This window comes from Streptomyces sp. NPDC004647 (genome assembly GCF_040609575.1).
GTDB lineage: Bacteria > Actinomycetota > Actinomycetes > Streptomycetales > Streptomycetaceae > Streptomyces.
In genome coordinates, this window is record NZ_JBEXKU010000045.1 from 1 (window position 1) to 57,671 (window position 57,671).

Annotated in this window: 49 protein-coding genes and 1 pseudogene (1 of these 50 running past the window's edge); 10 read left to right on the forward strand and 40 right to left on the reverse strand. The window is 71.4% G+C overall.

Annotation, left to right across the window (positions count from 1 at the left end; translation table 11 throughout):
• Window positions 1-114 precede the first annotated feature (114 nt).
• From ABZW18_RS20500 to ABZW18_RS20520, 5 genes and pseudogenes are all read right to left on the reverse strand, one after another.
• Window positions 115-1,821: an NAD(P)/FAD-dependent oxidoreductase gene (locus ABZW18_RS20500; protein WP_356189302.1), complete on the reverse strand. Its 1,707-nt coding sequence runs from the start codon at window positions 1,819-1,821 to the stop codon at window positions 115-117.
• A gap of 61 nt (window positions 1,822-1,882) precedes the next feature.
• Window positions 1,883-2,683, reverse strand: a complete 801-nt coding sequence (locus ABZW18_RS20505) for a carbon-nitrogen hydrolase family protein (RefSeq protein ID WP_356189304.1) — start codon at window positions 2,681-2,683, stop codon at window positions 1,883-1,885.
• A 334-nt stretch (window positions 2,684-3,017) separates the two neighbouring features.
• Window positions 3,018-3,248: pseudogene (locus ABZW18_RS20510) on the reverse strand (histidine kinase); the annotation flags it as partial.
• A gap of 3 nt (window positions 3,249-3,251) precedes the next feature.
• Window positions 3,252-3,707 carry an Lrp/AsnC family transcriptional regulator gene (locus ABZW18_RS20515; protein WP_356189306.1) on the reverse strand — a complete coding sequence of 152 codons (456 nt, stop codon included), beginning with the start codon at window positions 3,705-3,707 and terminating at the stop codon, window positions 3,252-3,254.
• Window positions 3,708-3,717: 10 nt separating this feature from the next.
• A complete protein-coding gene (locus tag ABZW18_RS20520; RefSeq protein ID WP_356189307.1) occupies window positions 3,718-5,196 on the reverse strand; it encodes an amino acid permease in 1,479 nt (492 codons plus the stop codon).
• Between the two features lie 456 nt (window positions 5,197-5,652).
• Here ABZW18_RS20520 and ABZW18_RS20525 point away from each other — a divergent pair, with 456 nt between their 5' ends.
• The 5 genes from ABZW18_RS20525 (at window position 5,653) to nhaA (ending at window position 11,099) form a co-directional block, all read left to right on the forward strand.
• Window positions 5,653-6,654, forward strand: a complete 1,002-nt coding sequence (locus ABZW18_RS20525; protein ID WP_356189309.1) for a GDSL-type esterase/lipase family protein — start codon at window positions 5,653-5,655, stop codon at window positions 6,652-6,654.
• 188 nt (window positions 6,655-6,842) lie between these two features.
• Window positions 6,843-7,313, forward strand: a complete 471-nt coding sequence (gene tnpA / locus ABZW18_RS20530; RefSeq protein ID WP_356189395.1) for an IS200/IS605 family transposase — start codon at window positions 6,843-6,845, stop codon at window positions 7,311-7,313.
• 105 nt (window positions 7,314-7,418) lie between these two features.
• Window positions 7,419-7,550: a hypothetical protein gene (locus tag ABZW18_RS20535; protein ID WP_356189311.1), complete on the forward strand. Its 132-nt coding sequence runs from the start codon at window positions 7,419-7,421 to the stop codon at window positions 7,548-7,550.
• A gap of 469 nt (window positions 7,551-8,019) precedes the next feature.
• Window positions 8,020-9,555: an alanine/glycine:cation symporter family protein gene (locus ABZW18_RS20540; protein WP_356189313.1), complete on the forward strand. Its 1,536-nt coding sequence runs from the start codon at window positions 8,020-8,022 to the stop codon at window positions 9,553-9,555.
• A 245-nt stretch (window positions 9,556-9,800) separates the two neighbouring features.
• Window positions 9,801-11,099, forward strand: a complete 1,299-nt coding sequence (gene nhaA, locus ABZW18_RS20545; RefSeq protein ID WP_356189315.1) for a Na+/H+ antiporter NhaA — start codon at window positions 9,801-9,803, stop codon at window positions 11,097-11,099.
• A gap of 158 nt (window positions 11,100-11,257) precedes the next feature.
• Here the strand turns inward: nhaA and ABZW18_RS20550 are convergent, their stop codons facing one another.
• From ABZW18_RS20550 to rpe, 3 genes are all read right to left on the reverse strand, one after another.
• A complete protein-coding gene (locus ABZW18_RS20550) occupies window positions 11,258-12,697 on the reverse strand; it encodes a GuaB1 family IMP dehydrogenase-related protein (protein WP_356189317.1) in 1,440 nt (479 codons plus the stop codon).
• Window positions 12,698-12,894: 197 nt separating this feature from the next.
• Window positions 12,895-13,884, reverse strand: coding sequence for a sugar-binding domain-containing protein (locus ABZW18_RS20555; RefSeq protein WP_356189397.1), 990 nt, complete (start codon window positions 13,882-13,884; stop codon window positions 12,895-12,897).
• 180 nt (window positions 13,885-14,064) lie between these two features.
• A complete protein-coding gene (gene rpe / locus ABZW18_RS20560; RefSeq protein WP_356189319.1) occupies window positions 14,065-14,751 on the reverse strand; it encodes a ribulose-phosphate 3-epimerase in 687 nt (228 codons plus the stop codon).
• 132 nt (window positions 14,752-14,883) lie between these two features.
• On the opposite strand from rpe, the gene ABZW18_RS20565 reads away from it, so the two are divergent.
• Window positions 14,884-17,037 (forward strand): MMPL family transporter, encoded by a 2,154-nt coding sequence (locus ABZW18_RS20565; RefSeq protein ID WP_356189321.1) that lies wholly within the window; start codon window positions 14,884-14,886, stop codon window positions 17,035-17,037.
• Between the two features lie 83 nt (window positions 17,038-17,120).
• Here the strand turns inward: ABZW18_RS20565 and ABZW18_RS20570 are convergent, their stop codons facing one another.
• Window positions 17,121-18,557 (reverse strand): transcription antitermination factor NusB, encoded by a 1,437-nt coding sequence (locus tag ABZW18_RS20570; RefSeq protein ID WP_356189323.1) that lies wholly within the window; start codon window positions 18,555-18,557, stop codon window positions 17,121-17,123.
• Window positions 18,558-18,953: 396 nt separating this feature from the next.
• On the reverse strand, window positions 18,954-19,886 hold the full coding sequence (fmt, locus tag ABZW18_RS20575) for a methionyl-tRNA formyltransferase (protein ID WP_356189325.1): 933 nt from the start codon (window positions 19,884-19,886) through the stop codon (window positions 18,954-18,956).
• A 258-nt stretch (window positions 19,887-20,144) separates the two neighbouring features.
• On the opposite strand from fmt, the gene ABZW18_RS20580 reads away from it, so the two are divergent.
• A complete protein-coding gene (locus ABZW18_RS20580) occupies window positions 20,145-20,669 on the forward strand; it encodes a hypothetical protein (RefSeq protein WP_356189327.1) in 525 nt (174 codons plus the stop codon).
• Window positions 20,670-20,806: 137 nt separating this feature from the next.
• Here the strand turns inward: ABZW18_RS20580 and ABZW18_RS20585 are convergent, their stop codons facing one another.
• The 14 genes from ABZW18_RS20585 to pyrR form a co-directional block, all read right to left on the reverse strand.
• On the reverse strand, window positions 20,807-22,915 hold the full coding sequence (locus ABZW18_RS20585; protein ID WP_356189399.1) for a primosomal protein N': 2,109 nt from the start codon (window positions 22,913-22,915) through the stop codon (window positions 20,807-20,809).
• 186 nt (window positions 22,916-23,101) lie between these two features.
• The gene (gene metK / locus ABZW18_RS20590; protein ID WP_356189329.1) at window positions 23,102-24,310 is read right to left on the reverse strand and encodes a methionine adenosyltransferase; all 1,209 of its coding nucleotides are present in this window, start codon (window positions 24,308-24,310) and stop codon (window positions 23,102-23,104) included.
• A 240-nt stretch (window positions 24,311-24,550) separates the two neighbouring features.
• Entirely contained in the window at window positions 24,551-25,759 is a 1,209-nt protein-coding gene (gene coaBC / locus ABZW18_RS20595) for a bifunctional phosphopantothenoylcysteine decarboxylase/phosphopantothenate--cysteine ligase CoaBC (protein WP_356189330.1), read from the reverse strand.
• 146 nt (window positions 25,760-25,905) lie between these two features.
• On the reverse strand, window positions 25,906-26,178 hold the full coding sequence (gene rpoZ, locus ABZW18_RS20600) for a DNA-directed RNA polymerase subunit omega (RefSeq protein WP_005319902.1): 273 nt from the start codon (window positions 26,176-26,178) through the stop codon (window positions 25,906-25,908).
• A gap of 65 nt (window positions 26,179-26,243) precedes the next feature.
• Entirely contained in the window at window positions 26,244-26,834 is a 591-nt protein-coding gene (gene gmk / locus ABZW18_RS20605; RefSeq protein WP_356189332.1) for a guanylate kinase, read from the reverse strand.
• A gap of 39 nt (window positions 26,835-26,873) precedes the next feature.
• Window positions 26,874-27,197: an integration host factor gene (locus ABZW18_RS20610; RefSeq protein WP_003956414.1), complete on the reverse strand. Its 324-nt coding sequence runs from the start codon at window positions 27,195-27,197 to the stop codon at window positions 26,874-26,876.
• Window positions 27,198-27,445: 248 nt separating this feature from the next.
• A complete protein-coding gene (gene pyrF, locus ABZW18_RS20615) occupies window positions 27,446-28,333 on the reverse strand; it encodes an orotidine-5'-phosphate decarboxylase (RefSeq protein WP_356189335.1) in 888 nt (295 codons plus the stop codon).
• Entirely contained in the window at window positions 28,333-29,448 is a 1,116-nt protein-coding gene (locus tag ABZW18_RS20620; protein WP_356189337.1) for a quinone-dependent dihydroorotate dehydrogenase, read from the reverse strand. The genes pyrF and ABZW18_RS20620 overlap by 1 nt, the downstream gene beginning before the upstream one ends.
• A 76-nt stretch (window positions 29,449-29,524) precedes the next feature.
• Window positions 29,525-32,836: a carbamoyl-phosphate synthase large subunit gene (gene carB / locus ABZW18_RS20625; RefSeq protein WP_356189339.1), complete on the reverse strand. Its 3,312-nt coding sequence runs from the start codon at window positions 32,834-32,836 to the stop codon at window positions 29,525-29,527.
• Window positions 32,829-34,028 carry a glutamine-hydrolyzing carbamoyl-phosphate synthase small subunit gene (carA, locus tag ABZW18_RS20630; protein WP_356189401.1) on the reverse strand — a complete coding sequence of 400 codons (1,200 nt, stop codon included), beginning with the start codon at window positions 34,026-34,028 and terminating at the stop codon, window positions 32,829-32,831. Before carA ends, carB begins: the two co-directional genes overlap by 8 nt.
• Window positions 34,028-34,717 (reverse strand): hypothetical protein, encoded by a 690-nt coding sequence (locus ABZW18_RS20635; protein ID WP_356189341.1) that lies wholly within the window; start codon window positions 34,715-34,717, stop codon window positions 34,028-34,030. Before ABZW18_RS20635 ends, carA begins: the two co-directional genes overlap by 1 nt.
• On the reverse strand, window positions 34,714-36,018 hold the full coding sequence (locus ABZW18_RS20640; RefSeq protein WP_356189343.1) for a dihydroorotase: 1,305 nt from the start codon (window positions 36,016-36,018) through the stop codon (window positions 34,714-34,716). The genes ABZW18_RS20635 and ABZW18_RS20640 overlap by 4 nt, the downstream gene beginning before the upstream one ends.
• Window positions 36,015-37,040 (reverse strand): aspartate carbamoyltransferase catalytic subunit, encoded by a 1,026-nt coding sequence (locus ABZW18_RS20645; protein WP_356189345.1) that lies wholly within the window; start codon window positions 37,038-37,040, stop codon window positions 36,015-36,017. Before ABZW18_RS20645 ends, ABZW18_RS20640 begins: the two co-directional genes overlap by 4 nt.
• 93 nt (window positions 37,041-37,133) lie before the next feature.
• Window positions 37,134-37,769, reverse strand: coding sequence for a bifunctional pyr operon transcriptional regulator/uracil phosphoribosyltransferase PyrR (gene pyrR, locus ABZW18_RS20650; RefSeq protein ID WP_356189347.1), 636 nt, complete (start codon window positions 37,767-37,769; stop codon window positions 37,134-37,136).
• A 207-nt stretch (window positions 37,770-37,976) separates the two neighbouring features.
• On the opposite strand from pyrR, the gene bldD reads away from it, so the two are divergent.
• Window positions 37,977-38,474: a transcriptional regulator BldD gene (gene bldD / locus ABZW18_RS20655; RefSeq protein WP_356189349.1), complete on the forward strand. Its 498-nt coding sequence runs from the start codon at window positions 37,977-37,979 to the stop codon at window positions 38,472-38,474.
• A gap of 185 nt (window positions 38,475-38,659) precedes the next feature.
• On the opposite strand, the gene nusB is transcribed toward bldD, so the two are convergent.
• The 14 genes from nusB to ABZW18_RS20725 all read right to left on the reverse strand — a co-directional run bounded on the left by nusB (window position 38,660) and on the right by ABZW18_RS20725 (window position 52,455).
• Complete coding sequence (gene nusB, locus ABZW18_RS20660; protein WP_356189351.1) at window positions 38,660-39,088, reverse strand: transcription antitermination factor NusB; 429 nt, start codon at window positions 39,086-39,088, stop codon at window positions 38,660-38,662.
• Window positions 39,089-39,090: 2 nt separating this feature from the next.
• A complete protein-coding gene (efp, locus tag ABZW18_RS20665; RefSeq protein WP_356189353.1) occupies window positions 39,091-39,657 on the reverse strand; it encodes an elongation factor P in 567 nt (188 codons plus the stop codon).
• A 57-nt stretch (window positions 39,658-39,714) separates the two neighbouring features.
• A complete protein-coding gene (locus ABZW18_RS20670) occupies window positions 39,715-40,848 on the reverse strand; it encodes a M24 family metallopeptidase (protein ID WP_356189355.1) in 1,134 nt (377 codons plus the stop codon).
• Between the two features lie 124 nt (window positions 40,849-40,972).
• On the reverse strand, window positions 40,973-41,833 hold the full coding sequence (locus tag ABZW18_RS20675; RefSeq protein ID WP_356189356.1) for a Pro-rich N-terminal domain-containing protein: 861 nt from the start codon (window positions 41,831-41,833) through the stop codon (window positions 40,973-40,975).
• A gap of 265 nt (window positions 41,834-42,098) precedes the next feature.
• Entirely contained in the window at window positions 42,099-42,554 is a 456-nt protein-coding gene (gene aroQ, locus ABZW18_RS20680; RefSeq protein WP_356189358.1) for a type II 3-dehydroquinate dehydratase, read from the reverse strand.
• Window positions 42,551-43,648 carry a 3-dehydroquinate synthase gene (gene aroB, locus ABZW18_RS20685; RefSeq protein WP_356189360.1) on the reverse strand — a complete coding sequence of 366 codons (1,098 nt, stop codon included), beginning with the start codon at window positions 43,646-43,648 and terminating at the stop codon, window positions 42,551-42,553. Before aroB ends, aroQ begins: the two co-directional genes overlap by 4 nt.
• Complete coding sequence (locus ABZW18_RS20690; protein WP_356189362.1) at window positions 43,645-44,202, reverse strand: shikimate kinase; 558 nt, start codon at window positions 44,200-44,202, stop codon at window positions 43,645-43,647. The genes aroB and ABZW18_RS20690 overlap by 4 nt, the downstream gene beginning before the upstream one ends.
• Entirely contained in the window at window positions 44,199-45,383 is a 1,185-nt protein-coding gene (gene aroC, locus ABZW18_RS20695; RefSeq protein ID WP_356189364.1) for a chorismate synthase, read from the reverse strand. The genes ABZW18_RS20690 and aroC overlap by 4 nt, the downstream gene beginning before the upstream one ends.
• A gap of 322 nt (window positions 45,384-45,705) precedes the next feature.
• Complete coding sequence (locus ABZW18_RS20700) at window positions 45,706-46,545, reverse strand: shikimate dehydrogenase (protein ID WP_356189366.1); 840 nt, start codon at window positions 46,543-46,545, stop codon at window positions 45,706-45,708.
• On the reverse strand, window positions 46,538-48,358 hold the full coding sequence (gene mltG / locus ABZW18_RS20705; RefSeq protein WP_356189368.1) for an endolytic transglycosylase MltG: 1,821 nt from the start codon (window positions 48,356-48,358) through the stop codon (window positions 46,538-46,540). The genes ABZW18_RS20700 and mltG overlap by 8 nt, the downstream gene beginning before the upstream one ends.
• Before the next feature lie 130 nt (window positions 48,359-48,488).
• Window positions 48,489-48,953, reverse strand: a complete 465-nt coding sequence (gene ruvX / locus ABZW18_RS20710) for a Holliday junction resolvase RuvX (RefSeq protein ID WP_356189370.1) — start codon at window positions 48,951-48,953, stop codon at window positions 48,489-48,491.
• 58 nt (window positions 48,954-49,011) lie between these two features.
• Window positions 49,012-51,696 (reverse strand): alanine--tRNA ligase, encoded by a 2,685-nt coding sequence (gene alaS, locus ABZW18_RS20715; RefSeq protein ID WP_356189372.1) that lies wholly within the window; start codon window positions 51,694-51,696, stop codon window positions 49,012-49,014.
• A complete protein-coding gene (locus ABZW18_RS20720; protein WP_356189374.1) occupies window positions 51,696-52,007 on the reverse strand; it encodes a DUF6167 family protein in 312 nt (103 codons plus the stop codon). Before ABZW18_RS20720 ends, alaS begins: the two co-directional genes overlap by 1 nt.
• Window positions 52,008-52,014: 7 nt before the next feature.
• Window positions 52,015-52,455, reverse strand: a complete 441-nt coding sequence (locus ABZW18_RS20725) for a DUF948 domain-containing protein (RefSeq protein ID WP_356189376.1) — start codon at window positions 52,453-52,455, stop codon at window positions 52,015-52,017.
• A gap of 187 nt (window positions 52,456-52,642) precedes the next feature.
• Between ABZW18_RS20725 and ABZW18_RS20730 the strand changes: the two genes are divergently transcribed.
• On the forward strand, window positions 52,643-54,919 hold the full coding sequence (locus tag ABZW18_RS20730; protein ID WP_356189378.1) for a tetratricopeptide repeat protein: 2,277 nt from the start codon (window positions 52,643-52,645) through the stop codon (window positions 54,917-54,919).
• A gap of 25 nt (window positions 54,920-54,944) precedes the next feature.
• Here the strand turns inward: ABZW18_RS20730 and rpsD are convergent, their stop codons facing one another.
• Complete coding sequence (gene rpsD, locus ABZW18_RS20735; RefSeq protein ID WP_356189380.1) at window positions 54,945-55,556, reverse strand: 30S ribosomal protein S4; 612 nt, start codon at window positions 55,554-55,556, stop codon at window positions 54,945-54,947.
• A gap of 55 nt (window positions 55,557-55,611) precedes the next feature.
• On the opposite strand from rpsD, the gene ABZW18_RS20740 reads away from it, so the two are divergent.
• On the forward strand, window positions 55,612-56,577 hold the full coding sequence (locus ABZW18_RS20740; RefSeq protein WP_356189382.1) for a DUF2470 domain-containing protein: 966 nt from the start codon (window positions 55,612-55,614) through the stop codon (window positions 56,575-56,577).
• Window positions 56,578-56,610: 33 nt separating this feature from the next.
• Here ABZW18_RS20740 and ABZW18_RS20745 read toward each other — a convergent pair whose 3' ends face one another.
• Window positions 56,611-57,671 carry the 3' portion of a replication-associated recombination protein A gene (locus ABZW18_RS20745; protein ID WP_356189384.1) on the reverse strand. 409 nt of this gene lie beyond the right edge of the window, so 1,061 of the gene's 1,470 nt are visible here — the last part of the coding sequence; its start codon lies off the right edge, out of view — the gene reads right to left on this strand; the stop codon is at window positions 56,611-56,613.

Genomic DNA, 57,671 nt, shown 5'->3' on the forward strand with positions numbered 1-57,671 from the left:
CTTTTACCTCTGGTTGGGGGGGGGTTTCCCCCCCGTCCCGGGCCGGGGGGGGGGGGCCCCCGCGCGCTCGGGGGCGCGGCGGCGGCCCGGGTATGCGGGGGCGGCGGCCCTGTGTCAGTCCTCCGGCAACTCCACCGGCGCGATGTCGTCGTACACATCGCCCGGTCCCGGGTTGGCGGCGTCGCTCGCTCCGCCGAAGTGGTGCATCACGCCCCAGACCGCGTTCAGCGCGGTCTGTACGGCGCCCTCGGCCCAGCCCGCGGTCCAGGAGATGTCATCACCCGCGAGGAAGATGCCCCGCTTGTCCTGGGGCAACCGGTCCTGCATGAAGTGGGTGAACAGGCGCCGCTGGTAGCGGTAGTGGCCCGGCAGGTTCGCCTTGAAGGCGCCCATGAAGTAGGGCTCGTTCTCCCAGGAGACCGTGACGGGGTTGCCGATGATGTGCCCGCGGATGTCGACCTTCGGGTAGATCTCCGACAGCGACTTCAGCATGACCTCCATCCGCTCGTTCGCGTCCAGCGGCAGCCACTTGAGGCTGTCGTCGCACCAGGTGTACGAGAGGCAGATGACGGCGGGCTTGTCGGGCCCGTTGTCCAGCAGGTAGGTGCCACGGGTCATCCGGTCGGTGAGCGTCATGCTCATCACGTCCCGGCCCGTCTTTTCGTCCTTGTCCAGCCAGAACGGCCGGTCGACGGGCACGAAGAGCTTGGAGGACTCCATGTAGTGCGTGCGCTCCATCGCCGTCCAGTGGTCGATGGGGAACAGCGCGTCGTCGCAGTCGATCTTGGAGAGCAGCATCCAGCTCTGCGCGGTGAAGATCGCCGCCTGGTACGTACGGATGTCACCGGCGGCGTCGGTGACGGTGATCCGGTTGCCCGCGGTGCGGCGCAGCCGGGTCACGGCCGGGCGCGGCTCGCCGCCGTGCAGCGACTCCAGAGAGGTGCCGTACGGCCAGTGGACGATCTTCTCCGGCTCACGACGCCACAGCCGCAGCGGAAGCTGCTGGCTGCCGCCGACGATGCCGCGGTGGTCGTCGTCCGCGCCGGTGTAGACGACCCGCAGGATCTCCAGGATGGAGTTGGGGAAGTCGGTGTCCCAGCCGCCGGTGCCGAAGCCGACCTGGCCGAAGATCTCCCGGTGACGGAAGGACTTGAAGGCCGGGGAGTCGCAGAGGAAGCCGTAGAAGGTCTGGTTGTCCAGCTTCTCCACCAGCTGCGCCCAGATCTCGCGGATCCGGGGGATATCGCGCTCGCGCATGGCCAGCTGCATGTCGGAGAAGTCGGCGCCGTCCTCGAGGCAGGCGTTCCAGGCGTGCATGACCTGGTGGTAGACCTCGGGCAGGTCCTCGACCGAGGTGGCGTAGTGGGACTCGCCCTTGAGGTCGACGACGGTGGACGGGGTGTCCGGGGCCAGCGGGTTCGGGAAGGGCTTGGTCTCCAGGCCGACCAGGTCGATGTAGTGCTGGAAGGCGGTGGAGGACGGCGGGAAGCGCATCGCGCCCATCTCGGCCGTGAGGTCCGCATCGCACCCCTCGAAGCCGACCGTTCGCAGCCGGCCGCCGATCGCGTCGGCCTCGTAGACGACGGGCTTGAGGCCCATCTTCATCAGTTCGTACGCGGCGACGATGCCGGACAGGCCGCCGCCGATGACCGCGACCTCGGTGCCGTGCTCGGTCGCGGGTACCGCTCCGAGCCCGGCGGGATGGGCCAGGTAGTCGTCGTAGGCGTACGGGAAGTCCGGGCCGAACATCGTGATGGGCGGCTGGGCTTGCGCCTGGGCGTGCTGCTCGTCGTGGACGGCGGTGGGCACCGTGGACGTCATCGGCGGAACTCTCCTACGGGAACTGCTGGCGGGGGATCGGGGCAGGGGCGCGCGAGCCGGGTCACAGGAGCGAGGTGTACAGCTCGGGACGGCGGTCGCCGAGGTAGCTGTTCTCGGCGCGGGAGGCCTTGAGAAGGTCCGGGTCCATATCGGCCACGACCAGGTCGTCGGCGACGCCGGCGCGGGCGCGCACCGTCCCGTCGGGTGCGGCGAGACAGCTCAGCCCGGTGAAGTGGAAGTCCCCCTCGCGGCCGCACCGGTTGGCGTACGCGATGTAGAGCTGGCTCTCCCAGGCGCGGGCCGGCAGGACGGTCTGCGCGACGATCTCGTACGGGCGCATCAGCGCGGTGGGCACGAGCAGCAGCTCGGTTCCGGCGAGGGCGTGGGCCCGTACGTTCTCCGGGAACTCCACGTCGTAGCAGATCAGCAGGCCGACCCGGACCCCGTCGAGGTCCGCCTGGACGACGGCCCGGTCCCCCGGGGTGAAATGGTCGGTCTCGAAGTCGCCGAAGAGATGGGTCTTGCGGTAGTTGGCGAGCCGGGAGCCGTCGGGGCCGATCAGCTGGACCGAGTTGTACAGGGTGCGGCCCGCGCGCTCGGGGTAGCCGTAGGCGATCGCGAGGCCGTTCTCGGCGGCGATCCCGGCCACGCGCCCCGCACCGGGTCCGTCGGCGGTCTCGGCCAGCCCGGGCAGGGCGTCGCCGACGGCGTACCCGGTCAGATACAGCTCGGAGGCGAGCAGCAGACGGGCGCCCGCGTCGGCGGCCCGGCGGGCGGTGCGGGCGAGCGCGGCGAGGCTGTCCTCACTGGTGCGGGGGACGCCGCCGGGGCCTTGGTACAGCGCGGTGCGCAGCGGCGCCATGGAACCTCTTCGCTGGTGCGTGCGGCTTTTCGGGGTGACCAGACGACGGTACGGTCCGCGTTCGCGGCGGGACAAGGCGTGTCCATTGCCGCCCCCGCACGATCCATTGCGCGATGTCGGCGCAGTGCGGCGAATCGTTGTCCACAGTTCGCCCAGCCGGGCGACGACCTCGCGCGGCAGCTCGGGACCCGGCCATCCGCCGCCGCCCCCGCCCCCGCCCCCTCGCCGAGCCGGCCGCCGACGCCGCCCTCCCGCTCGCCGTCGTCCGACCGGTCCGTGGCGGGGCAGGTGCGGCCATGGGTCACGGTGTAGGGGTGCACCATGGGCCCGCTCTCTGGCGGTGTACGAGCGCCTGGTTGCGGCGGGCGATGTTGAACGGCACGGCGAAGACGCCATGGCGCAGTCTCGCCTGCTTGACCGCCGCTTCGACGGCCGCCCGGCGCGCCGTGTTCAGCGCCCGGCCGACCTGCCCGATCTCGTCCTGGCGGGCCGCTGCGCCGCCGTAGGACAGCGGCGGGGCCGCCGCGGCCGCGTCGACCCGCTCCCCCGCGCTCAGCCGCTCCATCTCTCAGGCGGGCGAGCCGGAGCTGTAGCGCCGCAGCAGCGGGGAGAGCACGAGCACCGACTTCGTACGCTCCACGTACGGCTCTCCCGCGATGCGCTCCAGAACCCGTTCGAAGTGCCGCATGTCCAAGGCGAAGACCTGGACGATGGCGTCCGCGTCGCCGGTCACGGTCGAGGCGGACGCCACCTCCGGGTAGCGCGACAGGCCGCGGTGGATCGCCTCGGGTGAGGTGTTCCGGCGACAGTAGAGCTCGATGTAGCCCTCGGTCTCCCAGCCCAGCGCCGCCGGGTCGACCCGTACGGTGAAGCCGGTGATGGCGCCCTGCGCGCGCAGTCGGTCCACCCGCCGCTTCACGGCGGGGGCGGAGAGGCCGACTTCGGATCCGATGTCGGCGTAGCTGCGCCGGGCGTCCTCGGCCAGGGCGTGGACGATGCGTTCGTCGAGATCGTTCAGTCGCACTGCGGGTGGATCACTTCTCTGCCGAGGCCAGCCGGGAGCGGCGCATGCCGTATCCGAAGTAGACCACAAGCCCCACGGCCATCCAGACTCCGAAGACGATCCAGGTGATCCAGTCCAGGCTGCTCATCATCCAGAGGCAGAGCGCGAAGCCGATGACGGGCAACAGCGGGGACAGCGGCACCCGGAAGCTGCGGGGCATCTCGGGGCGGCTGCGGCGCAGCACGATCACCGCGATGTTCACCAGGGCGAACGCGAAGAGGGTGCCGATGCTCGTGGCGTCGGCGAGCCGGCCGAGCGGGACGGCGGCGGCCAGGACGCCGCAGAAGAGCGAGACGATCACGGTGTTGGCGCGCGGGGTGCCGGTGCGCCGGTCGACCTTGGAGAAGACCTTGGGCACCAGTCCGTCGCGGGACATCGCGAAGAGGATGCGGGTCTGGCCGTAGAGCACGGTCAGCACGACGCTGGCGATGGCGATGACGGCGCCCGCGGCGAGCAGCACGGCCCAGAAGCTCTGCCCGGTGACGTTCTCCATGATCCCGGCGAGTGCGGCCTCGGAGTCCTGGAAGCCCTTCCAGGGCATGGCGCCGACGGCGACCGCCGCGACGAGGACGTACAGCGCGGTGACGATCAGCAGCGACAGCATGATCGCGCGCGGCAGGTCCCGCTTCGGGTTCTTGGCCTCCTCACCGGCGGTGGAGGCGGCGTCGAAGCCGATGTACGAGAAGAACAGGGTCGCTCCCGCGGCGCTGACGCCGGCCATGCCGAGCGGCATGAAGGGCGCGTAGTTCCCGGCGCGGATGCCGGTGAAGGCGACGGCGCAGAAGAGCAGCAGCGCGCCGATCTTCACGGCGACCATGATCGTGTTGGCGCGGGCGCTCTCGCGGGCACCGCCGAGCAGGAAGGCCATCGAGAGCAGCACCACGAGCAGCGCTGGCAGGTTGAAGATGCCGCCGTCGCCGGGGGGTGCGGCCAGCGCCGTGGGTATGGTCACGCCGATCGTGCCGTCGAGGAGCTCGTTGAGATACTCGCCCCAGCCGACGGCGACTGCCGCGACCGAGACCCCGTACTCGAGGATCAGACACCAGCCGCAGATCCAGGCGATGAGCTCGCCCATGGTCGCGTAGGCGTAGGAGTACGAGGAGCCGGAGACCGGGATGGTGCCGGCGAGCTCCGCGTAGGAGAGCGCCGAGAACAGTGCCGTGAGACCGGCGATGATGAAGGAGACCGTGACGGCGGGGCCCGCCTTGGGCACGGCCTCGCCGAGCACCACGAAGATGCCGGTGCCCAGCGTCGCGCCGATGCTGATCATCGTCAGCTGCCACATGCCGAGTGAGCGCCGCAGAGTGCCGCCCTCTCCCTGGCCGCCCTCGGCCACGAGGCGTTCGACGGGCTTGCGCCGCATGAGACGGGTGCCGAAGCCACCCGCGGGCCGCTGCGGTGACCGTTGCTCGCTGTCTGCGGCCGGTGGGGCTGCGCCGTGGTCCAACACTGGGGTGGCTCCTTCATCGCTGCCTTCTCAGCGGCGGCGACCAGCGGCGGACCCGCGCCGGGCATGGCAGAGGAGCCCGAGCTGAGGGGGACCGCCGAGCAGGCGGTCTCCGCCACTCCACGTACAGCGCACGACCCTACGAGGTGGGCACACGGCCCCGTAATGCACGAACCTTGCGTCTGCGCGCATCATCGTTGCGCCCGGATCGCACGCATGCGCAATCGTTGCAGGTCACCGTATGCATCGCGAAATCACACCGCAGCGTGTGCGTCGACCGGCGGCCCCGCCGGCCTCCACGCCGCCTCGCCCGCTGCCCGTCCGATCACGGGCCATGGCGGCTCTCACCGGGCATCCCCGCACGTGAGAATGGTCCGGGGAGGGGCGCGTCGCACGTGCCGACGGGCTGCCGCAGGGTAGGGGTATGGGGTTCCCGTACCCGAAGAACGGCGGTGGTCGATGAGCAGCGGCTGGCTGGACCCGGAGCCCTTTCTGCGCGGAGTGGCCTGGAGATACGAGGGCCGGATGGTGCGGGCCGACCCGGAGGACCGGCTGCGGCTGCCGCAGGACACCTGGCAGCGGGCACGTATCCCGGTGGGCGTACGGCTGGAGTTCACGGCGGACGGCGCGTCCGCGCTGGAGGTGCGCTACGAGGCGGGTGAGCCAGGCCCGGCGGAGGTGCTGCGCGAGCTGAACCCGATCTTCGAACTGTGGCGCGACGACGAGCCGCTCGCCGAGGTCCCGGCCCGCAGCTGCGCCGAGGACTGCGTGCCGGTCCCGCTCCCCACCGGGCAGGGGCCGTTCACCCTCCACCTCCCCGAATCCCTCTCCCCCCGGGTGCTGGGCATCCGCGCGGTGGGCGGAGTGGTGTCGCCCGCGCCGCCACGTCCGCGCTGGGCCGTGTACGGCGACTCGATCACCGAGGGCTGGTTCAGCAGCCGCCCGGCGCTGGCCTGGCCCGCGGTGGCCGGCCGGTCGCTCGGCCTGGACCACGTCAATCTCGGCTACGCGGGCTCGGCACTCGGCGAACTCGCCTCCGCCGAGCAGCTGGCCTCGCTCCCCTGCGATCTCCTGACGCTCGCCTTCGGCACCAACTGCTGGGACCGGGTCCCGCACACGGCTCGGCTGCTGCACGAGACGACGCGGCTCTTCCTCGAGCTGGTCCGCCAGGCCCGCCCGAGGACTCCGCTCCTCGTGGTCTCCCCCGTCGTCCGCCCTGGCGCCGACGACACGCCGAACCGGCTCGGCGCCACCCTCTCCGACCTGCGCACCGCCCTGGAGACGGCGGTCGAGGAGCGCACCGCGGCCGGGGACGACAGGCTGGCGCTGCTGCCCGGCGCGCACCTGCTGCGCCCCGGGCATCTGGCCGACGGCGTCCACCCCGACGACAAGGGCCAGGCGGCGCTGGGCGCCGCCGTCTCCGCCGCCCTGTGCGAGGCGGGCTTCGCCGCCCGCTGCTGAGAAGCCCTCACGCCTCCGCTCCCCGGCCCGAGCCCGGAGCCCGGCTATACGGCTCCGGCTTGACGTGCTCCCCGGCCTAAGGTCCGGGGATTCCTGCCACGGTCGTCTGACCGTCTGGGTGGCTTCCTGTTTCATCGCGCTGTGCCGGGACGGTTCCCGGTCTTACCCACGCTCAGCAGGCGTTCAGCCTGTCCGCCCGTCCGGCGGCCAGGCTGCACGTTCATTTGGTCTTTGTGACCAAATACCGGCGTGGAGTGTTCAACGACGAGATGTTGACGCGCTGCGAAGAGATCATGTGGAAGGTGTGCCAGGACTTCGAGGCCGAGCTGAAGGAGTTCAACGCAGAACGCGACCACGTGCATCTCCTGGTGCACTACCCGCCCAAGGTCGCCGTCTCCAAGCTGGTCAACAGTCTCAAGGGCGTCTCCGCCCGGTACCTGCGACGGGAGTACACCGGGGTCATGAACCGCGCCATCACGCACGAACACCTGTGGTCGCCGTCCTACTTTTCCGCTTCGTGCGGAGGCGCACCACTCGCGATCATCCGCCAGTACATCGAGCAGCAACAACGTCCGCTCCAGCCTGCGGGTCAGAGCAATCCCGAGATGCCTTTCATCCCCGGCCTGAAGGCCGAGCCTTGCACGCAAGATCATCGGTAAGTCCGCCGCCAGGGGCGAGGACATGTCGGGATGCGGGCGGAAGGGGTGTGTGACGTCGGGCCGCCGCATGGTCGTCCGCCGGATGAATCCGCTCGCCTGGACGGGATGCGCGAACTGCTTGCCGTCACCGACCGCCTCGATTCCGGCGATCAGCTGGCAGCCGACGAGCACGAAACCCTTATGGAGCGCATCGGGCGGGGCCGCCGAAGGAGATCGAGGACCTGCGCGTACAGCTGACCCGCGCCGAGGATTTCGCGGCCACCCTCCATGCCCGGCTGCAGCATACCGAGCCCGCCAACGGGTCCTGATCCCCGACGCCGCGACCGCACCCTGCCGCCGAGCATCCGGAGTGCCTCGCCACCTCAGCCGTTCCGGCATAGATGTCCGATGAACGGATCACCGAGTCCGGATAACGGTCTGGTATCGCTCGCTGGGGCTTTCGCATATTACTCATCGTTATGTGAGTTGGGTCACTAAAGACATCGCAAAGACCGTGGTAGAACGGCCCAACTCCGCAGGTGGCACCAGCCTCGCCGCCGTGCGGAGTTGTCGGCACGCACCGGCAGCACGACCAGGGTGATCACGTTCCGAGTCCGCGGACACGCCGCCAAGCGTCTCCGATCGGACAACGGCGATCGCTCCAAGACCGCACATCAACCGGCGCAGCCACCCGCGCGCCGGCCCCTGCGCCATCGAGGTAACCACAGTGTCGCTCGACTCCATCACCAAGTCCGTCGACGAAGCCGTCAGCGGATTCTTCGAGCCCATAGCCACCTGGCTCAAAGAAGTCGTCTTCTACTCCGTCCCCGTCGGGGGCACGGATCTTCCGCTCATCGTGGCCTGGCTCGTGGTCGCCGGTCTGGTCTTCACCGGCTGGTTCGGGTTCGTACAGGTCCGCAAGTTCCGACTCGCCGTTGACGTGGTGCGGGGGAAGTACGACGAGAAGGGGTCGGCCGGCGAGGTCAACCACTTCCAGGCGCTGACCGCGGCCGTCTCCGGCACGGTCGGCCTGGGCAACATCGCCGGTGTGGCCGTCGCCGTCTCCATCGGTGGCCCCGGCGCCACCTTCTGGATGATCCTGTGCGGCCTGCTCGGCATGGCCACCAAGTTCGTCGAGGTCACACTCGGTGTGAAGTACCGCGAGGTGCACGCCGACGGCACGGTCTCCGGCGGCCCGATGCACTACCTGCCCAAGGGCCTGGCCGACCGCTTCGGGAAGAACGGGAAGACCCTGGGCAAGGTCCTCGCGGTCCTCGCCTCGTTCATGGTGCTCTTCTTCGGCCTGTTCGGCGGCAACCTGTTCCAGGTCAACCAGTCCTACGCCCAGCTCGTCTCCGTCACCGGCGGCGAGAACGGCCTGATGGGCTCCTCCGCCGGCGCCCTGTTCTTCGGCATCCTCATCGCCGCGCTCGTCGGCATCGTGCTCCTCGGCGGCATCCGCTCCATCGCCAACGTCACCAGCAAGCTCGTCCCAGCCATGGCCGGCATCTACATCGCGGCCTGCCTGGTCGTCATCCTGGTCCACGTCACCGCCGTGCCCGCCGCGATCGGCACGATCATCGAGGGCGCCTTCAACCCCCAGGGGGTCGCGGGCGGTGTGCTCGGCGCGCTGATCATCGGCTTCATGCGGGCCGCGTTCTCCAACGAGGCCGGCCTCGGCTCCGCGCCGATCGCGCACTCCGCGGTGAAGACCAAGCACCCCGCCAGCGAGGGCCTGGTCGCGCTGCTGGAGCCGTTCATCGACACCGTCGTCATCTGCACGATGACCGCACTGACCATCGTCATCGCCAACCCCGCCAGCTGGGCCGAGGCCCGCACCGGCGAGTCCATCGAAGGCGTCACCATCACCTCCGACGCCTTCGCCACGGTGCTGCCCTGGTTCCCGTACATCCTCACCATCGCGGTGATGCTCTTCGCCATCTCCACCGTGCTCACCTGGGGCTACTACGGGCTCAAGGCCTGGAGCCACCTCTTCGGCCGCAGCAAGGCCAGCGAGCTCACCTACAAGGTCGTCTACACCCTGTTCGCGATCGCCGGCTCCCTGCTCAGCCTGCAGACCCTGATCGACATGGCCGACGCCGTGCTCTTCATGCTCGCGGTCATCAACATCATCGGCCTGTACCTCCTCGCCCCGGTCGTCAAGCGCGAACTGAACTCCTTCCTGGAGTTCGTCCGCGCCCGCAACGCCGGCGAGACGGACGAGGCCGACGAAGACCAGGAGCCGGTGAAGACCACCGTCTGACCGCCCCCGTGGCCCGGCTCCTGAGCGGGTCCGTACACACCTTGCGCCTTGGTGTGTACGGACCCGCTCGTCTCGCGTGTCACCTGGTGAAAATGGGCGCTGGTGGGATCCGGGGCAGTCCGTTAGGGTGCGGGGAACGCGTCGAAGTCCCCCCATGTGGCGGGATGAGGCGCGCGGTGTGCCGGGAAGTCTGGTCGGCGTCCTTGGGGCTGTATGCCCTGTGTCGATGCCCCGGAGGGTCCCTGATGGCAACCGCGCCCCGCGAGCGTTCCACCTTCCTCGGCCTTCTGCCGCTGCCCGAGCGCACCGCCGTCACCCAGGCGCTGCGGACCGAGACGGTCGGCGGGCTGGTGCTGCTGGCGGCGGCAGTGGTGGCGCTGGTGTGGGCGAACACGCCGTTCAGCGGGGCGTACGAGCAGATCCGCGACTTTCACTTCGGGATACCGGCACTCGGGCTGGACCTCTCGGTCGAGCACTGGACCGCCGACGGGCTCCTCGCCGTGTTCTTCCTGATCGCGGGCGTGGAGCTGAAACGCGAAATGGTCGTCGGTGAACTGCGCACCCCGGCCACGGCGGCCCTGCCGATGGTCGCCGCGCTGTGCGGCATGGTGGTCCCCGCCGCGCTCTACGCCGCCACCGCCTCGGCCGGCGGGGGCAGCCTGGAGGGCTGGGCGGTGCCGATGGCCACGGACATCGCCTTCGCGCTGGCGGTGCTGGCCGTGCTGAGCACCCATCTGCCCGCCGCGTTGCGCGCCTTCCTGCTCACCCTCGCCGTCGTCGACGACCTCGGCGCGATCCTGATCATCGCCGTCTTCTTCACCAGCGATCTGAACTTCCTGGCCATGGGCGGGGCGTTCGCCGGGCTGGTGGTCTTCCATCTGCTGCAGCGCTACCGGGTGACGGGCTGGTGGTGGTACGTCCCGCTCGGCGTCACCATCTGGGCGCTGATGTACAACGCTGGCGTTCACGCCACCGTCGCCGGGGTGGCCATGGGCCTGCTCCTGCGCACCACCCGCGACAAGGGGGAGTCCGCCTCGCCCGCCGAGCGCACCTCCCATCTGCTGCACCCGGTCTCGGCGGGCGTGGCGGTGCCGCTGTTCGCGCTGTTCGCCGCCGGAGTGGGGATTTCCGCGCCGACGCTGGGCGAGGTCTTCACCCGGCCCGAGCCGCTGGGGGTGGTGCTGGGACTGGTGGTGGGCAAGACCCTGGGCATCTTCGCCGGCACCTATCTGGCGGTCCGCTTCACCCGGGCCCGGCTCAACCCCGACCTCGCCTGGGCCGATGTCTTGGCCCTGGCGATGCTGGCCGGGATCGGTTTCACCGTCGCCCTGTTGATCGGCGAGCTGGCCTTCCCCGACCCGACCGACGCCGAGCACATCAAGGCCGCCGTCCTCATCGGTTCCCTCATCGCCGCCTCCCTCGCCGCCCTCCTGATCAAGCGCCGCAACGGCGTCTACCGCCGCCTGTACGAGGAGGAGACCCGCGACGAGGACGCCGACGGCATCCCGGACATCTACCAACGCACCGACACCACCACTCAGTGAGAGGCACAGCAGCCGAACGCTGATGTGAAAGGGGAGTGCCGTGGACCCCTCCGTGATGACCGTGGTGATCATCGCCGCTCTTAACGCTCCGGCTCACCGCTCCGGCCCCCGGTCGGTGGACCGGGGGCCGGAGCGGTGAGGACGCGAGCGGAAGCGGGTCAGTTCCAGCTGGCGTGCAGCGGCTGGCCCTCGGCATAGCCCGCGGCGCTCTGCACGCCGATGACGGCCCGCTCGTGGAACTCCTCCAGGGACCCCGCACCCGCGTACGTGCAGGAGCTGCGGACGCCCGCGATGATCGAGTCGATCAGATCCTCGACACCGGGCCTGGCCGGGTCCAGGAACATCCGCGAGGTGGATATGCCCTCCTCGAACAGTCCCTTGCGCGCCCGGTCGTAGGCCGACTCCTCGCTGGTCCGGCTCTGCACGGCACGCGCGGAGGCCATGCCGTAGCTCTCCTTGTACGGCCGCCCGTCGGCGGCGTGCTGGAGATCGCCCGGGGACTCGTACGTACCGGCGAACCAGGAGCCGACCATGACGTTGGACGCGCCGGCGGCCAGCGCCATCGCCACGTCGCGCGGGTGGCGGACTCCGCCGTCGGCCCATACGTGCTTGCCGAACTTCCGTGCCTCGGCGGCGCATTCGAGCACCGCGGAGAACTGCGGCCGGCCGACACCGGTCATCATCCGCGTGGTGCACATGGCGCCCGGCCCCACACCGACCTTGACGATGTCGGCGCCCGCCTCGATGAGATCCCGTACGCCCTCGGCGGCGACGACGTTGCCCGCCACGACCGGGACCTGCGGGTCGAGGCCGCGCACCGCCCTGACGGCGCTGATCATCGACTCCTGGTGACCGTGCGCGGTGTCCACGACGAGCGTGTCCACGCCTGCCGCCAGCAGCCCCTTGGCCCGGCCCGGGACATCGCCGTTGACCCCGACGGCGGCGGCGATCCGCAGCCTGCCGCGGTCGTCGGTCGCCGGCGTGTAGAGGGTGGCGCGCAGCGCGCCCTTGCGGGTGAGGATGCCGACGAGCATGCCGTCCTGGTCCACCGCGGGCGCGAGCTTGCGGTGCGCGGCGTCCAGGCGGTTGAAGGCCTCGCGGGGGTCGATGTCCGCGTCGAGGAGCAGCAGCTCCCGGGACATCACCTCGGACAGCTGGGTGAAGCGGTCGACCCCGGTCAGGTCCGACTCCGTGACGACGCCGACCGGCCGGCCGTCCGCGACGACGACACCCGCGCCGTGTGCCCGCTTGGGCAGCAGGGACAGGGCGTCGGCGACGGTCGCGTGCGGAGCGAGCACGATGGGGGTGTCGAGGACGAGATGCCGCTGCTTGACCCAGCCGATGACCTCGGTGACGACGTCCAGCGGAATGTCCTGCGGGATGACGGTGAGACCGCCGCGGCGGGCGACTGTCTCGGCCATCCGGCGGCCCGCGATCGCGGTCATGTTGGCGACCACGAGCGGGATGGTGGTGCCGGTCCCGTCCGGCGCGGACAGGTCCACGCCCTGGCGGGAGCCCACCGCGGAGCGGCTGGGCACCATGAATACGTCGTCGTACGTCAGGTCGTACGGCGGTTTCAGGTCGTTGAGGAAACGCACGTGCTGAACATCCCAGTCAATCGGAGTTGGCCCTCGGCCGGAGAAGTCCGAGGAAACGCACGTACCTCATTGTCCCATGACCGCAGCGGATCCCGGCCCGGGACGATCATCCAGGAGAGCGGACGAGCGCTGGGCGGATCGTACGAACCGGATCGTACGAACCGGATCGTACGAACCGGGGCGTACGAACCGGGGCGTCAGACTCCGTCGGGATCGGCCCGGTCCAGCGCCGGCCGCGGCCCCGGTCCCGTCTCGTGCAGCAGATGGTCGGCGGCCGCGGTGTCCGTGACCAGGCTGGTGACCAGCCCGGAGCGCAGTACGGCGCCGATGGCGGCGGCCTTGCGCTGCCCGCCCGCGATGGCCACGACCTCCGGGATACGGCGCAGCCGGTCGGCCTCGACGGTGATGCAGCGCTCTCCCAGGTCGCGGCCGATGCGGCGGCCGTCGGCGTCGAAGAGATGGGCGGACATCTCGGCGGCGGCGCCGAGCGAGGCGTAGTGGGCCCGCTCTTCCTCGCTGAGCATGTCGTAGACGGTGGAGATGCCCGCCTCCCAGGAGCCGATGGAGACGCAGGCGACGGTGACCTTGTCGAAGTACTCGAAGGCGCGGGCGATGCCGGTCTGTCCGCGGAGCGCGGCGGCCGTGGCCGAGTCCGGCAGCAGCATCGGGGCGTAGATGGGGTGGGCCTCGCCGCCGGAGACGGCGGCGGCACGGCGGACGGCCTCGACCGAGCCGCGCTCGGCGGTGCCCGCGTCGTACACACCGGTGAGCTGCACGACCGTGCACGGCGGCAGCCGGTCCAGGGCGGCCGCCATATGGATGGTGGAGCGGCCCCACGCCAGGCCCAGGACCTCGCCCTCGGTGATGAGCTCGCCGAGCAGATCGGCGGCGACCTCACCCAGGTTCTCCGGGTCAGGAGCGTCGTCCTCGGCCTCCGCCGGGGACTCCACGACGACCGCGTGCCGCAGGCCGTAGCGGCCGCGGAGCGCGTCGGAGCGCTCCGCGTCCAGCTCGGCGGGCACCCGGATCTCGATACGTACGAGGTCGCGTTCGAGCGCGGTCTCCAGCACCCGCGCGACCTTGAAGCGGCTGACGCCGAATTCCTCGGCGATCTGGATCTTGGATTTTCCCTCGAGGTAGAAGCGGCGGGCCATGGCCGCCGCTTGCACCAGCTCAGCGGGTCCCATCCGCATGGCTGACCGGCCCGTCGACACCGCGATCTCCTTAGCTCTCAACTTCTCGACCCGCACCCGGCTGTCGCTGGGCCGGGGTCCGCCCAGCGACAGCCGGGCGAGTCCCCCTGCTCATCCTGTCAGAAGCAGCGGAGGTCGAACGGCTCTTGCTCCCCGCGTTCACCGAGCTGACGCTCAGTGGCCGCACGGCCACCCGGCAGCGGCGGTGCTCTCCTCGGCCTGGGCGCGCAGCGAACGTACGGCGGCGGCGGGGTCGTCGGTGCCGTAGACGGCCGATCCGGCGACGAACACATCCGCGCCCGCCTCGGCGCAGCGCTCGATGGTGTCGGCCGAGACACCCCCGTCCACCTGCAGCCACAGCTCCAGGCCGTGCTTGGCGATCAGCTCCCGGGTGCGCCGGATCTTCGGCAGCATGATGTCGAGAAAGGCCTGCCCGCCGAAGCCCGGTTCGACGGTCATGATCAGCAGCATGTCCAGCTCGGGCAGCAGATCCTCGTACGGCTCGATCGGGGTGGCGGGCTTGAGCGCCATGGAGGCGCGGGCGCCCTTGGCGCGGATCTCGCGCGCCAGCCGTACGGGCGCGGCGGCGGCCTCGGCGTGGAAGGTGACGGAACCGGCGCCGGCCTCGACATATGCGGGCGCCCAGCGGTCGGGGGCCTCGATCATCAGATGGCAGTCCAGCGGGATGTCCGACGCCCGGGCCAGCGACTCCACGACCGGCACGCCGAGGGTCAGATTGGGCACGAAGTGGTTGTCCATCACGTCGACGTGCAGCCAGTCGGCGCCCTCGACGGCCTTCGCCTCCTCCGCCAGGCGAGAAAAGTCGGCGGAGAGGATACTGGGGTTGATCAATACGGCCATGGCACCAAGCCTGCCATGGCCGAGGGCTGTTGGCGGACACGGAATCGGTACATTCCGTGTCCGCCGGCGATGTGAACCGCCTCGGGGTCGATCGTGGGTCCGGATTCCGCGCCCACCGGCGATAGGGGCCTCATGTCGGACGGACGGCGCCAGGGCGTGGCCTGGCTGGTGTGCGGGCACCGGACCAAGTGGCTGGTTCTGCTGCTGTGGGCCGTGGTGATCGTCGGCCTCTCACCACTGGCGCAGAAGCTGAACGACGCCCAGGACAACGACGCCACCTCGTGGCTTCCCGGGAGCGCCGAGTCCACCCAAGTGCTGCGGCTCTCCGAGGAGTTCCGGCCGGAGACCATGCCCGCCGTCGTGGTCTACGCCCGGGACGGCGGTCTCACCGCCGAGGACCGGCAGCGGATCTCCGGGGATGCGGCGCAGCTGAAGACCCTGCGCAACGACGGCATTCGGGGCGACGAGACGCGCGGCCCCGTCTACGACCGTCCGGCGGCCCCCCGGGCGGCGGAGATCTATGTGCCGGTCACCGTGGACGAGGAGGGCTGGGAGCGTCTGTCGTCCGCCGTCGACTCCATCCGGGAGGACGTCGCCACCGGCGGCAGCGGACTCTCCGTCTACGTCACCGGGCCCGCCGGCACCTCCGCGGACTTCTCCGAGGTCTTCGACGGCATCGACTCGACGCTGCTGCTGGCCGCACTCGGCGTGGTTGTCGTCGCCCTGCTGATCACCTATCGCAGTCCCAGCCTGCTGCTGGTGCCCGTGGTCTCCGTCGTGGGAGCGCTGCTGACCGCGCAGGCGATCATCTATCTCCTCGCTGAGCACGCCGGGCTCACGGTCAACGGCCAGAGCGCCGGCATCCTCACCGTCCTGGTCTTCGGCGCGGGCACGGACTACGCCCTGCTGCTGGTCGCCCGCTACCGGGAGGAGCTCCGCCGCCACGAGGACCGGCACGAGGCCATGGCGCTCGCCCTGCACCGCGCGGGCCCCGCGGTCCTCGCCAGTGGCGCCACCGTGTGCATGGGCATGCTCGTCCTGCTCGTCGCGGAGATGAACTCCACCCGCGGGCTGGGCCCGGTCTGCGCCATCGGGGTGGCCATCGCCCTGATCGCGATGCTGACGCTCTTCCCCGCACTGCTGGTGATCTTCGGACGGTGGATCTTCTGGCCGGTGATTCCGCACTTCGGCTCGCCCGAGCCGACCGAACGCGGCGTCTGGGCCCGGCTGGGCACCCGTATCTCGCGCCGGCCGCGCACCGTCTGGGTGACGACCGCCGTGGTGCTGGCCGCGGTGTCCTTCGGCATCCTCGCGCTGCGGGCCGCGGGCATCAGCAACGCCGACGCCTTCACCGAGGAGCAGGAGTCCATCACCGGCCAGGAGGTGTCGGCGAAGTACTTCCCGGCGGGCAGCGGAGACCCGCTGATGGTCGTCACGAACGCTCCCCGGGCGGAGCAGGTCGGCAGGGCGGTCGCCCGGACCCCCGGGGTGGTGCCCCGGTCCATCGCCGTTCCGCCGGGAGCGGCGCCCGTGCACGAGGGGCGGGTCCTGTTCGAGGCGACCATGACCGACCCGGCTGACAGCGCGGCCGCGAAGGCAACCGTCGAGCGGGTGCGGGAGGTGGTCCACGACATCCCCGGGGCGGACGCGAAGGTGGGCGGCGGCACGGCGGCGCTGCTCGACGCCGACACCGCGTCGAAACGCGACAACATCCTGGTGATGCCGCTGGTGCTGCTGGTGGTGCTGATCATCCTGGCCATGCTGCTGCGGGCCGTCGTCGCCCCGCTGATCCTGATCGGCACGGTCGTGCTGTCGTACGCCGCCGCGCTGGGCATCAGCGCGCTCGCCTTCAGATACGCGTTCGACTTCGCGGGCGAGGACACCGCTTTCCCGCTGTTCGTCTTCGTGTTCCTCGTCGCCCTGGGCATCGACTACAACATCTTCCTGTCGACCCGCGTGCGCGAGGAGTCCCTGAGGAAGGGAACCCGCCCGGGCACGCGTACGGCGCTGGCCGCCACGGGCGCCGTCATCACCTCGGCCGGTCTGGTGCTCGCGGGCACCTTCGCCGCGCTGGGCACCCTGCCGCTGACAGGCTTCGCCGAGATCGGGTTCGCGGTCGCCCTCGGCGTGCTGCTGGACACCTTCGTCGTACGGTCGGTGCTGGTCACCGCGTTGTTCCTGGACATCGGCCCGCGCATGTGGTGGCCGCACCGACTGGCCCGCGGGGACGGCCCGCCCCCGGCACAGGGCCCCTCCGAACCACGGGAGCCCGTTCCGGGCCCGTGAGCCGAGCCGAGCCGGTCCTGTGAGCCCGTGAGCCCGTTGGCGGACAAGCCCACGAGCCCGCGAGCCGCCGCGGCGAGCCCGTGTCAGTCCGTACGGCGCAGCAGCGCCAGATACATGGCGTCCGTCCCGTGCAGATGCGGCCACAGCTGGACGTCCGGGCCGTCGCCCAGCGCGGGCACCCCCGGCATCAGCGGCCGGGCGTCTACCCACTCCGCGGAGACCGCCGGCCCGCCGCGCCCCTTGAGGACGTCCTCGACGACGGCCCGCGTCTCGGCGAGATGCGGCGAGCAGGTCGCGTAACCGACCACCCCGCCGACCCGTACGGCGTTCAGCGCCTCCCGCAGCAGCCCGCGCTGCAACGGAGCGAAGCCCTCCAGGTCCGCCGGCCGCCGCCGCCAGCGCGCCTCGGGGCGGCGACGCAGAGCACCGAGACCGGTACAGGGCACGTCCACCATCACCCGGTCGAAGACGCCCGCCCGCCACGGCGGCCGTGTACCGTCCGCGGTGATCACCTGGTAGGGGCCGGGGTTGCCCTCCAGCGCCCGCTCCACGAGCCGGGCCCGGTGCGGCTGCTTCTCGGAGGCCAGCAGCGCGGCGCCCCGCTGCGCGGCGAGGGCGCCGAGCAGCGCGGCCTTGCCACCGGGGCCTGCGCAGCTGTCCAGCCACCGCGTGTCGGGCCCGTCCAGCGGTGCGTTGGCGACCGCCACGGCGACCAGCTGACTGCCCTCGTCCTGCACTCCGGCGCGGCCCTCGCGTACGGCGTCCAGCGCTCCGGGCTCACCGCCTTCGGTCAGCCGGACGGCGTAGCGGGACCAGCGGCCCGGCAGCCCGGACTCCTCCCCCAGGGTCTGCAGCAGCTCGTCGGGCGTGGACCGCCCGGGCCGGGCCACGAGCGTCACCTCGGGCCGTTCGTTGTCGGCCTCCAGCAGATCCTCGATCCCGGCCCGGCCGCCGCCGAGCGCGTCCCACAGCGCGGAGACGATCCACCGCGGATGGGAGTGGACGACGGACAGATGGTCCTCGGGGTCCTCGTCGTACGGCGGCGCGACCCGTTCCAGCCAGCCGTCGAGGTCATCGGCCGCGATCCTGCGCAGCACGGCGTTGACGAACTTCGCGCGCCCGTCGCCGAGCACGACCCGCGCCAGCTCGACGCTCGCGGAGACCGCCGCGTGCGTGGGAATCCGGGTCCCCAGCAGCTGGTGCGCGCCGAGGCTGAGCACATCGAGCACCGGGGGGTCGACCTCGCGCAGCGGCCGGTCCACGCAGGCCGCGATGATCGCGTCGTACGTCCCCTGGCGGCGCAGCGTCCCGTAGACCAGTTCGGTGGCGAGGGCCGCGTCCCGCCCGTCGAAGTCGCTGTCCTCCCGGGCCTTGCGCAGCAGCGGCGGCAGCACGAGGTTGGCGTACGCGTCGCGCTCGTCGACGGCCCGCAGGGCCTCGAAGGCGAGGACACGGACGGGGTCCTTCTGCGGGCGGCGGTACGGCTTGCCGGGACGGCGGGGGCGTGACGGGGCGTTCACGGGAAATGTGCTCCGGAGATGGATCGGGCCGAGGGGAACAGCCTACGTCGGTGCCCGTGGCACGTCCCGGGCGAGCCCTGGAGGTGCCACGGAGCACAGCAGCCCGCCGCCGTCACCCGGCCGCCGACCGCCGGGCCGACCAGCGGGATCCTGCGGCGCACCCTGTACGCCCCGCAGCCGCGGAGCCGCGGAGCCGCGGAGCCGCCGGGACCAGGCCTGCCCGCCCGACGGGCCCGACCACCCGACCGCGCCCCGACCGTCTCCGCGCCCCGGGGGGAGCCTGTCGCTCCCCCAACACCGAAGGCCCGGGAGATCCGGGCCACTTCGACGACGCCTCGGGCCAACGGTGGCGCCGGACCGCAGAGATGCTCCGGACCGGCTCCGACCGTTCACGGCCTACGCGCCCAGCCGTTCGCCCGCGCCGATGCGCACACCACGGGCCCAATCAGCGCCCTTCATGGGCTTCTTGCCCTGCGGCTGCACCCACAGCAGTTCGACCGCATGCGATCCGGTCCCGGAGTACGCCGCGTTCTTGGTCACCGACAGCTCTCCCGGCCCCAGGTTCTTGACCTCCGGGACCAGCCCCACCGACATCACCTTCAGCCGCTCCCCGCGGAAGACCGTCCACGCGCCGGGCGCGGGCGCGCAGCCGCGGACGCCGCGGTCCACCCGCAGCGCGGGCACCGACCAGTCGATCCGGGCGTCCTCGACCTTGATCTTCGGCGCATAGGTGACGCCCTCGGCCGGCTGCGGCACCGCCTTGAGGGTGCCGTCCTCGATGCCGTCCATCGTCGCGGAGAGCAGGCCTGAGCCCGCGAAAGCGAGCCGGGTCAACAGGTCGCCGCTGGTGTCCGTGGGCCGTACGTTCTCGGTGAGCACGCCGTAGACCGGGCCGGAGTCGAGCCCCTCCTCGATCAGGAAGGTGGAGGCACCGGTCACCTCATCGCCGGCCAGAACGGCGTGCTGCACGGGCGCGGCACCACGCCAGGCGGGCAGCAGCGAGAAATGCAGGTTCACCCAGCCATGCGCCGGGATGTCCAGCGCGGTCCGGGGCAGCAGCGCGCCATAGGCGACGACGGGGCAGCAGTCGGGGGCGATCTCGCGGAGGCGGGCGAGGAAGCTCTCCTCCCCCGGCTTCACCGGTTTCAGCACCTCGATGCCGGCCTCCTCGGCGCGCTGCGCGACCGGGCAGGCGACCAGATGGCGTCCGCGCCCGGCAGGCGCGTCGGGCCGCGTGACGACGGCCGCGACCTCGTGCCGGTCCGACGCGATCAGGGCGTCCAGGGCGGGTACGGCGACCTCGGGGGTGCCGGCGAACACGAGCTTCATCGGTGGAGAACTGCCTCTCGGACGAGAACGACGAGCATGGCGGACAGAAAGCGGACAGACAGGTGCCGGTGCGGAGCGCACCAGTCTATTGGCCGCGCATCCAGGGGGCGTACGTATCGCCGAGCGCCCCCCACCAGCAGGTCCGCGCCCCTTGCCCCGTGACCCAGGGCCACGTCTCGCGTTGGTCAAGAGGGATTGACCGATATGGGCCGCTGGTGCGGCCCGCTCCATTTCAACGCCGGTTCGAGAGGCTTGTTCATGGCCGACCACGCAACCCACGACGCTCAGGCTCGGGCCAGCCTGCACCTGCTGGTGCGGGACATCGAGCGGGTCCGCCGGCAGGTGGACGCACTGCGCACACTCACCGCCCAGCTGGGCAACGTCTACCGCCCGCGGCGCACCGGCCCGTCCGCGGGCTTCATCGTGTACGGACGGGCGCCCGCGCCCACCGTGCGGCTCGCCCAGGAACTGCGGGACAGCGTCGAGACCCTGGTCACCGCCGCCGTCGACTTCGACCGCTCGCTGGGCTTCTCCTGGGACGCGGTGGGCTCGGCGCTCGGGGTGACGAAGCAGGCGGTCCACCGCCGATACGGGGCCCGTCGGGCGGCCACGCAGAGCGGAGTCGAAGGCGACGCGGCGGTCCGTACCGCGGAGACGCCGCCCCTGGCGGCCGCGCCCTCGCTCCCCGCCGTACCCGCGGCGCGGTCCGTGCCGGGCCAGCCCGCTGCCGCAGTCCGCGAGGACTCCCGTCCCACGGCCCTCCCGGGTCCTCGCCACGGCTGACCCGCCGATGGGGCCGGATGGTGCGGCGCGAACGCCTCGAGCAGGGTGCGCAGGATCTGCTGGACGCCATGAACCCGCGGAATTCCTCGGGCAGTTGAGCCATCGGCATCAAGGCGGTTGAGCCACCGGAACGCGGTTCAGCCCAGGTCCGGCGGGTCGATGCGGATCCGGACCGGATCCCCCTCGCGGCGCACCGCGCGGGCCGCCTGGGCGGCCTTCAGCGCAGCCGCCAGGGCCGCGCCACTGCCCCTGCGCACCCGTAGCAGGGCGCGCTCCCAGTTCTCCCCGGGCGGAGGGTCGCCGGGGCGCCGCGGACGCCCCGGCTCCGGGGCGGACAGCGGCACAGGCCCCAACACCTCGGCCCCCTCGGGCAGTTCGGCCGTGTTCACCAGATCCTGGACGTCCTCGGGCCGTCCGGCCACCGCCGCCATCCGGGAGACCGGCGGGAAGCCCAGCTCGGCCCGCTCGGCGAGCTCCCGCACCGCGTGACCCGCGGGGTCCCAGCGCACCAGCGCCTGTACGGGCCGCAGGGTCGGCTCTGCGACGACGACGACCGTCCCGCCCTCGTCCTGTCCCCGCACGAGCGCCGCCGCGCCCGTCCAGCGGCGCAGCGCCTCCTCACCCGCCCGCAGATCGGGGCGGCCGAGCATCGCCCAGCCGTCGAGCAGCAGCGCTGCGGCGTAACCCGCCTCGGCCACCGGCTCGGAACCCGGAGTGCTGACGACCAGAGCCGGCCGGTCGGGGACGGTGTCCAGCACGTGATCGCGCCCGGAGGTCCGCACCGGAACCTCCGGGAAGGCCCGGCCGAGCTCCTCGGCCGTACGCCGCGCACCGACGATCTGGGCACGCAGCCGGGCTCCCCCGCACTCGGGGCAGTGCCAGGACGCCTCCGGCCGCCCGCACCAGCCGCACCGCAGTGCGGCCTCGTCCGGCGCCTCCAGCGGACCTGAGCAGTGCCCGCAGCGCGCGGGGGCCCGGCACCGCTCGCAGGCCAGCCTGGGTACGTACCCCCGGCGCGGCACCTGGACCAGCACCGGCCCCGTCCGCAGCCCCTCGCGCACCACCTGCCACGCCAGGGTCGGCAGCCGTGCGGCGCGCGCCGCTTCGTCGCGCGCCTGGTCGGCGTCGCCGATGGTACGGATCAGGGGCGCGGCGGCACGGACCTGCTCGCGGCCGGCCGCGAGCGGCAGCGCCCAACCGGTGTCGACGAGTTGAGCCCCCTCGACCGTGCAGCTGAGCCCGCCGAGCAGGAACGCCGCCTTCTCATGCGCGGCGCGCAGCATCAGCACCTCGCGCGCGTGGGGCTGCGGGGCGTGCTGTTCGCTGTGGCTGGAGTCCCCGTCGTCCCAGATCGCCACCAGGCCGGGATCGCGCACGGGGGCGAACATGGCGGCCCTCGTGCCGACCACCGCGCGTACGGAACCGCGGCTGACCGCGAGCCAGCGGCGGTAGCGCTCCTCGGGGCCGGAGTCCGCGGTGAGGAGCACATGCCGGCCGGCGCCGATCAGACCGGTGAGCGCCGCGTCCACCCGCCCGGCGGCACGGCCGTCCGGCACCACCACCAGCGCGCCCCTGCCTGAGGCGAGCGCGGCGGCGACGGCCCGCGCCAGCTCCTCCGGCCAGTACGGACCGGGCAGCGCCGTCCACACCGCGCGCGGGGCGTCTCCGCGCGCCAGTGCCTGCAGATAGCCGGGGCCGCTGGCGTACCGGGACCAGCTGCCCGGGTCGGGTATGCCGGGTGGAGGCAGCGGTTCGCGGGGCGGCTCTGCCTCGGGACGGACCCGGCGCGGCGGCACCGCGAGCTGGACCACATCGGCGAGCGCGCCCGCGTACCGGTCCGCGACGGCCCGGCACAGCGCGAGCAGATCCGGGCTCAGCACGGGCTCGGGCGACAGCACCTGGGCGATCGGAGCGAGCGGGCCGCGGTAGTCGCTCTCCGACAGCCGCTCCACAATGAAGCCGTCGTGCAGCTCGCCGCCCTCACGCCGCCCCTTGACCACACGGGCGCCGAAGCGGACCCGGACGCGGGCACCGGGCCGGGCGTCGGCGTCCATGGCGGCGGGGACCGCGTAGTCGAAGAACTGGTCCAGGTGGATCAGCCCTTTGTCGACGAGCACCCGGGCGACCGGCCGCTGTTCGGCGAGCGCGGCACCACGCCAGGTACGCGGCTTGGCCCGGGGCACCTTGGCCTTGCGCACGGTCTCGCGGATGAGCGCGAGCTGCTCCCCCCCGTGCGGCTCCGCCACCGGGGCACGCTGCGCCGGATCCTGCTCCGGCGGCCCGTTCTCGCTGCTCACGCCACAGTCCTACCAGACCGGACCGACAGTGCGACGCGCCCGGATTCACCCGAAGACGTGACCTGACGGAACGGTGGGACAGCGCTGCGGCCCCGGACCACAGGGGTCCGGGGCCGCAGCGGTGTCCGTTCCGGATTACAGGCCCGCGGCCTCGCGCAGCGCGTCCACCCGGTCCGTGCGCTCCCAGGTGAAGTCCGGCAGCTCACGGCCGAAGTGCCCGTACGCGGCGGTCTGGGCGTAGATCGGCCGCAGCAGGTCCAGGTCGCGGATGATGGCGGCCGGACGCAGGTCGAAGACCTCGCCGATGGACTGCTCGATCTTCTCGACGTCCACGGTGGCGGTGCCGAAGGTCTCCACGAAAAGGCCCACCGGCTCGGCCTTGCCGATCGCGTAGGCCACCTGCACCTCGCAGCGGGAGGCCAGCCCGGCGGCGACGACGTTCTTCGCGACCCAGCGCATCGCGTACGCCGCCGAACGGTCGACCTTGGACGGGTCCTTGCCCGAGAAGGCGCCACCGCCGTGGCGGGACATGCCTCCGTAGGTGTCGATGATGATCTTCCGGCCGGTCAGACCCGCGTCGCCCATCGGGCCGCCGATCTCGAACCGCCCGGTCGGGTTCACCAGGAGCCGGTAGCTGTCGGTGTCCAGCTTGATGCCGTCCTGGAGGAGCTGCCCCAGCACGTGCTCGACAACGAATTCCCGGATGTCGGGCGCCAGCAGCGAGTCCAGGTCGATGTCGGAGGCGTGCTGCGAGGAGACCACCACGGTGTCCAGCCGCACCGCCTTGTCACCGTTGTACTCGATGGTGACCTGGGTCTTGCCGTCCGGACGCAGGTACGGGATGGTCCCGTTCTTGCGCACCTCGGACAGCCGGCGCGAGAGCCGGTGCGCCAGGTTGATCGGGAGCGGCATCAGCTCGGGCGTCTCGTCGCAGGCGTAACCGAACATCAGGCCCTGGTCGCCCGCGCCCTGCTTGTCCAGCTCGTCCTCATCGCCCTCCACCCGCTGCTCGTACGCGGCGTCGACACCCTGCGCGATGTCCGGGGACTGTGCGCCGATGGACACCGAGACACCACAGGATGCGCCGTCGAAGCCCTTCTTCGAGGAGTCGTAGCCGATCTCGAGGATCTTGTTGCGAACGAGCGTGGCGATCGGCGCGTACGCCTTCGTCGTGACCTCGCCGGCCACATGCACCAGGCCGGTGGTGATCAACGTCTCCACGGCGACGCGGGAGGTCGGGTCCTCCTGGAGAAGCGCGTCGAGAATCGTGTCGCTGATCTGGTCAGCGATCTTGTCGGGGTGGCCCTCGGTCACAGATTCCGAGGTGAAGAGGCGGCGGGACACATCGCTCCCTGGGGTTGCAGCGGCTGCTGGCTGATCATGGTTGGATCGCCCGGGAGCTGCGCCCGGCACGATCCGCGACCAGTTTATCCGGCACTCCCACCGGCCGGACATGGTGTCTCGCTCCGTGGAGAACCTGTAACCTCCGGCACCGCCGGGAATAGCGGCGTGTCGCGCCTTTCTCGTCGCGCGAGTCGGGCGTGTTCGACGGTTTCAGGAACCCTTCGGGACGAAGGGAACATATCAGCGAAGGCGTCGGCTCACCAGGTCCCAGACGGTGTCGGCCAGCGCCTCCTTGGGCCCGCGCGGCACCGGGGTATCCGTACCGTCCGCGCCGAGGACGACCGCTTCGTTCTCCTCCGAGCCGAAGGTCTTGCGCTCCCCCACCTCATTGACGACCAGCAGGTCACAGCCCTTGCGCGCCAGCTTGGCACGGCCGCCCGCGAGGACGTCGTGGGTCTCCGCGGCGAAGCCCACGACCACCTGGCCCGGGCGTGCCCGGTCCGCCGAGATCTCGGCCAGCACATCCGGATTGCGCACCAGCGCGATCGGCTCCGGCTCTTCGCCATCCTTCTTCTTGATTTTGCTTTCCGTATACCTCGCGGGCCGGAAGTCGGCGACAGCGGCGGCCATGACCACGGCGTCCGCGTCCGAGGCCGCCTTCAGCACGGCCTCGCGCAGCTGCACGGCGGTGCCGACCCGGACCACGTCGGCCCCGGCCGGGTCGGGCAGGCCGGTGTTGGCGGCGATCAGCGTGACGCGGGCGCCGCGCGCCAGCGCCGTACGGGCCAGCGCGTAGCCCTGCTTGCCGGAGGAGCGGTTGCCGAGGAAGCGGACGGGGTCCAGTGGCTCGCGGGTGCCGCCGGCGCTCACGACGACATGCCGGCCCTCCAGGTCCCGCTCCCCGCCCGCCTGCCCGCGGGCCAGCACACTGCGGCACGCCTCGAAGATCTCGCCCGGCTCGGGAAGCCGGCCCTTGCCGGTGTCCACTCCGGTGAGCCGGCCGACGACGGGCTCGATGACCAGGGCGCCGCGCCGCCGCAGCGTGGCCACGTTCTCCTGGGTGGCCGGGTGCTCCCACATCTCCGTGTGCATGGCGGGCGCGAAGATCACCGGACAGCGGGCGGTGAGGAGCGTATTGGTGAGCAGGTCGTCGGCGAGGCCGTGGGCGGCCTTGGCGAGCAGGTCCGCGGTCGCGGGGGCGACCACGACCAGGTCGGCGGCCTGGCCGATCCGTACGTGCGGCACCTCGTGGACGGACTCCCACACCTCGGTCGAGACGGGGTTGCCGGAGAGCGCGGACCAGGTGGCCTCGCCGATGAAGTTCAGCGCCGAGCCGGTCGGTACGACCCGTACGTCATGACCGGACTCGGTCAGCCGGCGCAGCAGCTCGCACGCCTTGTAGGCGGCGATCCCGCCGCTGACCCCCAGGACGACCTTCGGCTGGTCCATCGCTCGCCTCTCCCAGTGCTCGAACGTACCGCTCCATGAGACATGGGGACGGCTCCATGACACACCACAGGCCCGACGGTCGCTCCCCCAGCTTGACGCTGGGAGGTGCCCCCTGCCGGGCCTGGGATGAAGGAGAATGCTCGCGCCTACTGGGCCGGGCCCTCGATGGCCTCGGAGGTCAGCAGACCCGCGTTGATCTCACGCAGGGCGATCGAGAGCGGCTTCTCGTGCACATGGGTGTCCACGAGCGGCCCGACGTACTCGAGCAGGCCCTCCCCGAGCTGCGAGTAGTACGCGTTGATCTGCCGCGCGCGCTTGGCCGCGTAGATCACGAGGCTGTACTTCGAGTCAGTGGCCTCGAGCAGCTCGTCGATCGGCGGGTTGATGATGCCCTCGGGCGCAGTAATGGAAGAGGACACGCTCTACCTTCCGAAAAGGGTGGAAAAAGATCGAACAGTTTCGGGATCCAAGATCGGTTCCCAGTTCAACACAGCAAGGCTAGCAGCTCGCGCGAGACGTCCTCGACAGAGGTGTTCACCAGGGTCGTATCGAACTCCGACTCGGCGGCGAGCTCCACCTTCGCGGCCGCCAGCCGGCGCTCGATGACCTCCGGAGGCTCGGTACCGCGGCCGGTGAGGCGGCGGACCAGCTCCTCCCAGCCCGGCGGAGCGAGGAAGACCAGCTGCGCCTCCGGCATGGACTCGCGGACCAGCCGGGCCCCCTGGAGGTCGATCTCCAGCAGCACCGGCTGGCCCGCCTCCAGATGATCGAGCACCGCGCGGCGCGGAGTGCCGTACCGGTTTCCGGCGAACTCGGCCCACTCCAGCAGCTCACCATTGGCCACGAGCTTGTCGAATTCCTCGTCGTCGACGAAGAAGTACTGGACGCCGTGCCGCTCGCCGGGGCGCGGCTTGCGTGTGGTGGCCGAGACCGAGAGCCAGACCTCGGGGTGAGCCTTGCGCATATGAGCGACGACCGTGCTCTTACCGACACCCGAGGGGCCGGAGAGCACGGTCAGCCGCGGCCGTCTGACCGGGGGTGCGGGGGTCGCCCCCCGGGAGACTGCATTACTCATGAAAGCGATTATCCAGGTTCTCAGGAGTGACTGAGAACGTCAGGCGGGACCACCGCCGAACTCGCGCTCCAAGGAGGCGATCTGGTTGGACCCGAGACCGCGCACCCGGCGGCTCTCGGAGATCCCGAGCCGTTCCATGATCTGCTTGGCGCGGACCTTGCCCACGCCGGGCAGGGACTCGAGGAGGGCGGAGACCTTCATCTTGCCGATGACGTCGTTCTCCTGGCCCTGCTTGATGACCTCGTGCAGGGAGGCGCCGGAGTGCTTGAGTCGATTTTTGACCTCGGCCCGCTCCCGGCGAGCCGCGGCGGCCTTTTCGAGCGCGGCTGCGCGCTGTTCAGGGGTAAGGGGCGGAAGAGCCACGCCTACGTCACCTCGGATGTCGAACTGTCGGATACGGACCGGTGAGGAACCTAGTAGCCCCACACCTGCGGAGCAACGAGCAACGCGCTTGCACGTTCGCTCTCGTCGGAGACTAGCGGTCTGGACCGCTCCAGTCAGCGAGAACGAACGAAAAGTCCTGGTCAGACTCTGTTGACTTGGACAATTAGGGCAAATCATCCCCAGTTTTGACCGAATTGTTCAACAGGGCCGATACGCGACCCCGACTATCAGGCGTTCACGGCGGTCCGTACCTCGTCGGCGAGGCGTGCGGCGGCGTCGCGCAGCCCGGCCGGATCCGGACCGTGGCGCAGCACCCCCCGGCTGACGCTGGGCACCACATTGCGGACCGCCGCGCCGAAGACGCCGGGGAGATCGGCCGGGGTCGCGCCCTGCGCCCCGATGCCGGGGGCCAGCAGCGGTCCGTTGATGTCCAGGTCCGCCCGTGCGTCGCCGAGGGTGGCCCCGACGACCGCGCCGACGGAGCCGAGCGGCTCGGCGCCGGCGTTCTCCGCCGCCATGTGGTCCAGCATCACCTGTGCGAGTGACTTGCCGTTCGCGGCGGTGGACCGCTGCACCTCGGCGCCCTCGGGGTTGGAGGTGAGGGCGAGGACGAAGACGCCCGCGCCGTTGATCACGGCCGCGTCGAGCGCCGGGCGCAGCGATCCGAAGCCCAGATACGGGCTGACGGTCACGGCGTCGGAGAACAGCGGGCTGCCGATGTGGAGATAGCTCGCCGCGTACGCGCCCATGGTCGAGCCGATGTCACCGCGCTTGGCGTCCATGAGGACGAGCGCGCCCGCGGCGCGGGCATCGGCGACGGCCCGCTCCAGGACGGCGATGCCCCGGGAGCCGAACCGCTCGAAGAAGGCGGACTGCGGCTTGAGGACCGCGACCCGGTCGGCGAGGGCGTCGACCACCGTCCGGGTGAAGCGCTCCAGGCCCGCGATGTCGTCGTTCAGACCCCAGTCCGTGAGCAGCGAGGCGTGCGGGTCGATGCCGACGCACAGCGGGCCGCGGGTGTCCATGGCCCGGCGCAGGCGTGCGCCGAAGGGGGTGGGGCGCTGCGGCCCGCCGGGACTCGGCGAGGGGCGGTGGCCGGGCGTCGGGAGGGGCATCAGGCGGCTGCCTTCCGGGTTTCCGCGCCGACGGCGTCGGCGAGGGTGGCGTACGGGCTCCGGGCGAGGCGGTCCGCGAGTCCGGCGTTGATCTCGCGGCACCACAGCGGACCTTCGTAGATGAAGCCGCTGTATCCCTGGACGAGGGTGGCTCCGGCAAGGATGCGCTCCCAGACGTCGTCCGCGGTCTCGACGCCGCCGACCCCTACCAGGGTGATCCGGTCGCCCACCCGGGCGTAGAGCCGGCGCAGCACCTCCAGGGAGCGGGCCTTGAGCGGCGCTCCCGAGAGGCCCCCGGCGCCGATCGCCTCGACGACCGACATGTCGGTCGTCAGTCCGAGGCCCTCGCGGGCGATGGTGGTGTTGGTGGCGATGACGCCGTCGAGGCCGAGCTCGAGGGCCAGGTCGGCGACGGCGTCGACGTCCTCGTCCGCCAGGTCGGGCGCGATCTTGACGAGCAGGGGGACGCGGCGGCCGGTGACCGTACGGTCCGCGGCTTCGCGCACGGCGGAGAGCAGCGGGCGCAGCTGGTCCACGGCCTGGAGGTTCCGCAGGCCGGGGGTGTTCGGGGAGCTGACGTTCACCACGAGGTAATCGGCGTGGCCGGCGAGCCGTTCGGTGGAGGTGACGTAGTCGGCGACGGCCTCCTCCTCCGGGACCGCCTTCGTCTTGCCGATGTTGACGCCGAGGACCGCGGGGAAGATCTCCTTGCGGCTGCTCAGCCGCTCGGCGACGGCCGCGGAGCCTTCGTTGTTGAAGCCCATCCGGTTGATCAGCGCACGGTCCGGAACCAGCCGGAAGAGCCGCTTCCTGGGGTTGCCGGGCTGCGGCTGGGCGGTGACGGTGCCGATCTCGACATGGTGGAAGCCGAGCATCGCCATCGCGTCGACGGCGTGTGCGTTCTTGTCGAACCCGGCGGCCAGGCCGAAGGGACCGGCGTGCTCCCTGCCGAAGGCGGTGACCTTCAGGCTCGGCCGGGTGGGGGCGAGTGCGGCCCGTACGAGCGTCCGCAGCACCGGGATGCGCACGGCCAGCCGGATCCAGGAGAAGGCCACGTGGTGCGCCCGCTCGGGGTCCATGCGCTGGAAGATCAGATCGAAGAAGAGTCGGTACATGGCGTGCTTTCTGCGCGAGCGGGTCGTTGCGTTCCATGACGAGGGGGACACCGGATCGGTGTCCCCCTCGTGTCCCTCAGTCCTCGCGGGCGGAGTTGAGATGTTCCGCGTGTTCCTGGAGTGACCGGACGCCGACGTCGCCGCGGCTGAGCGCCTCGATGCCCTGGACGGCGGCCGCGAGAGCCTGCACCGTCGTCAGGCACGGCACGCCGCGGGCGACCGCGGCCGTACGGATGTCGTAGCCGTCGAGGCGGCCGCCGGTGCCGTACGGGGTGTTGACGATCAGGTCGACCTGGCCGTCGTGGATGAGCTGGACGATGGTCTTCTCGCCGTTGGGCCCCTCGCCCTCGCTCTGCTTGCGCACGACGGTCGCGTTGATGCCGTTGCGCTTGAGGACCTCGGCGGTGCCGGAGGTGGCGAGCAGCTCGAAGCCCATGCCGACCAGCTCGCGGGCCGGGAAGATCATCGAGCGCTTGTCGCGGTTGGCGACGGACACGAAGGCGCGGCCCTTGGTGGGCAGCGCTCCGTACGCGCCGGCCTGCGACTTGGCGTAGGCGGTGCCGAAGACGGAGTCGATACCCATGACCTCGCCGGTGGAGCGCATCTCCGGGCCGAGGATGGTGTCCACGCCGCGCCCGGAGGCGTCCCGGAAGCGCGACCAGGGCATCACGGCCTCCTTGACGGAGATCGGCGCGTCGAGCGGCAGCGTGCCGCCGTCGCCGGTCTTCGGCAGCAGGCCTTCCTCGCGCAGCCGGGCGATGCTCGCACCGAGCGAGATGCGGGCGGCGGCCTTGGCGAGCGGTACGGCGGTGGCCTTGGAGGTGAAGGGGACCGTACGGGAGGCGCGCGGGTTGGCCTCCAGGACGTAGAGGATGTCCCCGGCCATCGCGAACTGGATGTTGATCAGACCGCGGACGCCGACGCCCTTGGCGATGGCCTCGGTCGAGGCGCGGAGCCGCTTGATGTCGAAGCCGCCCAGGGTGATCGGGGGCAGCGCGCAGGCGGAGTCGCCGGAGTGGATACCGGCTTCCTCGATGTGCTCCATGACGCCGCCGAGGTAGAGCTCCTCGCCGTCGTAGAGGGCGTCGACGTCGATCTCGATGGCGTCGTCGAGGAAGCGGTCGACCAGGACCGGGTGCTCGGAGATCAGGCCCGCGTGCCGCTCCAGGTATTCGGCGAGGGACTGCTCGTCGTAGACGATCTCCATGCCGCGGCCGCCCAGGACGTACGACGGGCGGACGAGCACCGGGTAGCCGATCTCGTCGGCGATCGCCTTGGCCTCGGCGAAGGAGAAGGCCGTGCCGTGCTTGGGCGCGGGGAGACCGGCCTCGCTGAGGACGCGGCCGAACGCACCGCGCTCCTCGGCCAGGTGGATCGCCTCGGGCGGGGTGCCGACGATCGGCACGCCGTTGTCCTTGAGCGCCTGGGCCAGGCCCAGCGGGGTCTGGCCGCCGAGCTGCACGATGACGCCGGCGATCGGGCCGGCCTGCCGCTCGGCGTGCACGATCTCCAGGACGTCCTCCAGGGTGAGCGGCTCGAAGTAGAGCCGGTCGGAGGTGTCGTAGTCGGTGGAGACGGTCTCCGGGTTGCAGTTGACCATCACCGTCTCGTAGCCCGCTTCGCTGAGCGCGAAGGAGGCGTGGACGCAGGAGTAGTCGAACTCGATGCCCTGGCCGATGCGGTTGGGGCCCGAGCCGAGGATGATCACGGCGGGCTTCTCGCGCGGCGCGACCTCGCTCTCCTCGTCGTAGGAGGAGTAGAAGTACGGGGTCTTCGCGGCGAATTCGGCGGCGCAGGTGTCGACCGTCTTGTAGACGGGGCGTACGCCGAGCGCGTGCCGGACCTCGCGGACGACGTCCTCGCGCAGATCGCGGATGCTCGCGATCTGGGCGTCGGAGAAGCCGTGCCGCTTGGCGTCGGCCAGCAGCTCGGGGCCGAGCTTGTCGGCCGCGGCGATCTCGTCCGCGATCTCCTTGATCAGGAAGAGCTGGTCGACGAACCACGGGTCGATCTTCGTGGCGTCGAAGATCTCCTGCTGCGTGGCCCCGGCGCGGATGGCCTGCATGACGGTGTTGATCCGGCCGTCGGTGGGCACTTGGGAGGCCAGCAGCAGCGCGCCCTTGTCGCCGGGGTCGCCGGTGAAGGCGAACTGGCTGCCCTTCTTCTCCAGCGAGCGCAGCGCCTTCTGCAGCGCCTCGGAGAAGTTACGGCCGATGGCCATGGCCTCGCCGACCGACTTCATGGTGGTGGTGAGGGTGGCGTCAGCGGCCGGGAACTTCTCGAAGGCGAACCGCGGCACCTTGACGACGACGTAGTCGAGCGTCGGCTCGAAGGACGCCGGCGTCTTCTCGGTGATGTCGTTCGGGATCTCGTCGAGGGTGTACCCGACGGCGAGCCGGGCAGCGATCTTGGCGATCGGGAAGCCGGTGGCCTTCGACGCCAGCGCGGAGGAGCGGGAGACGCGGGGGTTCATCTCGATGACGATGACCCGGCCGTCCTCGGGGTTGACCGCGAACTGGATGTTGCAGCCGCCGGTGTCGACGCCGACCTCGCGGATCACGGCGATGCCGATGTCGCGGAGGATCTGGTACTCGCGGTCGGTCAGTGTCATCGCCGGGGCGACGGTGATCGAGTCACCGGTGTGCACGCCCATCGGGTCGAAGTTCTCGATGGAGCAGACGACCACGACGTTGTCGTGCTTGTCGCGCATCAGCTCCAGCTCGTACTCCTTCCAGCCGAGGATGGACTCCTCCAGGAGCACCTCGGTGGTCGGGGAGAGCGTGAGCCCCTGGCCTGCGATCCGGCGCAGCTCCTCCTCGTTGTGCGCGAAGCCGGAGCCGGCGCCGCCCATGGTGAAGGAGGGGCGTACGACGACGGGGTAGCCGCCGAGGGTGTCGACGCCCGCGATGATCTCGTCCATGGTGTGGCAGATGACCGAACGGGCGGAGTCGCCGTAGCCGATCTTGGCATTGACGGCCTCGACGACCTCCTTGAACAGGTCGCGGTCCTCACCCTTGTTGATGGCCTCGACGTTGGCGCCGATCAGCTCGACGCCGTATCTGTCGAGGGCGCCCGACTCGTGCAGGGAGATCGCGGCGTTGAGCGCGGTCTGCCCGCCGAGGGTGGGCAGCAGGGCGTCGGGACGCTCCTTGGCGATGATCTTCTCGACGTACTCCGGGGTGATCGGCTCGACGTACGTGGCGTCGGCGATCTCCGGGTCGGTCATGATCGTGGCCGGGTTGGAGTTGACCAGAATGACGCGCAGGCCCTCGGACTTGAGGACGCGGCAGGCCTGGGTGCCGGAGTAGTCGAACTCGGCGGCCTGGCCGATGACGATCGGGCCGGAGCCGATGACCAGAACGGACTGGATGTCGGTGCGCTTAGGCACGCTGGCCCTCCATCAGGCTGACGCTGTGCTGATTGTTGTCCCGCATGAGCTCGACAAACCGGTCGAACAGGTACGCGGCATCGTGCGGACCTGCTGCGGCCTCGGGGTGGTACTGGACACTGAACGCGGGCCGGTCCAGCAGCTGGAGGCCCTCGACCACATCGTCGTTGAGGCAGACGTGGGAGACCTCGGCCCGGCCGTACGGGGTCTCGGACACCTTGTCGAGCGGGGCGTCGACGGCGAAGCCGTGGTTGTGCGCGGTGACCTCGACCTTGCCGGTGCCGCGGTCCTGCACCGGCTGGTTGATGCCGCGGTGGCCGTACTTCAGCTTGAACGTGCCGAAGCCGAGCGCGCGCCCGAGGATCTGGTTGCCGAAGCAGATGCCGAACAGCGGGGTCTTCCGCTCCAGGACGCCCTGCATGAGGGAAACCGGGTGTTCGGCGGTGGCGGGGTCGCCCGGGCCGTTGGAGAAGAACACGCCGTCGGGCTTGACCGCGTAGATGTCCTCGATCGAGGCGGAGGCGGGCAGGACGTGCACCTCGATGCCGCGCTCGGCCATACGCTGCGGGGTCATGCCCTTGATGCCGAGGTCGAGGGCGGCGACCGTGAACTGCTTGGCGCCGATGGCGGGGACGACGTACGCCTCGGTGGTGGCGACCTCGTCGCTCAGGTTCGCACCCTTCATCAGGGGGGCGGCCCGGACCTTGGCGAGCAGCGTGGCGTCGTGGGCCTGTCCCGCGCCGGAGGTGGCGGAATCCAGCGCGGCGCCGGAGAAGATGCCGACGCGCATCGCGCCGCGCTCGCGCAGATGGCGGGTGAGGGCACGGGTGTCGATGCCGCTGATGCCGACGACGCCCTGGGCGGCCAGCTCCTCGTCGAGGGTGCGGGCGGAGCGCCAGTTGGACGGCACGCGGGCGGGGTCGCGTACGACGTAGCCGGCGACCCAGATCTTCCCGGACTCGGCGTCTTCGTCGTTGACGCCGGTGTTGCCGATGTGCGGGGCGGTCATGACGACCACCTGGCGGTGGTACGACGGGTCGGTCAGGGTCTCCTGGTAGCCGGTCATGCCGGTGGAGAAGACAGCCTCGCCGAAGGTCTCCCCCACGGCCCCGTAGGCGCGGCCGCGGAACGTCCGGCCGTCCTCCAGGACGAGTACGGCGGGGGTCGTGGCCCCCCGGGTGGAGGTCGTCATCATGTGCCCTTCTGGGGGGTTACGGCCCGCGGCGGAGCCGCCGGGGGGTGCTGGGCCCCCCGGGAGATTGCAGCCTGGTCGTGGGGATCGGCGACGCCGCTGTCGCCGGACTTCTCGGAGGGTGGCACCCGCGCTTCCACTGCCTCGACCCAGGCGGCGTGCTCGGCCGCGCGGTCGGAGCGGAAACCGGAGTCGAGCAGCCGGTCGCCATGGCTCCAGGTGATCACCAGCAGGCCACCCTCGGCGAGGACCTTGCCGGCGATGCCCTTGTCGAGCCGGGCGCCGCGGAGCTTGTCGGCCGGGACGAAGAAGTCCTGCGCCCCCGGCCGCCGGACGTCCAGGCCCTCGCCGGTGAGTGCGAGCTCGACGCGGCTGCGGGTGCCCAGCCCGTGGGCGACGATCCGGTCGAGCCACTGCCCGGCGGTGGTGCTCCCGTGGTAGCGCCCGCTGAGTGTCAGCGACGGCACGGACAGCTCCGGCCCGCCGGTGGCCTGCGGGGCGGTCGGCAGTTCGGGCAGGCCGGACTGCAGCATGCCGCGCCATTTCCAGCCCTCCCGCATCAGCCAGTAGACGAGCGCGATGAGCAGCAGCAGGCCGACGACCCAGCCGATACGGGCGGTCCAGTCGGTCACCTCCTGCGACTTCTGCTCAGCCGCGAGGTCTGCCGCCAGAGTGCTCAGAGGTGTCATGCCAGCTTCCCGTCCACGACCGTCGCCCGGCCCCGCAGGAAGGTGTGGGTGACACGACCCGGCAGCTCGCGGCCCTCGTACGGGGTGTTGCGGCTGCGGGAGGCGAAGCCCGCGGGGTCCACCACACCACGGTAAGCCGGATCGACCAGCGTCAGGTTCGCGGGCTCCCCCACCGCGATCGGCCGTCCGTGGCCCTCCAGGCGGCCGATGGCGGCCGGGCGCAGCGACATCCGGTCGGCGACCTGGGCCCAGTCCAGCAGGCCGGTGTCGACCATCGTGTGCTGGACGACGGACAGCGCGGTCTCCAGGCCGACCATTCCCATGGCCGCCGCGCCCCACTCGCAGTCCTTGTCCTCGTGCGGGTGCGGGGCGTGGTCGGTGGCGACGCAGTCGATCGTGCCGTCGGCGAGGGCCTCGCGCAGCGCCATGACATCGGCCTCGGTGCGCAGCGGGGGGTTCACCTTGTAGACGGGGTTGTAGGACCGTACGAGCTCGTCGGTGAGGAGCAGGTGGTGCGGGGTGACCTCGGCGGTCACGTTCCAGCCCTTGGACTTGGCCCAGCGGACCAGCTCGACGGAACCGGCGGTGGAGAGGTGGCAGATGTGCACCCGGGAGCCGACGTGCGCGGCCAGCAGCACATCGCGGGCGATGATCGACTCCTCCGCGACGGCCGGCCAGCCCCCGAGGCCCAGTTCGGCGGAGACGACGCCCTCGTTCATCTGGGCGCCCTCGGTGAGGCGGGGCTCCTGGGCGTGCTGGGCGATGACGCCGTCGAAGGCCTTCACGTACTCCAGCGCCCGGCGCATGATCACGGCGTCGTCGACGCACTTGCCGTCGTCGGAGAAGACCCGGACGCCGGCGGCGGAGTCGTGCATGGCGCCGAGTTCGGCGAGCTTGCGGCCCTCCAGGCCGACGGTGACCGCGCCCACGGGCTGGACGTCGCAGTAGCCGGACTCCCGGCCGAGCCGCCAGACCTGCTCGACGACGCCGGCGGTGTCGGCGACCGGGAAGGTGTTGGCCATGGCGTGGACAGCCGTGAAACCGCCGGTGGCGGCGGCGCGGGTGCCGGTGAGGACGGTCTCGGAGTCCTCACGGCCGGGCTCGCGGAGGTGGGTGTGGAGGTCGACCAGGCCCGGCAGCAGGATCTGGCCGGCCGCCTCGACGACCGTCGTGCCCTCGGCGCTGGAGACCGTCAGGCCGGTGCCGACGGCGGTGATCGCCCCATCCACGACGATCACGTCCTGCGGCTCGCCTCCGAGGACCTTCGCACCGCGAATCAGTGTCTTCTTCGGCTCGCTCATGATTCCTTGTTCTCCTCGGTACGGGCATGGGTCGTGGTGACGGCGGGCTCGGCGCCGCCGAGCAACAGGTAGAGGACGGCCATGCGGATGCTGACGCCGTTGGCGACCTGCTCGACGGCCGTGCAGCGCACCGAGTCGGCGACCTCGGCGGTGATCTCCATGCCGCGGTTCATCGGGCCGGGGTGCATGACGACGGCGTGCCCGGGCATCCGGGACATCCTGTCGGCGTTGAGTCCGTAGCGCCGCGAGTACTCGCGCTCGGTCGGAAAGAACGCGGCGTTCATCCGCTCCCGCTGCACCCGCAGCATCATCACCGCGTCGGACTTCGGCAGGACCGCGTCCAGGTCGTAACTGATCTCGCAGGGCCAGCTCTCGACGCCGATCGGCACCAGGGTGGGCGGCGCGACCAGGGTGACCTCGGCTCCGAGGGTGTGCAGCAGATGCACGTTCGAGCGGGCGACCCGGCTGTGCAGGATGTCGCCGACGACGGTGATACGGCGGCCCGCCAGGTCGCGTCCGGTGCCGTCGCCCTGGCCCTGGTGGTTGGTCGGTCCCCCGTCGGGGGCGCCCGCCAGGTGGCGGCGCATGGTGAAGGCGTCGAGCAACGCCTGGGTGGGGTGTTCGTGAGTGCCGTCGCCGGCGTTGACGACGGAGCCGTTGATCCAGCCGGAGGTGGCGAGCCGGTGCGGGGCGCCGGAGGCGTGGTGCCGGATGACGACGGCGTCCGCGCCCATCGCCTCGAGGGTGAGCGCGGTGTCCTTCAGGGACTCGCCCTTGGAGACCGAGGAGCCCTTGGCGGAGAAGTTGATGACGTCGGCCGAGAGGCGCTTGGCGGCGGCCTCGAAGGAGATACGGGTACGGGTCGAGTCCTCGAAGAAGAGGTTGACGACGGTGCGGCCGCGCAGGGTGGGCAGCTTCTTGATCGGCCGGTCCGCGACCCGGGCCATCTCCTCGGCGGTGTCGAGGATCAGGACGGCGTCGTCGCGCGTGAGATCGGCGGCCGAGATGAGGTGGCGCTTCATCCGGATTCTCCGTGGGTGAGAGAGGTGTGCGGGGATGCCGGCCGGCGGCAGGCGGAGGTACGGCCCGGGGTCACCGGGATCGTGCAACGGCCTCTAGTTCTCGCCGGTTGCCGGGACGGTCCGGCCGGCTGCCCCGGGCTCCGCGGAAGGACCGGTGCGGAGCGCGTCGGAGCGGACGCCGAGCAGGACGCTGTCGCGGCCGTCCTCCTCGGTGAGCTGGACCTTGACCGTCTCCCGCAGCGACGTGGGGAGGTTCTTGCCGACGTAGTCGGCGCGGATCGGCAGTTCGCGGTGGCCGCGGTCGACGAGAACCGCGAGCTGCACGGCGCGCGGGCGGCCGATGTCGCCCAGGGCGTCGAGCGCCGCGCGGATCGTACGGCCGGAGAAGAGCACGTCGTCGACGAGGATGACCAGCCGGCCGTCGATGCCGTCGCCGGGGATCTCCGTGCGGGCGAGGGCACGGGCGGGGCGCAGCCGCAGGTCGTCGCGGTGCATGGTGATGTCGAGCGAGCCGACCGGGACCGGGCGGCCGGTGATCTCTTCGAGCTTGGCGGCCAGCCGGCGAGCGAGAAAGACACCGCGGGTGGGGATGCCGAGAAGCACCACGTCGTCCGCGCCCTTGGCGCGCTCGACGATCTCGTGGGCGATGCGGGTGAGCACCCGCGCCATGTCCGGTGCCTCGAGCACGGGGCGCGCCGGATCAGAGCTGTTCGAACTGGTTGCGTCCATACGAAACGGACCTCCTTCTCCGCCTCACGGGACGGACCTTAAAGGACGTCGGGATTTACGCGCCCACGGTACCAGGGCGGCTCTACGGGGCCGACGGAGCCCCCGGAAACCCTTGCGGGAGGTGCGGTGTGAACCATTCGGCTTGACGAAGTGAGATTACGCTGCGTAACCTCACAGTGAGTTACCAGTCTTCGTCCGGGGAGCTATATGTCCAGCGAATACGCCAAACAGCTCGGGGCCAAGCTTCGCGCCATCCGCACCCAGCAGGGCCTCTCCCTTCATGGTGTCGAGGAGAAGTCGCAGGGCCGCTGGAAGGCCGTCGTCGTCGGCTCGTACGAGCGGGGCGACCGAGCGGTGACCGTACAGCGCCTCGCAGAGCTGGCCGACTTCTACGGTGTCCCGGTGCAGGAGCTGCTGCCGGGCACCACGCCGGGCGGCGCCGCAGAGCCGCCGCCGAAGCTGGTGCTGGACCTGGAGCGGCTGGCCCATGTGCCGGCCGAGAAAGCAGGTCCGCTGCAGCGGTACGCCGCGACGATCCAGAGCCAGCGTGGCGACTACAACGGCAAGGTGCTGTCGATCCGCCAGGACGACCTGCGCACCCTCGCCGTCATCTACGACCAGTCCCCCTCGGTCCTGACCGAGCAGCTCATCAGCTGGGGCGTGCTGGACGCCGACGCCCGGCGTGCGGTGCAGCACGAGGACTGACCGCGGCGACGAGGACTGCTGACAGCTGTCCCAGCGGCATTGCAAAAACGTCACGCCTCGGGGCGGGCACGGCTGGAGCGTGTCCGCCCCGAGGCGTTTTGCCGGGGGTGCGGCTACCCATGACAACGGGCCGGGAGCGGAAGGCGAATCCTTCCGCTCCCGGCCCGTTGTCCGGCGCGTGGGGGCTACGCCCTGCGCAGTGTGGGCTTGAGCTCCTTGAGGCGACCCAGCAGGCCGTTGACGAAGGCCGGTGAGTCGTCCGTCGAGAACTCCTTGGCGAGCTGCACGGCTTCGTCGATCACCACCGCGTCGGGGACCTCGTCCTCCCAGATCAGCTCGTACGCGCCGAGCCGCAGGATGTTCCGGTCCACCACGGGCATCCGGTCGAGTGTCCAGCCGACCGAGTAGGTGCCGATCAGCTCCTCGATCCGGTCCGCGCGTTCGGCGTACCCCTCGACGAGCTGCATCGTGTACTCGTTGACCGGTGGCTGCCGATCGTCGGTCCGGGCGAGCCTCAGCCAGTCCGCCAGCACGGTCTGCACGGAGGCGTCGCGCTGGTCGGACTCGAAGAGGATCTGAAAGGCGCGCTTCCGGGCCTTGTTGCGTGCAGCCACGGTTACTTGTTCACCCGGCCGAGGTACTCGCCGGAGCGCGTGTCGACCTTGATCTTCTCACCGGTGGTGATGAAGAGCGGGACGGCGATCTCGTAGCCGGTCTCGAGCTTGGCGGGCTTGGAGCCACCGGTGGAGCGGTCGCCCTGGACACCCGGCTCGGTGTAGTCGATGACGAGCTCGACGGAGGCCGGGAGCTCGACGTAGAGCGGGGAGCCCTCGTACATCGCCACGACGGCCTCGAAGCCCTCGAGGAGGAACCTGGCGGTGTCGCCGGCGACCTCGGGGGTGACGATGATCTGGTCGTAGGTCTCCGTGTCCATGAACACGAAGTCGGCGCCGTCCTTGTACGAGAACTGCATGCCGCGCTTGTCGACACTGGCCGTCTCGACCTTCACACCGGCGTTGAAGGTCTTGTCGACCACCTTGCCGGAGAGCACATGCTTCAGCTTGGTGCGGACGAAGGCGGGGCCCTTGCCGGGCTTGACGTGCTGGAACTCGACAACGGACCAGAGCTGGCCCCCGTCGAGCTTGAGCACCATGCCGTTCTTGAGGTCGTTCGTGGATGCCACGGTTGCGGAATCTCCTGGACTGGCTGAAGCGGAGACCGAGGCTGCGCGCCGACTCGCTCAGAGCGCGAGCAGTTCCTTGGTCGTAATGGTGAGTAGCTCGGGTCCGCCGTCCGCCTCGGGGCGGACGACGAGCGTGTCGTCGATCCGGACACCGCCCCGTCCCGGGATATGGACCCCCGGTTCGACGGCGACCGGCACACAAACATCCAGTTTACCCATGCCCTCGGTCGACAGCTGAGGGTCCTCGTCGATTTCGAGTCCGACACCGTGTCCGGTGGACGATCCCAGGCCCTCGCCGTACCCGGCGGCGTCCAGGATCTGGCGCGCGGCCCGGTCCACCTCCCGGTAGGCGGTGCCGGGCACGAGCGCCTCCCTGGCAGCCCGCTGAGCGGCGAACACCAGCTCGTACAGCTCGATCTGCCAGCCGGCGGGAGAGGTCCCGATGACGAACGTACGGCCGAGCTCGCACCGGTAGCCGCGGTAGTTCGCGCCCAGCCGGACATTGAGGAAATCGCCTTCCTCCACCCGCCGGTCCGTGGGCAGATGCCCGGCCGCGCCCGCGTTCGGGCCGGTGGCCACAGACGTGGCGAACGCCGGGCCGTCCGCGCCGTGATCCACGAGCCGCCGCTCCAGCTCCAGAGCGAGATGGCGTTCGGTACGGCCGACCAGGATCGACTCCAGCAGCTCGCCGAGCGCCTGGTCCGCGATCTCCGAGGCGATGCGCAGCCGGGCGATCTCCTCTTCGTCCTTGATCAGCCGCTGCTGCTCGACGGCCGTGCCGAGGTCGGCCAGCCGGAGTCCCGGGGCGGCCGAGGCGGCCGCCCGGTGGCGGGCGACGGTGAGGTGGTGCTCCTCCACCGCAAGGGTCTCGGCGCCCGCCGCGGCGGCGAGCCCGGCGGCGGCGACCGCTGAGTCCTCCCCGGGCGAGGGCAGTACCAGCACGCGAAGGTCCTCGGTGAGCCGTTCCGACGGGGCGGTCTCCGCGGCGGGGCGAGGGGGAAGGTCCCCGGAGGGGTCGCGGGAGCAGAGCAGTACGTCCTCGGCAGGGCCGAGGAGCAGGACCGAGCCGTCCGGAGCGGCGCCCGCGAGATAGCGGACGTTGGCGGGACGCGAGACGAGCACGGCAGCCCGCCCGGCCGCCGCGCACCGATCGCTCAGCCGTGAGCGCCTCGCCGCGTGCACCTCGGACATGCTCCCGAGCCTACGAGCGTTCGGGGCGCCCGGCCGGTCGAGTGCGTCCGGACGGGCGTCGCCCGGTCCGCGGGCCGGGCCTCCGGTGGCTCGTGAGGGCGGGACAGCCGCGTACGCATACCGGCTACCAGCTGGGCGGGCTGACGATGCTGCGGGCCAGGACGTCGTCGAGGATTCGAGCTGTGGTGTCCACGTCGAGCTGCGAGTTGTCGATGATCGGCAGGCCCGAGCCGTACCACCCCGCCATCTTGCCGTGGATCATGGCGACCTCCTCGTCCGCCAGCCGGCGATTGCCGCTGCGCGCCGCGTTGCGCTCGAGGACGATCTCCAGGCCGGGCAGCAGCACGACCGGCAGCAGCCCCGGACCGACGTGCCGCTTCCAGCCGCCGAGACCGACGACGGGGCGGTCCGGGAAGACGGCGTCGTCGACTATGCAGGAGATCCCGTTGGCCAGGAAGTTGCGGGCGGCGAAGCCGCAGGTACGGCGGGCGAGGCGGTACTGCGCCTCGGAGTGGTCGTTCCACCCGGACTGCGGGTCGGCGAAACCGGACCGGACCCATTCCCGGACGTCATCGAGGCTGATGTGCGCGGTCGGCACCCGGCGGGTGCCTGCCCAATGGCGGGCGACCGTGGTCTTCCCGGCGCCCGCCGGCCCTATGAGCAGCACGGCGACCGTCATGTGCGAGGGGTCGGACACGGCGCTGGCGACACCCGCGTCCGGTACGGAAACCGGGTCACCGGGCGGGAGTTGGATGTGCCCGGTGGTCTCGACGGGGGGCGGGGCCGACGGGTGCCGCGGCGCCGGTCCCGTCCACCCCGGCGCCGGTGGCCGGCCCGGCGGCAGCGGGTAGCCCGGGTGAGGCTGCGCTTCCGGAGGAGGCGGCGCGGGATGCGCCTGATCCGGCGGGGCGGGGGGCCAGCCGGATCCGGCCGGCTGGTGCGGTCCCTGGGGCGGTGGCAGCGGAGCTCCCACTGCGTCGTGCATCCGCTGGTTCTCCGTCTCGTGCAGATAACTGGCGCGTGATCGCCCGGCCCTGAAGCCCGGTCGATCACCGAACGGTACTCCCCCCGGCTACCGCTGGGAGGGGGTACTCCCCCAGCGGTAGCCGGGGGAGTACCCCCACCCCCGACGGCCGCCCCTGTGAACGGCCGGGGCCGACCGGGAAGTGCCCGGGGCGCCAAGGCTTGCCCGGTCGGCGGGCCGGAGGCCATGGGTGTGCGGGAGCTGGGTCGGAGCAGGCCGGGGAAGGTCAGCCGGACAGTTCCTCGGCCAGCGCCCGCAGCGCGAGCCGGTACGAGCCGATGCCGAAGCCCGCGACCGTACCGGACGCCACCGCCGCGACGACGGAGGTGTGCCGGAACTCCTCCCGTGCGTACGGATTCGAGATGTGCACCTCGATCAGGGGCGCGGTGCGCTGCGCGGCCGCGTCCCGCATCGCGTACGAGTAGTGCGTGAAGGCACCGGGGTTGAGGACGACCGGAATGGATCCGTCCGCAGCCTCGTGCAGCCAACGGATCAGCTCGGCCTCGTCGTTGGTCTCCCGCACCTCGACCTCGAAGCCCAGCTCCTTGCCGAGCCGGGCGCACTCCTCGACCAGCCCGGCGTAGGAGGTCGCCCCGTAGACGTCGGGCTCGCGGGACCCCAGCCGGCCCAGGTTCGGACCGTTCAGGACGAGGACCCGTCGCCCCCCGCCTTTCGGTGTCACTGCGAGACCTCCGCGTATGCGGCCGCCAGCACGGCCGGGTCCGGCCCCTCCAGGACCGTCGGCTTTCCGAGACCGTCGAGGACGATGAAGCGCAGCAGGTCGCCGCGGGACTTCTTGTCGACCTTCATGGTCTCGAGCAGCTTGGGCCACTGGTCGCCGCGGTACGCCAGCGGCAGCCCGACCGACTCCAGTACGGTGCGGTGCCGGTCGGCGGTCGCGTCGTCGAGCCGCCCGGCGAGGCGGCCGAGTTCGGCGGCGAACACCATACCGATGGAGACGGCCGCGCCGTGCCGCCAGTTGTAGCGCTCGTTCTTCTCGATCGCGTGGGCGAGAGTGTGCCCGTAGTTGAGGATCTCCCGCAGGCCGGACTCCTTGAGGTCGGAGGAGACCACTTCCGCCTTGACCCGGATGGACCGCTCGATCAGCTCGGCGGTGTGCGGCCCCCCGGGCGTACGGGCGGCCGCCGGATCCTCCTCGATCAGATCGAGGATGACGGGGTCGGAGATGAACCCCGCCTTGATGATCTCGGCGAGCCCGCTGATGTAGTCGTTGGGGGGCAGCGAGTCGAGGCTGGCGAGATCGCACAGCACACCCGTCGGCGGGTGGAAGGCGCCGACGAGATTCTTGCCCTCGGCGGTGTTGATGCCGGTCTTGCCGCCCACGGCCGCGTCCACCATGCCCAGCACCGTCGTCGGCACCGCGATCCAGCGCACCCCGCGCAGCCACGTCGCCGCCACGAAGCCCGCAAGATCGGTGGTGGCGCCGCCACCGACACCGACGATCACATCGGTGCGGGTGAACCCGCTGCGGCCGAGCGCCTTCCAGCAGTACGCGGCGACCTCGACGGTCTTGGACTCCTCCGCGTTGGGCAGTTGGACGGCGATGGCCTCGTAGCCCTGCCCGGCCAGGTCCTCGCGCAGCGCCTCACCGGTGGCCGCCAGCGCCTCGGGGTGCAGCACGGCGACGCGCTTGACCCCGCGGCCGATGAGGCCGGGGAGCTCGCCGAGGAGCTGACGCCCGATCAGCACCTCGTACGGGTCCGTGCCCGCGGTGCCGCCGACCTGGATCCGGGTGGGGGGCTCGATCTCGCTCATGCGTTCTTCTCCTGGCTGGGGGTCCGGGGGCCGGCCCCCGTGAGATGCCGCAACTCCAAAGCGTCGAGGACCTCTTCGGCGACATCCTCGGGTGTACGGTCGTCCGTGCTGACGACGGCGCGGGCTACTTCCGTGTACAGCGGGCGGCGCTCCTCCATCAGCTCGCGCCAGCGCTGCCGCGGATTGATGGCGAGCAGCGGGCGGGGCGCGTTGAGCCCGACACGCTTGACGGCCTCGCTCACGCCCACGTCGAGGAAGACGACCGGCAGCCCGGCGAGCAGCGCCCGGCTGCCCGCGTCCAGGATGGCGCCACCGCCCAGCGCGAGGACGCCCGGGTGCTCGATCACCGCGTCCCGTACGGCCTGGCGCTCCAGCTCGCGGAAGTGCGCCTCGCCCTCGTCGATGAAGATTTCCGCGATGGCCCGGCCCGCCGTCCGCTCGACGTCGGCGTCGGTGTCCCGGTAGCCGAGGCCCAGCCGCTCGGCGAGGATCTGCCCGACGGTCGACTTGCCGACGCCCATGGGCCCGACGAGTACGAGGACGGGCCCGCTCACCGGATCGCCAGGTTGTCGAGGAAGCCCTGCACATTGCGGCGGGTCTCGGGAACCGAGTCGCCGCCGAACTTCTCGGCCACCGCGTCGGCCAGCACCAGCGCGACCATCGCCTCGGCGACGATCCCCGCGGCCGGCACGGCGCAGACGTCGGAGCGCTGGTGGTGCGCCTGGGTGGCCTCACCGGTGGCGACGTCGACGGTGGCCAGCGCCCGGGGCACAGTCGCGATCGGCTTCATCGCGGCTCGTACGCGCAGCAGTTCGCCCGTGGTCAGCCCGCCCTCGGTGCCGCCGGAGCGGCCGGTGGTCCGCCGGATTCCCTCATCGGTACCCACGATCTCGTCGTGGGCCTGGGAGCCGGGGACACGGGCCAGACCGAAGCCGTCGCCGACCTCGACGCCCTTGATGGCCTGGATGCCCATCAGCGCGCCGGCCAGCCGGGCGTCCAGGCGCCGGTCCCAGTGCACATGCGAGCCCAGTCCCACGGGCACGCCGTACGCGAGTACCTCGACGACGCCGCCGAGGGTGTCGCCGTCCTTGTGGGCCTGGTCGATCTCGGCGACCATCGCCTTGCTCGCGGCCTCGTCCAGACAGCGCACCGGGTCGGCGTCGAGCTTCTCCACATCGGAAGGCTCGGGCAGCACGCCGTACGGGGCCTTGGCCGCGGCCAGCTCCACGACATGGCTGACGATCTCGATCCCGGCGGTCTCCTTGAGGTAGGAGCGGGCGACCGTGCCGAGGGCGACGCGAGCCGCGGTCTCGCGCGCGGAGGCGCGCTCCAGGATCGGACGGGCCTCGTCGAAGCCGTACTTCTGCATCCCGGCGAGGTCGGCGTGGCCCGGGCGGGGCCGCGTCAGCGGGGCGTTACGAGCGAGCTCGGCGAGTTCGGCGGGGTCGACCGGGTCGGCCGCCATGACCTGCTCCCACTTGGGCCACTCGGTGTTGCCCACCATGATCGCGACGGGGCTGCCGAGGGTGAGACCGTGGCGTACACCGCCTATGAAGGTCACCTCGTCGCGCTCGAACTTCATCCGGGCGCCGCGGCCATAGCCCAGCCGCCGCCGGGCGAGCGCGTCCGCGACCATATCGGTGGTGATCGGCACGCCGGCCGGGAGGCCCTCCAGCGTCGCGACGAGTGCGGGGCCGTGGGACTCCCCCGCGGTCAGCCAGCGCAACCTGCTCAACGGTGCTCCTCTGCTCGCGCTCAGGTCTACGGCGCGGCCCGGTGCGCGGCCCTGGCCCGCCACCTCCGATCCTCCCACGTCCGTGCCCGGCTCCCGGACGCCGGTCCACCAGACGGACGGCTCGGCGGGAACGGCTCGGGTCGGACGCGAGGGTTCCGCCGGTCGGACGCGGGGACGGCGGGGGTCGGACGCGAGGGCTCCGCCAGTCGGATGCGGGGACGCCGGGGGTCGGACGCGAGGGCTCCACCAGTCGGAGTGCAGGAACGTCGCGGGTCGGAGGGCTCCGCCGGTCGGTCGCGGGTCGGACAGCGGGCCCGTCCGCTCACGCGGTCAGGGCCTGCTCACCCGCCTCGCGCATGGCCGCCAGCGGCGCCGGGGCGCGGCCGGTCATCCGTTCGACCTGGAGGACGGCCTGGTGGACGAGGAGGTCGAGGCCGCCGACGACCGTGCCGCCCCGTGCGCTCCAGGCGGTGGCCAGCGGGGTCGGCCACGGCTCGTACAGCACGTCGAACAGCGTGCCGGGGCGGTCGGGGACGGCGGCGGCGAGGGCGTCGGTGGTTCCGGCGGGCGTGGTGGCGATCACCAGCGGCGCGGTGAAGGCCCGCTCCGCGTCCGCCCAGTCCGCGGTACGTACGTCCACTGCGAGCCGCTCGCCCCACTTCCGCATCTCAGCGGCGCGGGCTTCGCTGCGGACGTACGCGGTGACCTCGCCGGTGCAGATCCGGGAGAGCGCGGCGAGGGCGGAGGAGGCCGTGGCCCCGGCGCCGAGGACGGCCGCGCGCTCGATCTTCTCCACGCCTCGCTCGCCGAGGGCGGCGAGCATGCCGGGGATATCGGTGTTGTCGCCGGTGCGACGGCCGTCGCCGGTGAAGACCACCGTGTTGACGGCCTCGACGGAGGCGGCGGTCTCACTGATCTCGTCGAGCAGCGGGATCACCGCCCGCTTGAGCGGCATGGTCAGGGACAGCCCGGCCCACTCGGAGACGTCGAGCCGCGTCATGAAGCCCGGGAGGCCGGCCTCGTCGACCTCGAAGCGGTCGTACGTCCAGCCGGTGAGCCCGAGCTCGGCGTACGCGGCACGGTGCAGTACCGGGGAGAGCGAGTGGGCGATGGGCGAGCCGAGGACCGCGGCGCGCCGTCCACCCGTTCGGCGGTCAGCCATTGCCCGCTTCGGCCTCCTTCTGCTTGCGCCGGTTCTCGTTGAACTCCTCGACGAGCCGGTTGTGATCGGCCAGCGTCACCGCGAACTTCGTGTTCTCGCCGTCGACCGCGACGAAGTAGTACCAGTCGCCGGACTGCGGGGCCTGCGCCGCGGTCACGGCCTCGGTGCCCGGGTTGCCGATGGGACCGGGCGGCACGCCCTTGTAGAAGTAGGTGTTGTACGGGTCGTCGAATGTGCGCAGCTCGGCCGGGTCCAGATCGATCTTGCTCTGGCCCTTCAGGTAGTTGTACGTCGAGTCGAACTCGAGTCGTCCGTTCGTCTCCGTGTTGCCCGGCTTCAGACGGTTGTAGACGACGCGCGCCATTTTGCGGAAATCGTCGTCGGTCTTGCCCTCGGCCTGGACGAGGCTGGCCACCGTGATGACCTCCAGCGGGGACTTGAGACCGAGTTTCTCGGCCTGGCCCTCCAGGTCGTGCCGCGCGTACTCCTTCTTGGCGCGGGAGACCATCTGCCGCAGGACGTCCTCGGGTTCGGCACCCTTGGCCGCGCTGTACCGCGAGGGAAAGAGGAAACCTTCCAACGGGTCCTTGATCTTCGGGTCGTTGTCGGCCCATTTCGGCAGCCCGAGGTTCTTCGCCTCCGAGGCGGCGACCTTCTTGGTGGCCCCGGACTTGAGCCCGAGCTTCTTGTCGATGGCCTCGTAGACCTGGGGAGCCCGTGAACCCTCCGCGATGATGAGGGCGTTCAGACTCGCCGGGTCGGTCATCGCCTTGACGGCTTCCTCGCCGGACATCGCCTTGCGGAGGATGTAGACGCCGGGCTGGATGTTGTTGCCCTTCGGGTTCTGATCCTGGGCCTCGACGAAGGCGCCGACGCTCTTCACGACACCCGCGTTCAACAGGATGTTGCCCATCTGGTTGCCCGTGGCGCCGTCCGGGATCTCGACCTCGACCTCGCCGCTCCCCAGGCCCGAGAAGTCCGGCGCCGGGCCGAAGTGCTCCTGCCAGAAGGTATAGCCGAAGTAGCCGACGCCACCGACCGCGCCCACCAGGATCAGGCCCGCGACCAGGCACGCCGTCCCGCTGCGGCGCTTGGGCTTGTCGCGCCGCTCATGGTCGTCGCCGTTGCCGTACCCCGCGGCGCCCGGCTCGTCGTCGTCATCATCGTCCCTGGGCCGGGATCGGTCCCGGCGTCCGCCGCGCCCCCGCTGGGGCTCCGGGGCGTCCGCGAAGAAGGGATGATCCTCCGCTTCGGGCTCCGATTCCCACTCCGGGGACTCCTGAGGGTCCTGCTGGTACCGCTGCGACTCCGCGTAGGGCTGTTGTCCCTGCCGGCCCTGCCCCTGCCCGCCCTGGTACGGCTGCTCGCCGTGGCCCGGCTCCGCGTACTGCTGCTGACGGCGCCCGCCGGGCGGCTGCGGCGGCGGATAGGCGTCCGGGGTGCCGTAGAGGTCCGGGCGCTCGCCGCCGTACGGACCGGGGGGCTGCTGGCCATACGGGTCGCCGGGGCCGCCGTACGCCATTTCGCCCGTCTGCGACGGGTCCCAGCCGTACTGATGCTGCCGTTGCTGCTGGCCGTACTGCTGCTGAGGGTGCTGCGGGCGCTGCTGGCCGTACTGCTGCTGGTCGGGGTGGCCGGCGCCGTACTGCCCGGCGTTGCCGTCCCACTGCTGCTGAGGGTAGAGCTGCTGCTGACCGCCGTATGAGTCCGGGCCGCCGTTCGCGGGCTGCTGCCCGTCCCATCCCTGGTCCCCGTAGAGGGGGTCATCGGGATGCCAGGGTTCGGAGCCTCGGCCCCGGCCATACTCGCTCATCCATCCCCTTGCACCACGAGACGGCTCCCGGTGCGCGTTGTGGCGCAGGCGTCCGGTCCGTCTCGTACACCGCGCGGCGGAATTCGATATTCGAACGCGCCGCGTCGCGCGGAACGTTACCGTATCGCGATCAGATGACCACTTCGACGCCCTCGCCCGGAGCTTTACCGGACGCCCGTTCGGACTCCAGGGCATTCTGCAGGATGACCACGGCCGCGGCCTGGTCGACGACCTTGCGTCCCTTCTTGGAGCTGACGCCCGACGCGCGCAGGCTCTGGGCCGCGGTGACCGTGCTCATCCGCTCGTCCACCAGACGCACCGGCACCGGCGCGATCCGCTGCGCCAGCTCCTGCGCGAAGCCCCTGACCTTGGCCGCGGCCGGTCCTTCCCCGCCGCTGAGCGAGCGGGGCAGACCGACCACGACCTCGATCGGCTCGTACTCCTCGACGATCTTCCCGAGCCGCCGCTGGGCCGCCGGGACGTCGCGCCCCGGCACCGTCTCGACCGGGGTGGCGAGGACCCCGTCGGGGTCGCACGAGGCGACCCCGATCCGGGCGTCCCCGACGTCGACGGCGATCCGCCGGCCTCGTCGCATGGCCTGAGTCTCGGTCACGTCAGTCGCCTGTCGCTTCCATACACGTCGCTCCGGCCGGTCACGCCTTCTCTGAGACCAGGCGCTCGACAGCGGCCACGGCCTCGCCGATGGCGGCCGGGTTCTGACCGCCGCCCTGGGCGACGTCGTCCTTGCCTCCGCCCCCTCCGCCGAGGGTCTTCGCGGCGGCCCGGACGAGCTCACCGGCCTTGATGCCGCGACCGCGCGCGGCCTCGTTGGTGGCGATCACGGTCAGCGGGCGGCCATGGGCCACGGTGAAGAGGGCGACCACGGCCGGGCGCCCGTCCTGCCCGGGCAGCTGACCGAGCCGGCCGCGCACATCGAGGACGAGCTTGCGCAGATCGTCGGCGCCGGTGCCGTCGGGCACCTGACCGCTGGCCACCGCCACACCCCGTACGTCCTTCGCCCCCTCGGCGAGACCGGCGGCGGCCTGGAGGACCTTCTCGGCGCGGAACCTCTCGATCTCCTTCTCGGCGTCCTTGAGCTTGGCGAGCATCCCGGAGATCTTCTCCGGCAGCTCCTCGGGACGGCCCTTCACCAGATCGGTGAGCTGGGAGACGACCGTGTGCTCGCGGGCCAGGAAGGAGTACGCGTCGACGCCGACCAGGGCCTCCACCCGGCGCACGCCGGAGCCGATCGAGGACTCGCCGAGCAGCTTCACCAGACCGAGCTGGGCGGTGTTGTGCACATGGGTGCCGCCGCACAGCTCCTTGGAGAAGTCGCCGATGGTGACGACGCGGACGCGCTCACCGTACTTCTCACCGAACTCGGCGATGGCGCCCTGTTTCTTGGCCTCGCTCATGCTCATCACCTCGGCGGTGACGTCGAGTTCACGGGCCAGCACCTCGTTGATCTTCTGCTCGACGTCGGTGAGGACCGTGCCGGGCACGGCGGCCGGCGAGCCGAAGTCGAAGCGGAAGCGCCCGGGGGCGTTCTCGGAACCGGCCTGGGCGGCCGTCGGGCCGAGGGCGTCCCGTAGCGCCTGGTGCGTGAGGTGGGTGGCGCTGTGGGCGCGGGCGATGGATCGGCGGCGGGCGATGTCGATCTGGGCGTGGGCGCCGGAGCCGACCGTGACCTCGCCGACCTGTACGACGCCCTTGTGCACGCTGACGCCGGGCACCGGCTGCTGGACGTCGCGGATCTCGACCACGGCGCCGGTGTCGATCCTGATCCGGCCGGTGTCGGCCTGCTGGCCGCCGCCCTCGGCGTAGAACGGGGTGCGGTCGAGGACCACCTCGACCTCGTCGCCCTCCTGGGCGGCCGGTGACGGCACCCCGTCCACCAGCAGACCGACCACCGTGGACTCGCCCTCGGTGTCGGTGTAGCCGGTGAAGACCGTGGAGCCGGAGGTGTCGGCGACCTCGCGGTACGCGGACAGGTCGGCGTGGCCCTGCTTCTTGGACTTGGCGTCGGCCTTGGCCCGCTCCCGCTGCTCCTTCATCAGCCGGCGGAAGCCCTCCTGGTCCACGAGAAGGCCCTGTTCCGCGGCCATCTCGAGGGTGAGGTCGATCGGGAAGCCCCAGGTGTCGTGGAGCAGGAACGCCTTGTCGCCGGAGAGGACCGTGCCACCGGCGCTCTTGGTGTCGGTGACGGCGCTGTCCAGGATGTTGGTGCCGGTCCTGAGGGTCTTGAGGAAGGCGGCCTCCTCGCCGAGCGCGACGGTCTCGATGCGCTTGCGGTCCTCGATGAGCTCCGGGTACTGCTCGCCCATGGTCTTGATGACCACGTCGACGAGCTCCCCGACGACCGGCTCGGTGGCGCCCAGCAGCCGCATGTTGCGGATGGCGCGGCGCATGATGCGGCGCAGGACGTAGCCGCGGCCCTCGTTGCCGGGGGTGACACCGTCGCCGATGAGCATCACGGAGGTGCGGATGTGGTCGGCGACGACGCGCAGGGACACGTCCGAGGTGTGGTCGGCGCCGTAGCGGACACCGGTGAGCTCGGTGGCCTTGTCCATGACCACGCGCAGGGTGTCGGTCTCGTACATGTTCTGCACGCCCTGCAGGATCATCGCGAGGCGTTCGAGGCCGAGCCCGGTGTCGATGTTCTTGCTGGGCAGCTCGCCGAGGATCGGAAAGTCCTCCTTGCCCCCGCCCTCGCCCCGGACGTACTGCATGAAGACCAGGTTCCAGATCTCCACGTAGCGCTCGTCGTTGACGGCCGGGCCGCCCTCTTCACCGAATTCCGGGCCGCGGTCGTAGTTGATCTCGGAGCAGGGGCCGCAGGGGCCGGGAACGCCCATGGACCAGTAGTTCGGGCCCATGCCCAGACGCTGGATCCGCTCGGCGGGCACCCCGATGACCTGGCGCCAGATCCGCTCGGCCTCGTCGTCCTGCTCGTAGACGGTGATCCAGAGCTTCTCCGGATCCAGGCCGTAACCACCGTCCGCCACGGAGCCGGTCAGCAGCTCCCAGGCGTAGGTGATGGCACCCTCTTTGAAGTAGTCGCCGAAGGAGAAGTTGCCGCACATCTGGAAGAACGTGCCGTGCCGGGTGGTCCTGCCGACCTCTTCGATGTCGGGCGTACGCACGCACTTCTGCACACTGGTGGCGCGCGGGAAGGGCGGCTTGACCTCACCGAGGAAGTACGGCTTGAAGGGGACCATGCCCGCCGGGACCAGCAGCAGCGTCGGGTCGTCCGCGATGAGCGACGCCGACGGCACGACGGTGTGCCCCCGCTCCTCGAAGAAGCGCAGCCAGCGGCGACGGATTTCAGCCGACTCCATCAGTGGTCCTCATTCCGGTTGTACGGGTGCTTCTCGCCCAGCGCCGCCGGTCGGCGCGGCGCGGGCAGTTCCGGGTGGTCCTCCTGGGCCTCGATACCCAGGGCGTCGTTGAGTTCGACCTCGCGCTGCGCCATGCCGGCCCGGACGTCCAGGGCGAACTCCTTGAGCCGGTGGCCCGCCTCGACGGCCTTGTCGGCGGCCTGCGCGGCGAGGCTCTCCGGGGTGAGCTGCCGGAGCTTGCGGTTGACCTTGGTGGTGGCCCACACGCCGGCGGCTGCGCCCGCGGTGAACCAGAACGTACGGCGGAACATCGGTGGATCAGGCCTTTCCGCCGCGGAAGCGCCGGCCACCTCGCCGGGCCGACGGCACTGTGCGTCCTACGATCACGGTACGTCGGGGCGCCGACGGCTGCGCATCCTTCCGGCCGAGGGCACGGCGCACTCCGTAGCCGAACGCGGCGACCTTGACCAGCGGTCCGCCGAAGGTGCTGGCGACGGTCGAGGAGAGCGCCGACGCGTTGGAGGTGACCTCCTGGACGTCGGTCGCGATCGCGTCGACCCGCTCGAGCTGGCTCTGCGCGGACCGTACGGTCCGGGACGCCTCGCCGAGCAGCGGGACCGCCTGTTCCGAGACGTCCGCCACGAGCTTGGTCGTCTCCTTGAGCACCTGGGCGAGCCTCACCAGCACCACGGCGAGGAACGACACCAGGATGGCCCAGAAGACGGCCACGAGGATCCCGGCCACCTCTCCACCGGACACGATGCACCGCTCCCTGTAGACGTATCGGTCGCCGCCGGTCACGGGCGGTCGGTCTCCGAGAGCGGGCGGCAGATGTCGACCCTATCGCGCCGGGGCCCCGCCCCCGTACCGGATTAGGCGGTGGCGGCGCGGCCGGCGAACGGCGCGATTGTACGGTCCGCACTCGTGCGAGTACGCTCCGTGTTCCATGCGACGCTCCATGCGCCCCGGCACCGTCCCGCACGGCGACCACGAAGTCCCTCCCCCGGGCAATCTGCCCACGGAGCTGAACCGGTTCGTGGGGCGGAGGGCCGAACTCGCCGAGCTGGGACGGCAGCTGGACCGTTCCCGGCTGGTCACCGTGACCGGAGTCGGCGGCGTCGGCAAGTCACGTTTCGCACTGCGCGCCGCACATCAGGCGCAGGAACGCTTCTTCGATGGCGTCTGGCTGGTCGAACTGGCCACGCTGCGCGATCCCGATCTGCTGGAGCATGCGTTCGCCGAGGCACTGGCGCTGGCCGACCGCGCCGGCCGCGCGCGGCGCGCCGCTCTCGCCGAGCAGCTCGCCGACCGCCAACTCCTGTTGGTCCTGGACGGCTTCGAGCATGTCGTGGAGGAGTGCGCCGGCCTCGTCCGTGAACTCCTGTGCCGGGGGCCGGGGCTGCGGGTGCTGGCTGCCGGACGGCGGCCGCTGCGGGTGCCCGGGGAGCAGGCCTTCCCGCTGCCGCCGCTGCCCGCCCCCGCTCCGGCCCGCGCTCCCCAGTCCCCGCCCCCGCGCGCCGGGGACTCCGCGGTGCTCTTCGCCGACCGGGCCGCCGCCGTCCTTCCCGGCTTCGCGGTCAACGAGTCCAACTGCTGGGAGGTGGCGGAGCTCTGCCACCGGCTCGAGGGGATCCCGCTCGCGCTGGAACTGGCGGCGGGGCGGCTCCCGGCACTCTCCCTGGAGCAGCTGCTGCACCGGCTCGACGACCGCTTCAGGCTGCTCACCGGCGGCAACCGCGGCACGCTGCCCCGCCACCGGACGCTGCGCACGGCCATCGGCTGGAGCCATGAGCTGTGCACCCCGCAGGAGCGGCTGCTGTGGGCCAGACTGTCGGTGTTCGCGGGCCAATTCGACCTCGAGGCCGCGGAGTACGTCTGCTCCGGACCGGATCTGCCCGCGGACGATCTGCTGGATGTCGTCGCCGAGCTGGTCTCGCAGTCCTTGCTGGTCCGGGAGGAGACCCCGGCCGGGCCGCCGTCGGCCGAGGGCGGGCAGGGACGGACCGTCCGCTACCGGATGCTGGAGACCGTACGGGCCTACGGCGCGTGCTGGCTCGACGCGACGGGTGACACCGCACGTATGCGCCGCCGCCACCGCGACTGGTACATGGGGCTGGCCACCTGGTGCGAGCTGGACTGGTTCAGCCCGCGGCAGTCCGAAGTGGCGGCGCGCATCGACGCCGAGCTGAGCAACATCCGGTGCGCGCTGGAGTTCAGCCTGGAGCGCGGCGAGGACGCGCACACCGGCCAGTACCTCGCGGGCACCCTGTGGTTCTACTGGGTGGGCTGTGGCCGGCTGGCCGAGGGCCGCCACTGGCTCGACCGGGTGCTGGAGCTGGAGAACCGGCACGCCGAGTCACGGCTGAAGGCACTGTGGGTGGCGGGCTATGTAGCGCTCCTGCAGGGCGACACGGCCGGCGCGGTCGCGGCGCTCCAGGAGTGCAGCGAGGAGGCGGAGCGGACCGGCAACCCGCTCGCCGCCGCGTACGCGCTGCACCGCACCGGCTGCCTCGCCCTGGTCTCCGACGACATGCCACGGGCCGAGGAGCTGCTCCGCTCGGCGCTCGGCCAGTACCGGGAGATCGGCGAGCTGAACAGCAACGTCCTGATGGGACAGGTCGAACTGGCCATGGTGGTGGCCTTCCGCGGCGATCCGGCGGGCGCGATCGAGCTGTGCGAGGAGGTCAGGAGCGTCTGCGAGGAGCACGGCGAGCGCTGGACGCTGGCCTACGCGCTGTACGTACTGGGCTACGCGGCCTGGTCCCGGGGCGAGGCGGCCGAGGCCCGGAAGCTGCTGGAGGAGTGCCTGGCCATCGACCGCGGCTTCCACGACCCCGTGGGCTCGGTGCTCGCCCTCGAACTGCTGGCGCTGATCACCGCGGGTGAGGGCGACGCGGAGGAGGCCGCGGTGCTACAAGGGGCCGCCGGGCGCCTCTGGCCGTCGGCCGGGCCACGGCTGTTCGGCTCGCAGCACTTCAACGCACCGCGTCTGCAGTGCGAGCGGCAGGCGCGGGAGGCGCTGGGGGCGGAGCGGTACGAGGAGTGCCTGCGCGCCGGCGCCCGGCTGGATCTGGAGGCTGCGGCGGCGCGGGCGCTGCGCGGCACCACCGGGCAGACGGCACAGGTGCCCGCGCCGCGCGGCGAGCCGCAGGCCGCACTGCCGCCTTCCACGCACGAGCCCGCCGGCTCCCCCTCCGCGAGCGGCGGGGAAACGGCGGGCTGAGTGGTGCGTGCGTACGGCGTCCGGATCAGCGGGCGTAGTACTCGACGACCATCTGCTCGTCGCAGATCACCGGGATCTCCTTGCGGTTCGGCTCCCGGTCGAGGCGGAAGGCGAGCGCCTTCAGGTTGACCTGCAGGTAGCGCGGGGTCTCGCCGTCGGTGTCGTATCCGCCCTCACGCGCGACCTGGAAGGGGTGCTTCTCCCGGCTGCGCTCGCGGACCATCACCACGTCGTCCGGGCTGACCCGGAAGGACGGCTTGTCGACCTTGCGGCCGTTGACCTCGATGTGGCCGTGCACCACCATCTGGCGGGCCTGGTAGATCGTGCGGGCGATACCCGACCGCAGGACGAGCGCGTCCAGACGGCGCTCAAGCTCGATGATGAGGGCTTCGCCCGTCTTGCTGCTGACCTTCCGAGCGCGGTCATAGGCACGGGCCATCTGGCGCTCACTGATGTCGTACTGAGCGCGCAGACGCTGCTTCTCCAGCAGACGGACCTTGTAGTCACTGGTCTGCTTGCGGCCACGGCCGTGCTCGCCGGGCGGGTACGGACGGGCCTCGAAGTACTTGACTGCCTTCGGCGTCAGCGCGATGCCGAGAGCACGCGACTTCTTGACCTTGGGACGCGACTGGTTCACGTGGAACGAACCTCCGTGTAAGTTAGGTGAGCCTTACCTTAGCGGAGGAGAACGCATGTTTCGACCTGGGAGCCCCCTGCCGAGCACCGGCCGCGCCGCGGAATCGGCGACGGACGGCGCACAGGCGGGTCAGCCGCGCCCCTTGGAAGACGTCCGGCAACCGTCGGCTGCCGAGCGTGTACGTACCCTCGTGGAGTCGAACGCCTCGGCCGCACTGAGCATTCCGGGTGCGGACCTGGACGAACTGGGCGCCGGAGCGCCCGCGGCACGCACCGTCACACCGGACGGAGACGTACTGCTGCTGGTGCCTGGGGACTCCACCGCGGCTCGCGCCGCGGCCCACGCACAGGACGATGATCTGACGGCGGTGATCGAGATCACCGACGTCGCACCGGTCGCCGTACCCCATCGTATCCGGGGCCGCGGGTGGCTCGCCGGGTGGCTCACCCCTCTGCGCAACGAGGAGCGCGCGGCGGGTGCGATGCTGCTCGCGGAGCGCCATCCGGTAGGGGCTCTGCTCGGCACGGAGACGGGCCGCGGAGAGGGAGTGGACGAGGCCCTCGGGCCCGACGCCGCGCCCGGCGCGTACGGACGCCCTGCCTGGATGCTGCTGCGGCTGGAGGTCGGCGAGGGCGCCGTGGACGACCTCTGGGGCGCGGAGTCCGTCGAGCCGGACGACTTCGCCGCGGCGGAGGCCGATCCGCTGGTGCAGCACGAGGCCGAGCTCCTCCAGCATCTCGCCGCCGCCCACGGCGACCAGGTGCGCGGACTGTGCGGGCTGCTCGGTGACCGTGCCGTCGACGCGTGCGGGCGGCGGGACCGGGCCGTGCCGGTGGCGCTGGACCGCTTCGGCCTGCGGGTGCGGTTCACCCGGGAGTCCCGTTCCCCGGGGGATCGCGGCGCGGATTCCGTCGGGGGGTCCTTCGACGCCCGCTTCGACTTTCCGGAGCCGGTGCGGGACGTCACGGAACTCCAGCGTGCGATGCATGTGCTCTTCGAGGCGGCGCTGCACAGCGACTGACCGCGAGCTGGGCGGGGAGCTGGAGCGGGGGATTCAGGGCGATTCGGCCGGTGCCTCGCCGCTGCGCGGGCCCGCGGCGGACGTGGCAGCCCCATCGGGCCCTGGCGTGTCCTGCCCTGGTGCGTCCGGCCGGGCCTGGTCCGCCGGCCGAGGGGTTTCGCCGCGCAGGCGCCCCCGCACCCGCTGCACCACGTCCGCGTAACGAGCCTCCGCGCCGTAGCGCGTCGGTTCGTAGTAGCGCTTGCCGTGCACCGCGTCCGGGGCGTACTGCTGCGCCGCGATACCGCCCGGGACGTCGTGCGGATACGCATAGCCCTGGGCGTGCCCGAGCTTCTTCGCGCCCTTGTAGTGGCCGTCGCGCAGATGCGGCGGTACGGGGCCCGCGGAGCCCGCCCGTACGTCCGCCAGCGCGGCGCCGATCGCCGTGGTGGCGGAATTCGACTTGGGTGCCAGAGCGAGCGCGATGGTGGCGTGGCTGAGGGTGAGGGCCGCCTCGGGAAAGCCGATCAGCGCGACCGCCTGAGCCGCGGCGACCGCGGTCGGCAGCGCGGTCGGGTCGGCGAGGCCGATGTCCTCGCTCGCCGAGATCATCAGCCGCCGGGCGATGAACCGGGGATCCTCGCCCGCATCGATCATGCGGGCGAGATAGTGCAGTGCCGCGTCGACGTCGGAGCCCCGGATCGACTTGATGAGCGCGCTCGCCACGTCGTAGTGCTGGTCGCCGTCGCGGTCGTACGCCACCGCGGCCCGGTCGACGGTCTCCTCCAGAGTCTGGAGGGTGATCTCGGCCTCGCCTTTCGCCATGGCCGCACCGGCCCCGGCCTCCAGCGCGGTCAGCGCTCTGCGGGCGTCACCGCCGGCGATCCGCAGCAGATGGGCCTCGGCGTCCCCGGGAAGCGTGACGGCGCCGCCCAGACCCCGCTCCTCGGTGAGCGCCCGGTGCACCAGGCCCCGCAGATCCTCGTCGGTCAGCGACTCCAGTGTCAGCAGCAGCGACCGGGACAGCAGCGGGGAGATGATCGAGAAGTACGGGTTCTCGGTGGTCGCAGCGATCAGGGTGACCCAGCGGTTCTCCACGGCCGGGAGCAGCGAGT

Excerpts from the sequence above, each read along its gene's own strand:
- rpe (WP_356189319.1), bottom strand. The coding sequence starts at position 14,751 with ATGGCCGTATTGATCAACCCCAGTATCCTCTCCGCCGACTTTTCTCGC.
- ABZW18_RS20645 (WP_356189345.1), bottom strand. The coding sequence starts at position 37,040 with ATGAAGCGCCACCTCATCTCGGCCGCCGATCTCACGCGCGACGACGCC.
- ABZW18_RS20675 (WP_356189356.1), bottom strand. The coding sequence starts at position 41,833 with ATGCACGACGCAGTGGGAGCTCCGCTGCCACCGCCCCAGGGACCGCAC.
- alaS (WP_356189372.1), bottom strand. The coding sequence starts at position 51,696 with ATGGAGTCGGCTGAAATCCGTCGCCGCTGGCTGCGCTTCTTCGAGGAG.
- ruvX (WP_356189370.1), bottom strand. The coding sequence starts at position 48,953 with ATGCGACGAGGCCGGCGGATCGCCGTCGACGTCGGGGACGCCCGGATC.
- gmk (WP_356189332.1), bottom strand. The coding sequence starts at position 26,834 with ATGAGTAATGCAGTCTCCCGGGGGGCGACCCCCGCACCCCCGGTCAGA.
- ABZW18_RS20500 (WP_356189302.1), bottom strand. The coding sequence starts at position 1,821 with ATGACGTCCACGGTGCCCACCGCCGTCCACGACGAGCAGCACGCCCAG.
- ABZW18_RS20635 (WP_356189341.1), bottom strand. The coding sequence starts at position 34,717 with ATGACACCTCTGAGCACTCTGGCGGCAGACCTCGCGGCTGAGCAGAAG.
- aroB (WP_356189360.1), bottom strand. The coding sequence starts at position 43,648 with ATGAGCGAGATCGAGCCCCCCACCCGGATCCAGGTCGGCGGCACCGCG.
- ABZW18_RS20505 (WP_356189304.1), bottom strand. The coding sequence starts at position 2,683 with ATGGCGCCGCTGCGCACCGCGCTGTACCAAGGCCCCGGCGGCGTCCCC.
- ABZW18_RS20535 (WP_356189311.1), top strand. The coding sequence starts at position 7,419 with ATGCGCGAACTGCTTGCCGTCACCGACCGCCTCGATTCCGGCGATCAG.
- ABZW18_RS20640 (WP_356189343.1), bottom strand. The coding sequence starts at position 36,018 with ATGAGCGAGCCGAAGAAGACACTGATTCGCGGTGCGAAGGTCCTCGGA.
- pyrR (WP_356189347.1), bottom strand. The coding sequence starts at position 37,769 with ATGGACGCAACCAGTTCGAACAGCTCTGATCCGGCGCGCCCCGTGCTC.
- ABZW18_RS20700 (WP_356189366.1), bottom strand. The coding sequence starts at position 46,545 with ATGGCTGACCGCCGAACGGGTGGACGGCGCGCCGCGGTCCTCGGCTCG.
- ABZW18_RS20730 (WP_356189378.1), top strand. The coding sequence starts at position 52,643 with ATGCGACGCTCCATGCGCCCCGGCACCGTCCCGCACGGCGACCACGAA.
- fmt (WP_356189325.1), bottom strand. The coding sequence starts at position 19,886 with ATGAAGCTCGTGTTCGCCGGCACCCCCGAGGTCGCCGTACCCGCCCTG.
- ABZW18_RS20620 (WP_356189337.1), bottom strand. The coding sequence starts at position 29,448 with ATGTACCGACTCTTCTTCGATCTGATCTTCCAGCGCATGGACCCCGAG.
- nhaA (WP_356189315.1), top strand. The coding sequence starts at position 9,801 with ATGGCAACCGCGCCCCGCGAGCGTTCCACCTTCCTCGGCCTTCTGCCG.
- coaBC (WP_356189330.1), bottom strand. The coding sequence starts at position 25,759 with ATGGACCAGCCGAAGGTCGTCCTGGGGGTCAGCGGCGGGATCGCCGCC.
- ABZW18_RS20580 (WP_356189327.1), top strand. The coding sequence starts at position 20,145 with ATGGCCGACCACGCAACCCACGACGCTCAGGCTCGGGCCAGCCTGCAC.
- pyrF (WP_356189335.1), bottom strand. The coding sequence starts at position 28,333 with ATGCCCCTCCCGACGCCCGGCCACCGCCCCTCGCCGAGTCCCGGCGGG.
- ABZW18_RS20525 (WP_356189309.1), top strand. The coding sequence starts at position 5,653 with ATGAGCAGCGGCTGGCTGGACCCGGAGCCCTTTCTGCGCGGAGTGGCC.
- bldD (WP_356189349.1), top strand. The coding sequence starts at position 37,977 with ATGTCCAGCGAATACGCCAAACAGCTCGGGGCCAAGCTTCGCGCCATC.
- carA (WP_356189401.1), bottom strand. The coding sequence starts at position 34,028 with ATGACGACCTCCACCCGGGGGGCCACGACCCCCGCCGTACTCGTCCTG.
- ABZW18_RS20670 (WP_356189355.1), bottom strand. The coding sequence starts at position 40,848 with ATGTCCGAGGTGCACGCGGCGAGGCGCTCACGGCTGAGCGATCGGTGC.
- ABZW18_RS20740 (WP_356189382.1), top strand. The coding sequence starts at position 55,612 with ATGTTTCGACCTGGGAGCCCCCTGCCGAGCACCGGCCGCGCCGCGGAA.
- ABZW18_RS20720 (WP_356189374.1), bottom strand. The coding sequence starts at position 52,007 with ATGTTCCGCCGTACGTTCTGGTTCACCGCGGGCGCAGCCGCCGGCGTG.
- ABZW18_RS20555 (WP_356189397.1), bottom strand. The coding sequence starts at position 13,884 with ATGGGACCCGCTGAGCTGGTGCAAGCGGCGGCCATGGCCCGCCGCTTC.
- ABZW18_RS20565 (WP_356189321.1), top strand. The coding sequence starts at position 14,884 with ATGTCGGACGGACGGCGCCAGGGCGTGGCCTGGCTGGTGTGCGGGCAC.
- mltG (WP_356189368.1), bottom strand. The coding sequence starts at position 48,358 with ATGAGCGAGTATGGCCGGGGCCGAGGCTCCGAACCCTGGCATCCCGAT.